The following is a 57,671-nucleotide window of genomic DNA, read 5'->3' as shown; positions in this document are numbered from 1 at the left end:
AATGGTGGTGGAATCGGCGTTTATTTAGGTAAGATTCGTAGTAGAGGTAGTATGATTAAAGGATTCAAAGGCGCTTCATCTGGTGTGCTTCCATGGATGAAACAGCTAAATAATACAGCTGTAAGTGTCGATCAACTTGGACAAAGGCAAGGAGCAATTAGCGTTTATCTAGACGTTTGGCACAAGGATATCTTTTCTTTCCTTGATGCAAAGTTAAATAATGGTGATGAAAGATTACGTACACATGATTTATTTACCGGTGTTTGTCTACCTGATTTATTCATGGAAAAAGTAGAAGAGCGTAGTAACTGGTATTTATTTGACCCACATGAAGTTCGACAAAAAATGGGCTTCTCATTAGAAGATTATTATGATGAAGAAGTTGGTGCAGGTACTTTTAGAATGAAATATCTAGAATGCGTCAATAATGAAGAGCTATCGAAGAAGGAAATTCCTGCTATCGATATTATGAAGTCTATCATGCGCAGTCAATTAGAAACGGGAACACCATTTATGTTCTATCGGGATGAAGTGAACCGTATGAATGCAAACGCACATGCTGGCATGATCTATTGCACAAATCTTTGTACTGAAATCGTTCAAAATCAAAGTGTAACAACAAGAGTAGAAGAGTATACAAAAGATGGTAAAATTGTCATCGAGAAAACACCTGGTGATTTCGTCGTATGTAACCTGTCTTCTATTAACCTTGCCAAAGCAGTGAATGAAGCAGTCATAGAACGATTGATTCCTATTCAAGTAAGAATGCTAGACAATGTAATTGATATTAATAAAATCCCTGTTATCCAAGGGCAGTTAACGAATAAAAAATATCGCGCGATCGGCTTAGGTACTTTCGGCTGGCATCATTTATTAGCTACTAATAAGGTCGTTTGGGAAAGCCCTGAATCATTAGAATTTGCAGACCGACTTTACGAGAAAATTGCTTACTTAACGATTGAAAGTTCTATGAATCTAGCTGAGGAAAAGGGAGCCTACCCAGCATTCAATGGTTCAGATTGGCATACAGGTGCCTATTTCGAAAAAAGAGATTACCTGAATGGTGATAGCGAACTTGATTGGCAAGGACTAATGGAAAAAGTGAAAGCAAAAGGAATTAGAAACGGCTATTTACAAGCGGTAGCACCTAATGCGTCAACTGCATTAATTGCAGGTAGCACACCGAGTATTGATCCAATCTTCAACAAGCAATACTCAGAAGAGAAAAAAGACTATCGTATTCCTGTAACTGCACCAGACCTAAACGCTCAAACGACGTGGTACTATAAATCTGCTTACCATATCGATCAAAAATGGAGCATTGCTCAAAATGCGAAACGTCAAAAGCATATTGACCAAGCTGTGTCATTTAATCTATATATTAAAAATACGATTAAAGCAAAAGAATTATTAGATCTTCACGTATCCGCATGGAAAAACAGGCTGAAAACAACGTATTATTTACGTTCTACTTCCACAGATATTGAAGATTGTGAATCATGCTCTAGCTGATTTCACCGAGAGGAGAATGAAATAAATGAACACTTTAAATAAACGTCCCATTATGAATCATGAAGCACCAAACCGTTCAACAGGTATTATTAATGGAGAATGTTCGAACGTTTTAAACTGGGATGATGTAAGATTTTCCTGGGCTTACCCTAAATATAAAAAGATGTTATCTAATTTCTGGACACCATTTGAAATTAATATGTCTCAAGATATTAAGCAATTCCCTGAGTTATCTGAGGACGCACAAGAAGCCTTTTTAAAGATTATCGGTTTACTAGCGTTACTAGATAGCATTCAAACTGACTATGCTGGGAAGACAGCAGATTATTTAACAGATTCTAGTCTTTCAGCGTTAATGATTATTCTTGCACAACAAGAAGTTATTCATAATCACTCGTATTCTTATATTCTTTCTTCGATTGTTTCAAAAAGTAAGCAAGATGAAGTCTTCGATTATTGGCGTACAGAACCAACATTAAGAGAACGAAATGATTTTATTACAAATGGTTATAAAGATTTTGTAAAAGAACCGACGGCGGAAAATATGTTAAAATCAATCGTTTATGATGTAGTATTAGAAGGCTTATTCTTCTATTCAGGTTTCGCTTTCTTCTATTATTTAGCGAGAAATCAAAAAATGGTATCTACATCAACGATGATTAACTATATTAATCGTGATGAACAAATTCACGTTGATTTATTTGTAAAAATCTTTAAAGAAATCTTAAACGAGCATCCTGAATTAGACACACCAGAATTGCAACAATTTGTAAAAGATACTTTCAGAAAAGCTGCAGATCTCGAAATTGAATGGGCACGTGAGGTAATCGGTGATAAAATGGATGGTATTCTTATTACTGACCTTGAAGCATACATCAAATTTTATGCCAATGTCCGCAGTAATCAATTAGGATTTGAACGACCGTTTGAAGGATTCCGTAAAAATCCACTCCGTTGGATTGTTGCTTATGAAGAGGTAGATCAAGGCAAATCTGATTTCTTCGAACAAAAATCAAGACAATATACAAAAGTGAATCAAGTCGATAATGGATTTGATGAATTATAAGTTTTATAATAAACCTTGCATATCATATGCAAGGTTTATTATTTCTTCTTAATAATTGAACAAATGATAAGCTTTAAGAAGAAGAGGTGTTTCTTGTGAAAAAAATTTTAATTGTTGATGATGATCAACATGTTCGTTATTTAATGAAGGATAGTTTACAAAAAGAAGGCTATCAAACCACTGAGGCAAAAGATGGTCAGGATGCGATGGCAATATTAGAAACGGAAGTAGTCGATCTTGTTATTGCAGATATAATGATGCCGAACATGGATGGCTATCAACTAACAAAAACAATTCGTAGAGATTTTGACCTCCCGATTATCCTGCTTACGGCAAAGGGACAATTAGATGATAAAGCAAAGGGATTTTCAGTCGGTACGGATGATTATGTGGTAAAGCCATTTGAGTCGAAAGAGTTATTATTCCGTGTCAATGCATTATTACGAAGATATGGAAAGGTAGGAACAACGAGTATCATGCTCGACCGATTATATATCAATAAAAAAAGCTATGAAATTGAAGTGAGCAATAAAGCCTATCTATTACCACTGAAGGAATTTGAGTTATTATATTTTCTGGCTGCTAACCAAAATAGAGTATACAGTAGACAGCAATTAATTGAACAAATCTGGGGCATTGATTTTTCTGGGGATGAAAGGACTGTTGATGTACATATTAAACGTTTACGTAGCCGCTTATCTAAGTTAGAGGTAGATGTAATCATTAAAACGATTCGCGGTATCGGTTATTCATTGGAGATAGGCAAATGAAAACACTTTACTCAAAAATTGCTCTCACAACCATTTGTATTATGCTTCTAAGTAGTGTCATTTCATTCATCTTGAGCAATGCATATTATCAACAATCATTAAAGCCTAAAAACGATGCCAAAGTGACAGAGATGGCGAAAGCTACGATTACCTTCATGGAGGAGAATCCACAAATCAATAAGGAACTATATCTTACGCATATCAGCTCTTTTGGTTATCAAATATTTGTAACTGATGGTCTTGGAGAGGAATCTTTTTATGGAGCGGAGTATCGCGAACATAATTTAAGTAGTGCTGCTGTTCAACAAGTTTTGAATGGTCGGATTTATCACGGTATTAACCTTTTTCCACATGCTACATTTGTGACCGGTTTTTTTGCTAACGAACTTAAAAATACTGTCGGTGTACCATTTACTTATCAAGAGAGGGAGTATGCTCTTTTTCTCAGACCTGATATTTCCCTTTTATTTAGCGAAATGCACATGATGTTTGCTTGGTTATTGATTGGTATCCTCTTATTAAGTATTTTATTCGTGTTCATCAGTACAAAGTATATTGTAAAGCCGATTAGAAAGTTAAATGAAGCAACAACAGTGATTGCTAATGGAGCGTACAGTATTGAGTTACCTACTAATAGAAAAGATGAAATTGGTTCTCTCACTCAAAGTTTTATGAAAATGACGAAAAAATTAGAAGCAGCAAATGAAATGCGCAAAGAATTTATTACAAATATCTCACATGATATTCAATCCCCTTTATCTAATATAAAAGGTTACTTACATCTTTTTAAGGAAAAGAAAAGAACAGATGAAGAAATGAATCAAATGACAATGATGGAAGAAGAAGTAACCCGTTTGTCTGATTTAACAAATCAATTATTATTATTATCTTCTATCGACTATAGGAAAGATATGGTTAATATCGTTTCATTTAATATGAGTGAACAACTAAAGTTAGTGATTAAACAATATCAGTGGCATTTAGAAGACAAAGGCATGATGCTAAGTTATTCATTGCCTGATTGTATGATCGAAGGGGACCCCTCCTTGCTCTATTCTGTTTGGGAAAATTTACTCACAAATAGCATTAAATATGGAAAGGAAAATGGAGATATTTCCATCCTTCTTAAAGAAGAGGGGGGCTGGATAAAAGTACAAATTCAGGATAATGGTATTGGTATGAATCAGGAGGAAATGAAAAAGGTTTTCAATCGTTTTTATCGTTCCGACCTTTCTAGAAATCGTTCCATTGCTGGTTCTGGGTTAGGACTTTCCATTGTTTATTCAATCGTAGATCTTCACCAAGGAGAAGTACGAGTCGAAAGTGAAGAAGGAGAAGGAACGATTTTTACAATTATGCTACCAAACCAATCGAATTAGCAAAACATTTCTATTGTAAACCATTGTTCATACTCCGTTCATATTCATTCTATAACCTTATTTTTGTCAGTCATAAAAGGTGAGATAGGACATATGATGACAAAATAAAATCAAATGAATGAAGATGAAAAGGGTGAGTGTCAATTGAATAAATTTAGCAAAATATTACTTAGGTTTTCTGCTATCTTTGCAGTGATAGGTGCTTTTCTAGGATCACATATGGCCGGAGCAGGGAGTTATGCCTTCAAACCCATCCATGCTCATAGTTTAGTTGTTGGCTGGCTATCACTTTTCGCATGGGCGGTATATTATCAATTATTTACTCCGAAGCTAAGATTCCTTGCAAAATTACATGTCACTACTGCCATTATCGGCACAATTGGTTTAACTGCCGGAATGGCAATGTTTATTTTTAAACCAGGTTTTATGCCAGAGATGATTAATACGGTTTTTTATATTGTTGGAGGAAGTATCCTATTGATTAGCTTTGTTCTTTTCTTATTACTTACTTTTACAAAACATGGAAGTGAGATAAAAAAATAGCTTTCAGCTGTAGGTTTTAGAAAAAATAAATGACGCTTAGAAATTGATATATGAAGGGTGAGTTCTTCTTGTTGACTTCATACCAATAGGGGTATAGAATATGAGGGTGAATATAACATCCTAGGAGGAAAAATGCTTACGTTTATTAGTATACTCTTAATCATTTTACTTTTGACTTTTATATATAGTAGATATTTGCCGGTATTTGGTGTGAAGGCACAAGTGTTACAAGACAATCAAGAAAGCGATGTTCGGATTGTTGATGTGAGGGACTATAATGAAAAAGTAGATCAGGCTCATCATCGTCTGCATATTCCAATTGCTTATCTCCATCGCTTTTATCATGAAATCGATGGAAAGAGCGTACACGTTATTGCTTCATCAAAAATAGAAAAAAACATGAGCATTCGATTTCTTAGAAGAAAAGGATATAAGGTGTCAGGGTACACACTATGCAATGAATGTTGAACAATATAAATATAGAAAAGAGTGCCACAGATTAAGTGATCTGTGGTTTTTTGTTGAATTGTAAAAGAGGATAATAGGGAAATTCATTTTTTCCTAAAGCTGTAAGAAGAGTGGTACAAGGGGCGGATTCTTGCTTTTAGAAAAAGCCCCAAGAATAAAAGTAACGTAAATGAGAGAAACACTGCTCTCAGAGGAAACCCCAAGAGTGAGTACGCCTTAAAAGTAATAGTTCCTTCTCATAACGGAAAATAACAGTTACTAACTACATTTAAATTTTAAATAAGGCTGCAAAATAAAATCCTCTTCTGTACCATACGCTCTCATAAATACATCTTAAGTACTCGTATTTTCTACATTCATTATTCTCTCATCTAGTTTTCTTAACTTTTCTTCATTCATTTGATACTGCATGATGAGCTGTTGTATGGCGAGCATATTTTCCTCGATTTTAAGGTGGTTGTCATTCAATGTATATTGTGTCCTTAAATGGAAATAGTCCTCTTCATTAGGTTGCTTGGATGGCTGTTTCAGATGCAGTATAGTATCTTGCAATAATCGCATTAAGTAGGGTGAAGGTGTAAGCTCTTTCAAAGAAAGGTTTACAAGCTGGAATAAGTGGATAAACGCTTGTTTTATGATAGTTAAATGCCTTTCTTTCTGCCTTAGGTAAAATACATCCTTCCTAGAAAATTTATGAAAGCGCCATTCATCTTTTTGATATTGTATCAGCTGTTGGTAATGAGCTATTTCTTCCTCAATCTTTGCAATGACTTGTTTGACCTCGTTTCTGCTGCTATTTCCTTGTTTGATGTTGTTTGTTACATATACAAGAATATTTTCCATACGATTCAATAACTGTGTAGACGTTTTGCTTATTTTTACTAAATAATTCGGGGGTAAAATAAATATATTTACACAAGTTGATATTAATAAACCTAGCGTCGTACCTCCAAGTCTCATTAACAATGTTGCCATATAAGCTTCTTGTACAATTGAAATCATGGCCATACCGGTTAAAGCGGCTACAAGTAGACCATCTTCTAGCTTTAACTTCGTACATATCATCAAAGTGAAAACGGCTGTTAGTGCGTAAGCCAACGAACTATCTGAAAAGATAAAGGTAAATAAAACGGCGAAAGAAGCTGCTATAGAAGAAGCTTGAAATCTTGCTGGTGCTTTGCGAATGGATTCTTTCGCCGTAGGCTCAATCGTAACGAGAGCGGTAATGACTGCAAAGGTTGGTGGCCATGTGAATAGCTGACATAGAAATGCAGTAATAAAGACAGAAATGCCTGTTTTGAAAATTCGCCCTCCAAATAGTCTAATCATAGTTAGTATCCTCTTTCTATATGCCTTACATTAATAATGAAGGAAGTTTAAAATAAACACGCTGCATTAACAGAATGACCAATTGAACCTTTTTCAATCAAAAGAAAGAAAAAATATATAAAAAAGAAGGTTCATTTGTACATCCTCCTATCGGTATTTTGAGCATTTACGGCGAAATTATTGCAAACAAGTAGATTTGAAATAAAAATGTCATACTATGTTCGCTTTTGTTTGGTTTTAATTGGTAAAATAGAGTGTGGTATACTGAATAATAAGAATAATCTATTAATAGGGAGGGCAACTCTATGATTCAATTTCCAAAACCCGAGATGGATCAGTTTCTAAAAACGTTAAGCATTAATGATTTTGTCGTTAATTCCGATGAGTCCCAAGTAGTGTTTAGTACAAATTTAAATGGCTACTATAATTTATGGGCAATGAATTTGCCACAACAATTTCCAGTTCAGTTAACATTCAAAAATCAAGTGTGCATGGGGCTCCTCTATGATAAGAGTGGCAAGTTTATACTTGCGGGTTTTGATCAAGATGGGGATGAGTGTGCGCAATATTATGCAGTCCATCCAAGTGGTGGTAAATTGAAACAACTAATCAATAATGAAAAAACGAGGAATTTTAATCCCTTATTATCAAAAGATGGCCAGTATTTATATTATAGTTCGGCTAAAAATAACCCAACTTATTTAAATGTTTATAGATATCATATAGAAACAGAGCAAGAAGAACTTTTCCTAGAGGGTAAAGAAGGTATGACGTTTCTAGATGGTTGGAGTCCAAATGAAGAGAGTTATATTTCATCTACTGTATTTGCCAATACGCATTCTCTCGCTTATGTACATACGGAACGTGAAAAGCTTTGTTTAACTGAAAAAGAGGAAGAGGCGCATACAGTAACTGGATCTTTGTTTACCGCGGAAGACACAATTTATTTGATCACCAACTTTAAAGAAAATTTCACTTATTTGGCTGAATTTAATATCGTGACAAAGCAATTTCGTAAAGTCGTCGGGCTTGACCATGAAAGTTTCTCATCCATTCATTATGATAAGAGTAATCACATCATCTATTTAACTTCTGAAAAAGGAGTGGAGGATTATCTTTATGCTTATTCATTAGATCATAATACCTTACAAAAGGTAGAAATTCCTTGTGATATCATTGAAAAATTAGTTGTTCATGACTCAGGAAATTTATATCTTTTAGGAAGAAGCGCTATTAAACCGCACAATATTTATCAAATGAAAAAGGGTGAAAAGTGGAAGCAGTTAACTGAATATCGCGTACCAGGTGTGGAAGAATCTGAGCTTGTCGAGCCGGCAACGATTTACTATCCTTCATTTGATGATTTAGAAATTGAAGCATTATGGTTTGAAGCAAATAAAGAGGTAAATAATGGCCAAGTTATATTTTGGCCACATGGTGGACCGCAAGCCGCAGAGAGAAAATCTTTTCGTTCCTATTTTCAGTTTCTTATCAATCATGGATATAGCATCTTTGCCCCTAATTTTAGAGGATCAACAGGTTATGGCCTGTCCTTTATGAAAATGGTAGAGGGTGATTGGGGAGATGGTCCTAGGTTAGATAATATAGCTGGTATAGAGTGGCTAATTGAAAAAGGTTATACAAAGAAAGGTGACATTCTATTAATGGGCGGAAGCTACGGCGGATATATGGCGCTACTTTTACATGGTAGACATCCAGAGTATTTTAAAGCGGTGGTCGATATCTTCGGACCTTCTAATTTATTTTCGTTTATAGAATCAGTTCCCGAAGATTGGAAACCGATTATGGATCAATGGGTTGGAAATCCCTTAAAAGATAAGGAAAAACTCACTGAATACTCCCCTATTACTTATTTGGAAGCTATGACTAAACCGATGCTCGTTATTCAGGGAGCAAATGATCCCCGTGTAGTGAAGGAGGAATCTGATCAAATTGTGCAAGCATTGAGGAAAAAAGGACGTGAAGTAAAGTATATTTTATTACAAGATGAGGGACATGGATTTTCTAAAAAAGAAAATGAGCAGCTTGTGTTTGAAGAAGTTCTCTCTTTTTTTGATCAGCACACAAAGAAAACCGCCGATACGAATAGTTAATTACGTTCCAAGCAAGGAGGAAATATAGTGAAATTATTTCCTCTATTTGTTTACCATATGAAGAGGTGAAGATAGTAGATGATTGTACAGAATCGTAGTCTTTTATTGACAGTAGAGACAACGCTCACTGGTGAAATTATTTCTATGAGCGAATCATTACGTATCTTAATAAAAGGGAAGCCTTCCACGTATATCGACGACCTATTTCCTAGATGGAATGCGTATGGTAATGAAAAGATAAAGGTTGCCTTTTTAACGGATGAAGATTTTCTTCTGTTTATCAGAAGTCAATCAGGACAACATCACTACTTATATATAGGGGTTCTATCTTCCGAATTGTCTCAATTAATGAATAAAGTAAGTGACTTGATGAAGGCAAATACGCTACTAGAAGCAATCATAGAAAACTCTTACGATGGTATTTATTTAACCGATCGAAACGGTAATACCATTTTAACCAATTCCGCAATGGAGAGAATTACAGGGATCCCAAAAGACTATTATATGAACAAAAAGGTCGATGCTTTAATTGAAAGAGGCATTCTCGAGAGTTCGTTAACGAAAAGGGTGATAGAAAAGAAAGAAACGATTTCACATGTCCAGTTTAATCGAGCTGGCAATGAATCGTTGCTCCTTACAGGTAGTCCAGTTTTCAACGATACTGGTGAAGTAGAAAGTGTTGTCACAAATATTAGAGATTTATCACAGTTGATTGAACTACAAAATGCTCTAAAAGAAGCAAATAAATTAAACCTCTCTTACCGTCAAGAAATTGAAAGGTTAAAACAAAACATTAACATACATCAGCAATCAATTGTCATAGAAAGTGAAAAAATGAAGCATGTATACGAAACCGCCGAAAGGATTGTTAATGTGGATGCCACAGTTCTTCTTCTTGGTGATACAGGCGTAGGAAAAGATGTTCTTGCTAAATATATTTACGAAACAAGCAATAGAAGAATGAAGGGCAAATATATTAAACTAAACTGTGGTGCGATTCCAGAAGAATTAATTGAATCTGAGTTATTTGGTTATGAAAAAGGTGCTTTCACAGGTGCAGATAAACAAGGGAAACCAGGGATGTTTGAACTAGCCGATGAAGGGGTTTTATTTTTAGATGAGATTGGGGAATTACCGTTGGCTTCACAAGTCAAATTGTTAAGAGTTATTCAGGAAAAGGAAATCCAACGGGTAGGCGGAACGAAGACGAAGAATGTAAATGTAAGGCTTATTGCTGCGACTAATAGAGATTTAAAAGAGATGGTGAATAAAGGTCGTTTTCGCGAAGATCTTTATTATCGCTTAAATGTAATTACCATTGAAATCCCCTCTTTAAAGGACCGGCGGGAGGATATTTATCCCTTAATCAATTATTTCTTAAAACAGACGAACGAAAAGTATCATTTCAACAAAGATCTACATAATGATGTAAAAAAATTTTTATACCATTATCAATGGCCAGGCAATATTCGTGAATTAGCCAACTTAATTGAGAGATTGGTTATTGTCTCACAAGAGTCTATCATTACAATGAATGATCTTCCACCAGAATATCAGCGAGAAATAGATTTTCCATATGAAAATGACAAAATAGAGACATTAAAGGATGTAGTAGAAGCAGCAGAAAAAAAAGCTATTATGAAAGCTTTAAAAAAATGTACAACAACCTATGAGCTCGCATCCGCTTTGCATACAAGCCAACCGACAATTTCAAGAAAGCTTAAAAAGTATGGAATAGAGTTGATTCATTAGTGAATCAACTCTATTCTTTTTTGAATCAAAAAAGTAAGCGTTTACTTTTTTGCTGATTTAAATGATGCGGAAAAAATAACTATATAACTTGTGTTAAAGCTATTCATTAACGATTTATCATGAGTTAAAAATGATGGCATGGTTTTTGCATCTATATTAATAAAGCAAACAAAGGAGTGATCTTATGTTCACAGTTCAAAACCAAGAAATCGATCAAATCGTGCAGATGGTTCACCAATTTGTCGAGAAAGAAGTAGAGCCTTTAGCACAACAAATTGAAGATGAAGACCGTATACCAGATTCTTTGGTTCAGCAAGTGAAGGAACTTGGATTATTTGGGATGAGTATACCAGAAGAGTATGGGGGTATTGGTCTTGGCATGGTTGGGAAAACCGCTGTATTAGAACAATTAGGTCGCACGCATAATGGTTTTGTTAGTTTAATTAGTGCACACACAGGTATTGGTAGTACAGGTTTAGTAAGGCTTGGCTCTCCCTACTTGAAAGAAAAATACTTACCTGCTTTAGCATCAGGAGAAAAAATTGCTTGTTTTGCCCTTTCAGAGCCTGGGGCAGGTTCTGATGCTACTAATCTTGCGACAAAAGCAGAGAAAAAGGGAGATAAGTGGATTCTTAATGGGTCAAAACATTTCATCACGAACGCGCCTGTAGCTGATGTATTTACGGTCTTTGCTGTTACAGATAAAGACAAAGGCGCAAAGGGGATTACTGCCTTCTTAATAGAAAAAGATTTTCCTGGATTTACAGTAGGAAAAAAGGATAAAAAAATGGGTTTAAAAGGTTCATATACTGCACAATTATTGTTTGATCAATGTGAAGTGCCAGAAGAAAATGTTATAGGAGAAGTGGGTCTTGGATATGTAGCTGCACTAACTATTTTAAGTGAAGGACGGATTGGGTTAGCGGCAAGGGCAGTTGGATCTTGTGATAAACTCATTGAATTATCAGCGAAATATGCGAATGAGCGTATTCAGTTCGGTAAACCAATTGCAAAGAACCAAGCGATTCAATGGATGTTAGCTGATATGGCAACAGAAACAGAAGCAGCAAGAACATTAACATTAAAAGCCGCTCATTTAGTCGATCAAGGCAGAAAGGTCGTGAAAGAATCCTCAATGGCTAAACTTTACGCGTCTGAAGTGTTTAATCGAGTGGCTGACAAAGCAGTGCAAATTCATGGTGGCATGGGCTACGTCGCTGATTATCCTGTTGAAAGGTATTATCGTGATGCAAGAATAACGAAAATCTATGAAGGCACAAATGAAATCCAACGGCTAATTATTGCAAGAGATATATTAAAAGACTATATGTGACACATAAAGGAGGAATGTGTCTTGAATAATCTCTCATTAAAAAGAGTATGGGAAAAATATTATGAAGATCGGTTGCCAAATTTCCACATACCTTATATTGGCCTATATGAAGTACTAAAGGAAACTGCGCATTCTTATCGAGATCATGTGGCTATCATTTTTAATCACGAAACACTCACCTATGAGGAACTGAAGAAACGAACGGACACACTCGCTTCGTATTGGCAGAGATGTGGGTTGAAAAAAGGGGATAGAATCGGGTTATGGCTTGGCAATCATCCAGATTATGTCACTGCCTATTATGCTAGTCATGCACTTGGTCTTATCATCGTGCCAATTAACCCAGCCTATACACCAAGAGAGGTATTGCAAGTGTTTCATGATACAGAATTACGCGCACTAGTTGTTGGTGAAAAATCAGTTACTGCACTGCAGAAAATTAGAGAAGTGTATGATTTAGAGCATATTATGTATGCCACAAATGTCAGTATTAATAGGGAAGTATCTTCAATCGTTCATCATATGAAAGATATTTTTAAAAATGGAAGTACTAAATTTACTGAAGCGTCTATAGATCCTAAAAAAGACTTAGCCATTATACAATACACAGGCGGAACAACGGGAACGATAAAAGGAGCCATGCTTACACATCATAATTTAATTGCGAATGTTTACCAAAGTTATGTGATGTATCGACAAAAAGTGGCTTTCGGAAACGAAACGATATTAGCGGCAACTCCGCTTTATCATGTGTATGCGATGACAAGTGCTATGAATGTAGGCATCTTTTTAGGAGCGCGAATCTTGCTCTTTGAACGTTTTGACGTTGATGAGGTTTTAAATCAAGTGAAGAAATATGCACCAACCATGTTTCCAGGTGTCCCTAAAATGTATCTTTCTTTTATCCATCATCCCAATGTACGATCCGCAGGATTAAACTCTCTTAAAATATGTTCATCCGGATCAGCGCCATTGCCAGTAGAGGTTATTAAACAATTCAAGGAATTAACTGGTTGTACCATCTTAGAAGGGTTTGGTATGTCGGAAACTTCCCCAACGACTCATCGTACGCCAATAAATGGTACACATAAACATGGTAGCATCGGTATTCCTGTTCCTGATGTAGATTGTCGTATCGTTGATCAAAAACAGGAGGATTTGGGGATTAATCAGGTCGGTGAATTGGTCATTAAAGGTCCACAAGTGATGAAGGGTTACTGGAACAATGAGAAAGAGACAGCCGCTACGTTACAAGAAGGGTGGTTATTTACAGGTGATTTAGCCACAGTAGACGAAGATGGGTATTTCTATATTGTCGGTCGTAAAAAAGAAATGATTCTTTTCTCGGGGTTTAATATTTATCCTCAAGAAGTGGAAAATGTCCTTTATGAACATCAAGGTATTGCTGAAGTTGCAGTAGTCGGTATCCCTGATTCTGAAAATGGAGAGATTCCGAAAGCATTTCTTGTGGCTAAAGAAGGTTATACGCTCCATCTTGAAGAAATTAAAGCATTTTGTTATACGAAACTAACACCTTATAAAGTACCGAGAGTTTTTGAAGAAAGAAGTCACCTACCAAGAAATGGTGTTGGTAAATTATTGAAAAGATTACTTGTGAAAGAAGAATTAGAAAGGAGAAATAAACGAGAATGACAAATATAAAAAAAGTTGGTGTGATTGGAGCGGGAGCAATGGGTGCACAAATTGCCGTTGTAGCAGCGCTTCATCAATATGATGTCGTGTTACAAGATATATCTAACGATCGTTTAATAAAAGCGAAAGAAGTGTTAGAAACACAGTTAGAAAAGAGGGTAAGAAAAGGGAGATTTTCGCGTGATGAGGTGGATAAAGCTTTCGAACATTTAACATTTACTACTGAAATCAACCAGTTACATGATGTAGATATTATCATAGAAGCTATTATTGAAGATTTAGAGGCAAAACAAACATTATTTCAATCTTTAGAAAAGATTGTCTCGGAAAATTGTATCATTGCGACGAATAGCTCCACTATAGTGAGCTCTAAATTGATAGATAAGTTAACCTATCAAAATCGTGTATGTAATATCCATTTCTTTAACCCAGTACTTGTGATGGAGCTTGTGGAGGTTGTTCAAGGTCCGCATACTTCAAAGGACGTTGCCCAGCAAGCGATGACATTCATTCATAGTATTGGAAAAAAACCAGTACTTCTACAAAAAGAAATTTCAGGTTTCATCGCCAATCGTATCTTAGCGAGACTCATGGATGAAGCGATTTATTTATATGAACATGGATATGCCAGTTATGAAGAAATCGATGTCGTTGTCGAAAAGGCTTTAGGTCATCCTATTGGTCCATTTGCATTAATGGATTTAACTGGTCTTGATGTAAATTATGCTGTAAGGAAGCAAAGATATGCAGAAACAGGGCTCGAGGTGGATCGCCCTAAACAGTCGGTAGTAGAAAAAGTGGAAAAAGGTGAATTAGGTAGAAAAACAGGTAAAGGATGGTACGCATACGATCAACACGGAAAGAAAATAGAGAATATTCAAAAATAAAGGGAGGCAGATGATATGAGTTATACAGTAAGTGAAGATATCGAAGTGTTGCAAAAAGGTGTTAGAGAGTTTGTGCAAAATGAAGTGGAAGCGGTTGCGATGCAGATCGAAAAAGAGGATCACATCCCAGATAAAATTGTAGAAATGGCAAAAGAGCTAGGCTTATTTGGTTTAAGTATTCCAGAAGAATATGGTGGGTTAGGCATTGGGATGGTAGGCAAATGTGCCTTGTATGAAGAAATTGGTGCCACGCATAATGGATTCACCACTTTGATTGGCGGTCATACGGGTATCGGATCAGTGGGCATTGTGGAAATGGGAAATGAATATCAAAAACAGAAGTACTTACCTGATATGGCTACAGGAAAGAAAATAGGTGCCTTCGCATTAACAGAGCCACAGGCTGGTTCGAATGCCACTAATTTAAAAACGACGGCAGTACGTAAAGGCGATAAATATATTTTAAATGGGTTAAAGCACTATATTACAAATGCACCTCAAGCGGATGTCTTTACGGTTATGGCTGTCACAGATCCATCTAAAGGTGCAAAAGGGATTACTTCTTTTATTGTAGAAAAAAGTTTTCCTGGTTTTCAAGTAGGAGCGATTGAACATAAAATGGGCCTTCGTGGTTCACATTCAGCAGAAATAATTATGGAAGACTGTGAAGTCCCAGTAGAAAATGTCCTAGGTGAAGAAGGGAGAGGGTATGTGAATGCATTAACGATTCTTGCCAACGGACGTGCAGGCTTGGCTGCCAGAAACTTAGGTTCCGCCCAAAAATTATTAGATCTTTCAATGACGTATGCAAAAGAACGGGTGCAGTTCAATGTACCAATTATTGAGCATCAGGCCGTTGCTCATATGCTAGCGGAAATGGCTGTCGATATAGAAGCATTACGATCTTTTACGTACCGAGTAGCTACGATGGTTGATGAAGGGAAGAAAGTAATTAAGGAAGCTGCGATGATTAAATTATTCGGCTCAGAGGTATATAACCGTGTGGCTGATAAAGCCGTACAAGTCCATGGCGGGATTGGATACATTTCAGATTTTCCTATTGAACGGTTTTATCGTGATGCGAGAATTACGAGGATTTATGAAGGAACATCAGAAATCCAAAAAAATATCATCGCTGCTCAATTAAATAAAGAATATAACTAAGGGGGGAAGAAAATGGACCTAAACAAAATCGTCATTGTAGATGGCGTAAGAACAGCGATTGGAAGGTATGGAGGAACATTACGAAATATATCTTCTAGCTACTTAGCCTCCGATGTTATATCTGGCTTACTTAAACGTGTCAATGTGAGCCCATCGACTGTAGAAGAAGTCATATTAGGAGAAGTGCGACAATCTTCGCAATCATCCAACGTGGCAAGAGTAGCTGCTTTAAGAGCGGGCATTCCTGAAACTTCCCCCGCTTTTACTGTGAATCGATTATGTGCATCAGGCATGCAAGCCATCGCTTCAGGTATGCAACAAATTTACTCCAAACAGGCCAATGTTGTTATCGCAGGTGGTACGGAAAGTATGAGTAATTCCCCCATTTTTATTAGAGGCTCACGTTTTGGAGGTGACCAAACAATACTAGTGGATGCCAATAAAGAGAATGGTCAACAACCACAAGAAATTTATGGCGCTCATTTAGGGATGGGGGTGACAGCAGAAAATGTTGCCGAGCGATACAATATTGCTAGGGAAGATCAAGACCAGTTTGCATATGAAAGTCAGCAAAAGTATAAAAAGGCGCAAGAAATGAACGCATTTCAACAAGAAATCATCCCAGTAACAATACAAAACAAAAGAGAACAAATCACTTTCGCTCAAGACGAACATCCAAGACCGGAGACAAAACGAGAAAAGCTTGCCAGCTTAAAGCCGGTATTTAAAGAAGGTGGTAGCGTAACTGCGGGAAATGCGTGTGGAAGAAATGATGGCGCCTCAGCACTCTTGCTTATGACAGCACAAGAAGCTGATAAAAGGGGATTATCAGCAAAAGCAATGATTCATGATTGGACATCTGTCGGTGTTTCACCTGAAGTCATGGGGATTGGACCTGTACCGGCAATACGGAAGCTATTGGCAAGAACAAAGCTTAGTATCGCAGACATAGATTTATTTGAAATAAATGAAGCGTTCGCTTCTCAAGCCATTGCAGTACAAAGAGAGTTGATGCTACCACCTGAACGAATAAATATTAATGGCGGAGCAATTGCTCTCGGACATCCACTTGGATCAACCGGATCTAGAATTGTCGTTACTTTAATGCATGCACTAGCAAGAAAGAAGGGAAGATTTGGCATTGCCTCTCTCTGTGTCGGTGGCGGCCAAGGAATGGCTATGTTGATTGAAAACCTTCAAAAATAAGAAGGAGGAAATCTGATGTATGAAAACATTATTGTAAAAAAAGAAGGTCAACTTGCCTATATATATATTAATCTACCAGAAGTAAGAAATAGATTAAGTAAAGAAACGCTTAGTGAGATAAGGGATGCTCTTGTAGAAATTAAACATGATGGAGTGTCCCAGCTTGTTGTATTTACAGGAGAAGGAGACAAGGCATTTGCAGCAGGTGCAGACATTACCCAACTAAATGAGAAGGAAATGTTAGATGTTTTTGCAACAGGTAGTATGCAAGAGATTTATGATGAAATTGAAGCTTATGACATGCCGACAATTGCCATGATTAATGGTCTTGCCCTTGGCGGAGGATGTGAACTGGCATTAGCATGTGATATACGAGTGATGGCTGATCATGCCAAGATTGGTTTGCCAGAATTAAATTTGTCAATTATCCCAGGTGCAGGTGGTACGCAAAGGCTATCGCGAATTGTTGGAAAAGGAAAGGCGTTAGAAATGATTCTATTAGGAAAATTTCTTTCCGCTGAGGAAGCAATGACACATGGCTTAGTAACAGAAGTTGTCCCATTGCAATTTTTGAAGGATAAAGTAGATGAGATAGCAGAGCAAATTTTAGCTAAAGGTCCATTAGCGGTTAAGCTCGCTAAAATGGCTGTACAATATGGTGCAGAAACCGATCAAAAAACAGGACAAATAATTGAGAAATTAGCACAAGCAGTTTTATTTGCAACAGCGGATAAAAAGGAAGGAACAAAAGCTTTTATGGAGAAAAGAAAACCTGTTTTTACTTCAAAATAAACTCATCCTGCCCGGGGGTCAAATCCCTGGCAGGATGAAATAAATGATTATCTTGGCTTAATCGTGCTGTTTAATAAACTTTATCACCATTAAAGATTGAGTTTTTTACTACTACATAATCTACATTGCGGATACTCTCCAGCCTATTTCCACCAGCATAAGAAATAGAAGATTGTAAATCTTGTTCCATTTCTTTTAATGTATCCACAAGAGAACCTTTATGCTCGACGTACATTTTTTTGCCTTCAACATTTTTACGTTCGCCTTTTTGGAATTCAGAGGCTGAACCGAAATATTCTTTGAAGAGCTTACCATCTTTTTCAATTGTTTCACCAGGTGATTCTTCATGACCAGCAAACAATGAACCGATCATGACCATTGATGCGCCAAAACGGATAGACTTTGCAATATCGCCATGTGTTCTAATCCCACCATCAGCAATAATAGGTTTGCTTGCTGCTTTTGCGCACCAACGAAGTGCAGCTAATTGCCAGCCACCAGTACCAAAACCAGTTTTTATCTTTGTGATACAAACTTTTCCTGGCCCAATACCTACTTTTGTTGCGTCTGCACCGGCATTCTCTAATTCACGGACAGCTTCAGGTGTACCTACATTACCAGCAATAACAAAAGCATCAGGCAAATGTAATTTAATATGTTGAATCATTTGAATGACTGCATTGGAATGCCCGTGAGCAATATCGATTGTAATATAATCAGGTACAATTTTTTCATAAGCTAATTCTTCAATAAAACCATATTCTTCTTCTTTTACACCAACACTAATAGAAGCAATGAGTTCACGTGCATGCATATCCTTAATAAAGTTTTTACGCGTCTCAGGTTGGAAGCGGTGCATGACATAAAAATAACCGTTTTCAGCAAGATAAGTAGCAATTTTTTCATCGATAATTGTTTGCATATTTGCAGGAACAACTGGGAGTCTGAATTTATGTTTTCCGAGCGTTACAGCCGTATCACACTCAGAACGACTAGTCACAATACATTTAGCAGGAATTAATTGAATGTCTTCATAATCAAATACGTTTTCCATAGCTAGCACCTCAAAATACGAATATTATATTGGGTTAACATATTAATTGTTCGCCCATTACGTAATTTACATCATTTTATCCAACTTGTCAAAGGTTATCTCTAGAAAAAAGCTAAATGTTAGAATTAATTAAAATTTTCGAAGTCAAGGAAAAAGATAGGAACCTAAACACTTAGAATGATTTTTAATAATAATAATCGTTGTAGTCACTTATACTAGGAGAATATATGCTGAATAGTATGATAATGGCGATTTTTTTGATAATATATATAAAATGGAAATTTATTTCATCTCAGATTCCCGTCCATTTTACAAAAGAGTATGAAGGGGGCGAAGGAAATGGAAGCGGTTTCAAAAGGTCAGCTTTTATGGCAACCGAGCGAAAAGGAGATAGAGAAAGCAGGGGTAACAAAATTTCTTCATTGGATCAGAAACGAAAAGAAGCTCGAAATAAATGATGTCCATCATTTGTGGAAATGGTCAGTTGATGAATTAGAATTATTCTGGGGGTATGTTTGGGAATATTGTCAAATCATTTCATATACGCCATACTCACATGTCTTACAATCTCGAAAAATGCCAGGAACTAGATGGTTTGAAGGCTCCTCATTGAATTATGCTGAGCATGTGTTCAGAAATGATAGAGGTGATGAAACAGCCCTTATTTTCCGATCAGAAATGGAAGATATAAAGGAAATTTCCTGGAAAGAATTAAGGGGAAAAACGGCTTCACTAGCAGGTTATTTAAAAGAGATAGGTGTAAAAAAGGGAGATCGTATCGTTGGTTATATGCCTAATATCCCTGAGACGATTATTGCTTTTTTAGCATGTGCGAGTATTGGAGCAGTGTGGTCTTGTTGTTCACCTGATTTCGGTATGGAAAGTGTTGTGGAACGGTTCAAACAGATTGAGCCGAATGTACTCATTGCAGTGGACGGTTATGTATATAATGGCAAAACATCAGACCGAGTTGAACAAGTGGCTCACTTACAGAATGCACTACCAACTTTGAAGCGAACCGTGTTGTTTAAGAGCATAAAGAGTGATAATAAACGGTTAAATCCACAGAAAACAATCGACTGGCAAGAAGTAATGAAAAAAAAGAGTGAACTTGTTTTTGAACCAGTGCCTTTTAATCATCCTTTATGGATTTTATTTTCATCTGGAACGACAGGACTGCCTAAACCGATTGTACACAGTCAAGGAGGCATTGTACTTGAACATTTAAAAGTATTAGTCATTGAAGAAGGGGTTACAAACGAAGATGTATTTTTTTGGTTTACGACAACGGGTTGGATGATGTGGAATTTACTTGTCGGTGGCCTTTTAACAGGTGGAAAGATTGTTTTATATGATGGTAGCCCAATGTACCCGAAACCCGATGTTTTATGGGAATTAGCCGAAAAAACAAAAGTAAGTTTCTTTGGCACGAGTGCTGCTTTTATACAGGCAAGTTTAAAATTAGGAATTAAACCAAGAGAAAAGTATATATTCCCCCATTTAAAAGCCATTTGTTCCACAGGTTCTCCCCTAAGTATAGACGGTTTTAATTGGGTATATAACGAGGTTAAACAGGATGTGTGGTTAGCCTCTGTAAGTGGAGGTACAGATGTATGCACAGCTTTTATTGGAGGTTCCCCCGTTTTGCCTGTTCGTGCTGGAGAAATTCAAACTAAGGCTTTAGGAGTAAACGCCCAAGCTTTTAATGACGATGGAAAGCTCATACTTAATGAGGTAGGGGAATTAGTGATTCTTAATCCAATGCCATCGATGCCAATTTATTTTTGGAATGATGAAGGTGATAAGCGTTACAAAGAAAGTTATTTTAGTACTTTTCCGGGAATTTGGCGTCATGGAGATTGGATTCAGTTTGATGATAAAGGGAGATCCGTTATCTTTGGCAGATCAGACTCAACCATTAATAAACAAGGCGTTCGCATAGGTACTAGTGAAATTTATCGAGCAGTCGAAAGTATAGAGATTGTGAGCGATAGCTTAGTAGTGGATTTAGAAACCCTGGAAGAAGATTCATATATGGCTTTATTTGTAGTGTTAAAGCGAGATCAACTACTCGAAGATGGACTCATTTCACATATTAAAGATGTCATACGGCAACAAGTTTCACCACGCTTTGTTCCAAATGAAATTATTGCTGTGGAGCAAGTGCCGAGAACATTGACCGGTAAGAAGATGGAAGTACCGATTAAAAGGATATTATTAGGTCATCAGCCAGAGAAAGTGATTAATGTTGGTTCAATGGCTAATCCAGAAATACTTAAAACGTATATTGAATTTGCTCATAAAAGAAGGGCAATCAATCATTAGGTTTTCAATTGGTGAAAGGAATGGATAGTACTTTTCTTTCACCATTTTTATCAATATTGTTCCGAGGAAGTAGCATACAAAAAGGAGGACTGGCTTAAATTGAAAAAAATTAAAACAAGTATTGTTGTTCGTGAGAGTGATATAGATGAACTTGGTCATATGAACTATTTGAAATATTTCAACTACTTCGAATGCGGTATTGATGACTGGTTTTTAGCGCTTGGTCTAACGAATCAATATTTACAATCAAGACATATCGGTTGCGTTGTAAAGAAAGTGGAAAGTGAATATATAAAAGAGGCATTAGTGGGAGAACTGTTAGAGATTACGACAACATTAAAGAGAGTGGGTCATACGAGTTTTGTCATTTCTCAACAAATGGCAACAAGAGATCAAAAAATCATCGCAACAAGTGAAAAGGTTTTTGTTATGTTCCATTTGCAAACAAGAAAAGCAATTCCAGTAATCAAAACGATTACCTCTGCCTGTTAGTGACTTATTTATGTGTCACTTTGTTTTTCAAGTTCTAATTCAAAATCACATAAAGCGGTGACTGCAAAACTAACGAGCATAATAATCCATAGCTCTGCACCATTGAGGGTTTGTGATTGATAACATTCTGTTAATAAAAAAGTAATTCCACCAATTGATAATACAGTGAAAATACTCCCTGCAATATAAAAGATGACTGTTTCACTAGATGGCTTTGCCATGATCCATACTCCTCTTTATTTTAATCACTTCGTTATAATTGAATCAAAACAATAGTAATATATTGCATTTTTCATATTGTAACATGTAACCGGATTAGATGGAGTTATTTTATTGACCTATTTTAAAAATAATGATTTCTTTATTTGATGATACAATGGTCACAGAATAGTCATAAAAACAGTAAGAAATGCATATGTAAACATCTATAGTTATACAGGAACTTTAGATATACTGGAAGTATCATTTTATTTCCAATCGTTGGGTGATGATATAGTCAAAAGGAAAAAGATAAACAGAAAAAAGCCGTTTCTTATAAAGAAACGGAAAATGAGACTATGGATGAGGATAATCTTGCAAAATACAATATATAGTGATTATTGAAGTTAAATTTAACTATATATTGTTATTTTGATTCTAGCATACATGAACAATTTCAGCAATTATCATTTGCTAGAAAAAATGATTGATTTTCTTATTATTTTTTGTATGATTGAAAGATAAAAAGACTTTTTGTTAGTGGAAAGGAGAGAGGTATTGAATATTACTGATTTATTAAGTGAAGAATCAATTCTTCTCTCACTTGAGGAAGTGACAAAAGTAGAAGCGATAACTGCGTTAGTCGATACGCTATACAGTGATGGTGGTATAAAGGAAAAAGGACTTTTCCTTGCTGATGTGCTTAAACGAGAAGCGCAAAGTACTACAGGTATAGGCAACGGCGTTGCAATTCCCCATGCAAAATCTAGGGCAGTCACACAAGTTGGTATTGCTTTAGCAAGGAGTCATGGAGGGATAGAGTTTAACTCTTTAGATGGTGAAAAAGCCCATCTTATCTTCCTTATTGCTGTTCCGGAAAACGCCGATGAACTCCATTTGGATATATTAGCTAAGTTATCCACCATTTTAATGAACAAAGAAACTCATTTCAAACTAATGACGGCAGAGTCAAAGAGTGATTTACTCTCGATTATTAGTGAATTGGATAAAGATGATACTAGAAATGAAACTTATGAAACGAATGAAGAGACTCCATTTATTTTAGCAGTTACAGGTTGTCCAACAGGGATAGCTCATACTTATATGGCGGCTCATTCCTTAGAGTCAGCTGCCGCCACTTTGCATATTCCTCTAAAAGTCGAAACAAATGGAGCTGCTGGGGTTAAGCAACATATTACAAAGGCTGAAATAGAAAAAGCAACTGCCATTATTATTGCAGCCGATACAAAAGTAGAGTTGGAGCGATTTAGTGGCAAACATATGGTGCAAGCCTCTGTTGCAGATGGTATGAGTAAACCTTTTCAGTTATTAGAAAAAGCTGTTTCACAAGATTGTGATATATATGACCATAATCATGTAAATAAAAATAGTAAAACTTGGTCAAGAGAGCTTTATCAACATGTGATGAATGGGTTATCTAATATGCTCCCCCTTGCCATTGCAGCTGGATTTTTATTGTCATTAACGATTTTTAGTTCAGATTTTCGTCATCAATTTTGGGAGATTCTCTCTTTTTTCGGTGATCAAACAATTATTGTTTTATTAATGCCTATATTTGCTGGCTATATTGGTAAAAGCATTAGTGATCGCCCAGGATTTGCTCCAGGAGCAATTGGTGGTTTATTCGCTGCAATGAATGGTTCAGGCTTGATTGGTGGGATATGTGCAGGTTTAATCGGTGGGTTCATTATTAATCGTTTAAAGAAATGGACGAATTATTTACCATCTTCTATCACAGCGATGTCGAACATTATCATTTATCCTGTCATCGGCATTTTGATGACTTTATTGGCGATGTTTGTATTATTACAACCATTAACCTGGTTAACACAATCCATTACAACATTATTCCAAACGATGACGACACCTTTGTCTATCTTGATTGGTGCGATGTTCGGACTATTAATGGCCATTGACCTAGGTGGTCCTATTAATAAAATGACTTATTTGGTTGGTATTGGATTTATGTTAAATGGTGTATACGAACCATTAGCTGCTATTATGGTTGGTGGAATGGTTCCCCCACTTGCCATTGCTTTTGCGACGAGTATTTTTTATTGGAAGTTCTCTAAAAATGAACGTTTATATTATCGTACAAATTATGTAAAAGGTTTTTTGTTTATGACTGAAGGAGCGATCCCTTTTGTCGAGCGAAATAAAAAGGCGTATATACCACCAATTCTCCTTGGTTCTGCTATTGCAGGTGCGTTGTCGATGGCAACACATACAGGGATTGCGATTCCTCATGGAGGAGTATTAGTTACACCTTTTGTGTTCGGTTCTTCTCTTTCCTTTTTGTTGGCCATTGCGGTAGGTAGTCTTTTTGCTGCTTTGTTGCTAGGAACCATCAAAAGAAAACCTAAAGTAGAATAGGTGGATAGGCTCAATTTTCAAAAAGAGAACATGTGTTCTTATATTTTTGTGAAAATATGTTATAATGGAAGAGCGATAGTGTTCACAAGGGTGGTCGGCTAACCCCGTAGAAAGGGGGTGAGGCCTTTTGACAGTATTTGAATCTCTAATGTTGATGATTTCATTTACAACACTGATTATGGCGGTCTTAGCTTTTAATCATAAAAAATAGACCCCCCTTGAGCCTTTAAACTTTTAGGGTGAGGTCTACGTCAAACTTATTTGGCCGTCCCCTTTTAGGACGAACCTATTGCAGATGGCCACAGGTGCTGCAACACCTGTGGTCATTTTTATACGTAATATATAATAAAATCATATCATATGAGTGTTCAGTTGTCACGGGTTTATCTTCTGTGTTCCTTATGATTTCGGCTTAATTGCTAAGAAGGTTGCTAATGCAGCTATCAGTAAAATAAGACTAAAGATATAGAACATCCAATTTTCTGCATGCTTTAACAATAATGCCGTAATAGGTGGTCCTGCTGCAACACCAATAAAACGCATAGAGCTATAAATAGAAGATATCGTCCCTCTTTGCTCTTTTTCAATGCCTTCAGTAATCATTGCATCCAAACAGGGCAACGCCGCTCCGATACCAATCCCGCATAACAGAAACAGCATAATCATAAACCAAAGTTGGTCATTTAAGCTTAGTAATGCTACAGAGATCATTGCTCCTAAACAACTTACAAATATCATCCACTTCATCAATATTTTGTTTTGCTTAATTAACTTTCCTGTAATATAGGAAGATGCACAGAGTGAACATAAAGGTAATGCCAGTAGCAGACCTTTTTTTATATTTTTTATATGATAGCTTTTCTCTAATAAATCGGATAAATAAAATAATATCCCGAATAGAACAAGCATGAGGATTGCACCAATAAGAAAAATGGCATATAACCATTTTCCTTTTTGTGTAAAGATGTCTTTTATATGCTGAAAAAATTCCTTAAAAGGAATAGGTTCTTCTCGCTTATTGGGTGTTTTTACGAGAAACAGCATTAAGATAATCGAACATAAACAAAAAACAGGAATTGAAAAGAAAGGTAAAAACCAAATTACCCCAGCAAGCAAAGCTCCTAAAATGGGACTTAATACTTTTCCGAAAGTATTGGAGGTCTCGATTAAACCTAACGAACTACTTACATCATCATCATTTTTAAACATATCTCCAACTAATGGCATGACTATTGGTTGAGCTCCGGCAGCTCCTACCCCTTGAAGGGCTCTTCCAATCAAGATGACCGTATAGGGATTTTCCAACTTCCATGCAGCCCAACCAGAAACAATTCCACCAATTCCTGCAATCAACAGACTAGGGATAATGACTTTTTTTCTTCCAATATGGTCAGAAAGATAACCGGCAATCGGGATGAGAAAGATTGCGACAATGGAATATATTGTGATGATCATACTTACTTGGAAAGAATTAATTGATAGTTTTTTTTCCATAACTGGTAAGACAGGTATGAGCATAGAATTTCCAAGGGTCATGACAAGTGGGATGGAAGAAATAGATAAAATAGCCCATTTTTGGTTATTCTTTTTATTTTGTTTTTTATTTTTACTCGTCTTTTTTTGTATGGCTTGTTCAATATGGTCCATGGTTAACTCACTTTCAATTGTTTTTACCCTCACAAACACTATTTATTAATATGAACGAAATGAACAGAAAGTATGGCTACAATTTTGTTTTTTCTTAACTAGTAAAAATTAGTAATAAAAGCTAAAATGAAAGGTAGATAAAGGGGGCTGGAAATTGAGAATTGTATCTTTAAGTAAAGGTAAACCTAAAGATTATCTATGGAAAGAAAAGCATGAAACATCTGCTATCGGTAAAACACCTGTAAAAGAACTCTTTTTAAAAAAAGATGCGATTGAAGGTGACGGAGTAGCTAATTCAGATTTTCATGGTGGGATTGACAGAGCATTATGTCTTTATCCGTACGAACATTATGAAAAATGGCAAAAGGCATTTAACCGTACTTTTATGCTTCCTTCTTTTGGTGAAAATATTAGTACAACAAATATGACTGAGAAGGAAATATATATTGGAGATGAGTTTGCAATTGGTGAAACGATTGTTGAAGTGACACAAGGGAGAGTTCCTTGTTCAACCATCTCAAAATTTAATGGTGAAGATCAATTACTAAAAAAGGTTTTTCAGACGAATCATACAGGTTATTTTTTCCGTGTGTTAAAAGAGGGAACGATTAACCTTCAGTCAGAAATTCAATTAGTCGAAAGAAAGCAATCGCAACTGTCTGTATGGGATGCGACTGATATTATACTACATAAACTTAAAGATATTGAAGCAATGGAAAAACTGTTGAATGTATCGGGGTTATCGCAAGAGTGGACAGAAATTTTAGAAAAAAGATTAAAAAATAAACGAAAACCTATTGACAATTAAAAGAATCAGGCATATCATATGTAACAAATAAAGACGTAAGCAATGACGAAGAGTAGTATCTTATATATGCTCATTTTTAGAGAGCTGATGGTTGGTGGGAATCAGTGGGTGATATAAGTGAATGGACTTCCGAGCTTCCAGACCGAACCTTTATAACTAGTAGGCTCTGGCGAATGTCTCATCGTTAAAAGAGATAAATACGAATTTGTTATTCGTATTTGTTAAGTGAGTTGTAATTTACAGCTAATAAAGGTGGCACCACGGGTCTCTCGTCCTTTTTAATAAGGAGAGAGGCCCTTTTTCGTTTAATTTCATAAGAAAATCGTTGATCAAGAGTAGTATATTTATCGTTAATCACATAAGAGAGCCGGTGTTGGTGGGAATCCGGTGTGATCGATAAATGGAATGGACTTGTGAGAGGTACCCTGAAAAATGTAAGTAAGGGACACGGGATTCCGCCGTTAAAAGGATAGAGTATCGATTTTGACATCTGTACTTGAAAAAGAGAATGTCCACATGGACATTCTGAACCTGAGGTGGCACCACGCATCTATATAGATACGTCCTCTATACCTAAAGCTATTGAGCGTTTATGGTATAGGGGATTTTTTGCGTTAAAATTCGATTTATTATTGATAAGGAGAAGTGAAGAAATGAATCAGACTTTAGAAACCCTGGTTATTTTAGAAGTCAATGACGGTGATTTATTAACACCAATTGCCATTTATCAAAAGCTTTCAGGTAAAAAGAAATTTTTGTTTGAAAGTTCTTTAAAACATGAAGACGCTGGTAGATTTTCTTTTATCGGCTGCAATCCCGTTTTAGAAGTGCAAGGAAGTGCAAGAACTACGGTTATACTCTCAGAAAATGAGAGAGAAGAAGTAAAAAATAAACCGTTAGAAGTAGTCAAAGAGCAAATGAAAAAAATTGGCATTCATAAATCTCAACAATTCCCTTTTATTGGTGGTGCCGTGGGGTTTGCTGGTTATGATGTCATAAGACAATATGAAGAAATAGGCGTTGAAATACAGGATGATTTGCATATTCCCGAAGTACATTTCATGTTCTTTGAAGAAGTGATTGTTTTTGACCATTTAAAGCAAAAATTATATTTAGTAGGCGTACCTATCGTATCAAATAAGAGGCAACTAGAAGAAAAATTAAGTAAGCGCAAGGTAGAGCTATTTTCTATGGAGCAAAAAATGGGTGAAAAAGCGCGAATCAGTCAATATAGACCATTAATGAGCGAAGATGCCTTTATCTCAAAAGTAGAAAAAGCAAAGGAATATATAAAAGCGGGAGATATTTTTCAAGTAGTATTATCCCAGCGGTTACAAGCAGAAATAAGTGGAGATCCTTTTGATTTTTACCGAAAACTCAGAATTGATAATCCTTCTCCATATATGTATTACTTGGACTTTGGTGATTACAAAGTAGCGGGGGCTTCGCCAGAGAGTTTAGTAAAGGTGAATCAGCACAAAGTAATGACCAATCCAATTGCCGGCACAAGGCCTAGAGGGAGAAGTAATTTAGAAGATGATCTGTTAGCAAAAGAGCTCAAGCAAGATGAGAAAGAGGTGGCAGAGCATCGAATGCTTCTTGATCTTGGGAGAAATGATTTAGGTAGAGTATGTGAATTTGGGACGATTAGCATTCGGAAATATATGAATATTGAAAAATATAAACATGTGATGCATCTCGTTTCTGAAGTAGAGGGGCAGTTAAAGAATGAATGTACAAATATTGATGCCCTTATTTCTTGCCTGCCAGCTGGTACAGTATCAGGTGCACCAAAAATAAGAGCGATGGAAATTATCAATGAATTAGAGGAAACAAAAAGAGGGATCTATTCCGGAGCCATTGGTTATTTATCGACAAACGGTAATATGGATTTTGCTCTTGCTATTCGAACGATGGTAGCAAAGGATGGGAACGCATATATTCAGGCTGGTGCAGGAATTGTTTATGATTCGATTCCTAAAAAAGAATATGAAGAAACGATTCATAAATTAAAGGCATTTCTGGAGGCAAACAAATGATTTTATTAATTGATAATTATGATTCATTTACTTATAACTTGTATCAATATTTAGGAGAACTAGGGCAAACGGTCGTAGTGAAACGAAATAACCAAATAACTGTCGAAGAAATTCGTTTATTAGATCCGACTCATATCATTTTGTCACCTGGCCCTGGGCGCCCAGAAAATGCAGGGATATGTGTGGAATTGATTCAACAATTACATCAAGAATACCCCATTTTAGGTGTTTGTTTAGGTCATCAAGCAATTGGATATGCATTCGGAGGTGAAATCACTGAAGCGAAGAAAATTATGCATGGAAAAACCTCAAACATGATGCATACGGGTGGGGGGGTATTTCAATATATGAGTCAACCGCTCGTAGTGATGAGGTATCACTCATTAGTCATCAAATCAGGTAGCCTTCCAGGGTACTTCAACATTTCAGCACGTTCACTAGAGGACGGCGAAATAATGGCTATTAAGCATGAAGCATTTGATTTATATGGATTTCAATTTCACCCTGAATCCATTGGTACATTACAAGGACAAAAGATGTTGAGACATTTTATTGAAAACACTAAAAGGAGAGAGAATGATGAAAGAAATTCTGCTGCAATTAACCAATAGCATTTCATTAACGGAAGAAGAAATGATAGAAGCTGTACAATATCTGTTTTCACCAGATATTACAGATAGTGAAATTGCTGCCTTTCTTGTTAGCTTAAAAGCAAAAGGAGAGACGGTTAATGAAATCGCAACATTTGTAAAAACATTAAGAGCTCATGCGCTAACCTTTGATACATCTATTCCTCATTTAATGGATAATTGTGGTACTGGAGGAGATGGTTCAAAAAGCTTTAATATTAGTACCACTTCTGCTTTTGTTATAGCTGCAAGCGGTATTCCTGTCGCGAAACATGGAAATAGGAGCGTATCAAGTAAAACGGGCAGTGCGGATGTCTTGGAACATTTAGGGATTCGTCTTGATTTATCACCACGACAAATTGAAGGAATATTAGAAAAGATTGGCATATCATTTTTATTTGCACCTAATGTTCATCCGCAAATCAAGAGAATTATGAAAGTGAGACAAGATTTAAGAATTCCGACAACATTCAATTTATTAGGTCCGCTAATTAATCCAATGAATTTAGAAAATCAATTATTAGGCATTTATAAAAGAGATGCTGTTGAAATGTTTGCGGAAGTCCTTCAAAAGCTAGGGCGAAAAAGAGCGGTCGTTATCAATGGAGCAGGCTATATGGATGAAGCTTCTTTACAAGGTGAAAACTATTTAGCTATTTTAAAAGACGGAAACATTCAAACCACTATGCTTCATCCTGAAGAAGTGGGTTTACAAGTATATGCGAATGAAAAAATTCGTGGTGGTTATGCAAAAGAAAATGCAGACATTTTACTTCGGGTCTTAGACGGAGAAAAAGGGGCGTATCGAGAAACCGTTGCGCTTAATGCTGGGATAGGTATTTTTGTTGGTGGAAGAACTGAATCAATTAAGGAAGGCGTGCGACTTGCTTTAGAAATCATTGATTCAGGCGCAGCCATGGAAAAGTTAGAGCAACTAAAAACATTAAGTGTTCAATCTACAGAAAAGGTGATATAGACTCATGACAATCTTAGATCGTATCATTTCAGAAAAAAGACGAACTTTATCAAATTTAGCCTATTCCGGAAATAGTCGAAGGAACGGAACTACACGCTCTTTATTAAAACAATTAGAAAAAAATAAACCTGTGATTATCGCTGAATTTAAACGAGCATCTCCTTCTAAAGGAATCATAAATAATCTATTACAACCTGACGAGCAAGCCTGTTTATATGAGCGCTTTGGTGCTGATGCGATGTCTGTTCTGACCGATACCCCATTTTTTAAAGGAAATTTTACAGATTTAACAACTGTTTTTGATGCGGTATCGCTACCTTTATTATGTAAAGACTTTATTATCGATGAAAGGCAAATCGTTTATGCCAAAAATCATGGGGCAACAGTTATTTTATTGATTGTTGCAGCATTAACGAAAGATCAGTTAAAACAACTCTTTCATTTTGCAATCAATGAGGGTCTTGAGGTTTTGGTCGAAGTACACAATAAAGCTGAAGCAGAAAGGGCAATAGCATTAGGTGCTGAAATCATTGGTGTGAATAATCGTGATCTTCATACATTTGGTGTGGATTTGCAGGTAACGGAATCACTCGCTCCACTTATAAAAGAATCAGGAGCGTTCTTAATTAGTGAGAGTGGATTAAAAACAGGGGAAGATGTAGCAAGAGTAATTAATGCTGGAGCAGACGGTATTTTAGTCGGGGAAGCATTGATGACATCTGAAAACTTAGAATTATTAATGAGGCAAATGAAAAAGACGCAAAATTTGGCTGGTGGATCGAAATGAAAGTGAAAATTTGTGGAATTGTTAGTGAGGAAATTGCACAGCAAGCAATAGTCTATGGGGCTGATGCCCTCGGATTTGTTTTTGCTGTAAGTAAACGTAGAATTTCTACCGAGAAGGCGAAAAAGATTATTAAAGGTTTGCCTATAAATGTATGGAAGGTCGGAGTCTTTGTTGATGAGCCAATAGAATCGCTTCTTCTCATAGCAAAAGAAGTAGGGTTAACACATGTGCAATTACACGGTGATGAATCGAAAAACTATTGCGCAGAAATTACATCTCATGGTTTTGAGGTAATTAAAGCGATACAAATGAAAGGCGAAAAAGATATCAACCTTATCTATGAATACGATGATGATTACATTCTTGTTGATAGTCCAAGAGGTAAATATCATGGCGGTAATGGAACGAGCTTTGATTGGACATTGCTGCAAGAAATGCAAAGAAAACACCCTAAATTAATTCTCGCTGGTGGTTTAACAGCAGAAAATGTTAAAGTCGCCATTTCACAATGTGCTCCCTTTATGGTTGATGTAAGTTCAGGTGTTGAAATAGATGGAAAAAAAAGTCCGAGTAAAATTAGAAGATTTATAGAAGCAACAAATTAAGAGGAGGAATAAAAATGACAACAACTACCCTACCAGATGAAAAAGGACATTTTGACACGTATGGAGGAAGATATGTACCAGAAACGCTTATGCAGGCCATCCTAGAATTAGAAAAAGAATATGAAAAAGCAAAAGTCGATCCTGCATTTCAAAATGAGCTATATGATTTATTAAGAGATTATGTTGGAAGAGAAACACCACTCTATTACGCGAAAAATTTGACAAAATACGCTGGGGGTGGAAAAATCTATCTCAAGCGCGAAGATTTAAATCATACTGGTGCCCATAAAATAAATAACTCTCTTGGGCAAGCATTATTGACTAAAAGAATGGGAAAATCAAAGGTTGTTGCAGAAACAGGGGCTGGTCAGCATGGTGTAGCAACTGCGACGGCTTGTGCGCTGCTTAATTTAGAATGTGTGATTTTTATGGGAGAAGAAGATATATTGCGTCAGCAATTGAATGTATTTCGGATGGAAATACTCGGTGCAAAGGTCATCAGTGTAAAGTCTGGAAGTGCAACTTTAAAAGATGCAGTTAATGAAGCATTAAGATATTGGGTGTCAAATGTAGAAGATACGCATTATATACTGGGCTCTGCTATGGGACCACATCCCTTCCCTAAAATTGTGAGAGATTTTCAAAGTGTGATTGGCCAGGAAACGAAAAAACAATTTATCGAAAAAGAAGCTAAACTTCCAGAAGCGATAGTGGCATGTATCGGCGGAGGGAGTAATGCAATTGGGATGTTTTATCCGTTTTTAGAAGATCGTGAAGTAAAACTTTATGGCGTAGAGGCTGCTGGCTTAGGACTTCATAGTGAAAAGCATGCAGCATCATTAGCGAAAGGCAAACCTGGTATTCTTCACGGAGCCTATATGTATCTCCTCCAAAATCAAGATGGTCAAATTCAAGAAGCCCATTCAATATCAGCAGGTCTAGATTATCCAGGGATCGGGCCTGAACATTGCTATTTACATGATATTGAACGAGTGAAATATGATGCCATTACCGATGATGAAGCACTGGAAGCGTTACAGGTGCTCTCGAAAACTGAAGGAATTATTCCGGCATTAGAAAGTGCCCATGCAATTAGTTATGCGATTAAACTTGCAAAAGAAATGGAGCCAACAGAACATATCGTTGTTTGTCTTTCGGGTAGAGGAGATAAGGATATGGAGGCTGTTAGATCGAAAATAGGGGGAGTAAAAGCATGAACCGCATCGAAAAAGTGTTCCAAACAATGAAAAAAGAAGGAAAAAAAGCATTTGTACCTTATGTAATGGCTGGGGACGGTGGCTTACCATCTTTGAAAGAAAAGTTAGTGTTTTTACAAGAAGCAGGAGCAACTGCCATTGAGATAGGTATCCCATTTTCTGATCCAGTAGCTGATGGTCCCGTTATTCAAGAGGCTGGTATTAGAGCTTTAAATACGGATGTTACCTTAAAAGAAATTGTAGAGTGTATGAGAGAAATACGACCAATAATCCATATTCCATTGATCTTTATGACGTATATGAACCCATTATTAGCTTATGGGCTGGAGCGGTTCTCGAGAGATATTCAAACATCCGGTATCGATGGATTAATCATTCCTGATTTACCTATTGAAGAAGAAGAGATTATCACTTCTTACTTAGATGAAGTTAAGATCGAATTGATTCGTTTAGTGACATTACAAAGTCCAATCGAAAGAATTGCGGAAATCACCAAGCGAGGTAAAGGTTTCGTCTACGCTGTTACCGTAAATGGCATTACTGGTACGAGAGCACAATTTGCTTCTCAGCTCTCAAGTCATTTAGAGAAAATAAAAAGTATAAGTCCACTACCTGTCTTAGCTGGATTTGGAATCTCCACACCAGAACATGTAGAAGAAATTCTTCAGTATTGTGATGGCGTCATTGTCGGATCAAAAATTATAGAGCTAATGGAAGCTGATAATTATGAACAGATCCGCACTTTGATTAACGCAACCAAGCTACCTATTGCTTGAAAAATGAAGTATGTTAAAGAGCCGATTGGCTCTTTTTTTTACCTAAAACTAACAACAGAAAAAGAACATAATTAACGACTGATAAATCAAAATATGATAAGGAGAAAAAATATTCCTGCGAAAGGAGAAAAAAATGCAATATGGTTTAGAAGACTACCAGAGCACACTTGAACAATATATAAAGGATATCGAGGCTCAGCTTTCTCACTTATCAAATATTAATATTGGCGTTGATTGTTGCATTTTAACCGAATTTGAACAGCTCCAACAAATTGTGTCTGATGCCCATAATTTAACGGCGATTTATTACTTGCAACATTATTTATCACCGTTTACAAACCATTTTTCTAGCATATCATTAGCGGGGCAAACACTATCGAACAAAGGTCACGGTGGTTTAATCATTATCGAGCGCGAAGTGGATGTTACGCCGTTTATCCATAATGGCATTCAAATCGATGCAAGGGTAAGTCAAGCTTTAATAGAAACGATTTTTTATCCAGGTGGTCCTGTACATGATGGAGGAACATTAATTCGTGGTGATATAATCATTTCAGCTGGAAATATTCTCCCTTTAACCAATAGGGAAGTGAATGGGCGCGTTTTAGGTACACGACACCGGGCGGCACTTGGTTTATCGGAACTTACGGATGCGGTTATCTTAGTTGTATCAGAAGAGTCTGGTCGTATTTCTTTTGCTTATAAAGGAGAGTTATTTGTTGTTCGTCCTTAAAATTATACATAGAAAAGCTCTAACTTGTACATATTACTCAAGGAAAGATATGTAAAAGGAGGCTTTTTTCTAATGAATAATGATCATAATGGTAAAAATGAAAAATTCGAACAAGAAGAAACCTTGACCAATCGCCAAGGACATCCGGTTACTAATAATCAAAACATACGAACAGTAAGCAACAGAGGACCAGCGACACTAGAAAATTATGATTTTATTGAAAAAATTAGTCACTTCGACCGTGAGCGTATTCCAGAAAGGGTCGTGCATGCACGAGGTGCTGGCGCTCATGGTTATTTTGAAGCGACCGGCATGGCAGGTGACGAACCAGTATCTAAATATACAAGGGCAAAACTTTTCCAGGAAAAAGGGAAAAAAACACCCGTGTTTGTTCGTTTTTCATCTGTTATCCATGGTGGTCACTCTCCGGAAACACTGCGAGATCCGAGAGGGTTTGCAACAAAATTTTATACAGAAGAAGGGAATTGGGACTTAGTAGGAAATAATTTAAAAATATTTTTTATTCGGGATGCGATGAAGTTTCCTGACATGGTGCATGCATTTAAACCAGACCCATTAACCAACATTCAGGATGCAGAGAGGTTTTTTGATTTTTGTGCTAATTCACCTGAAAGTTTTCATATGGTCACATTTCTCTATTCACCTTGGGGAATACCGGCAAACTATCGCCAAATGCAAGGCTCGGGTGTGAATACATATAAATGGGTTAACGAAAATGGGGAAGCGGTACTTGTAAAGTATCATTGGGAACCGAAGCAAGGGATTAAAAATTTAACACAAGAGGAAGCCGAACAGATTCAAGCAAAGAATTTCAATCATGCTACACAAGACTTATATGACGAAATTGAAAAAGGTAATTATCCTGAATGGGATTTTTTCGTTCAAATCATGAGTGATGATGCGCATCCAGAATTAGATTTTGACCCCTTGGATGATACAAAATTATGGCCGGAGGATCAATTTCCATGGCTTCATATTGGTAAGATGGTGTTAAATAAGAATCCGGAAGATTATTTTAATGAAGTCGAACAAGTTGCCTTCGGAACAGGGGTACTCGTTGATGGTCTTGATTTTTCTGATGATAAAATGTTGCAAGGTCGAACATTTTCTTATTCAGATACGCAAAGATATCGTGTTGGACCTAACTACTTGCAATTACCTATTAATAAGCCGAAAACAAATCAAGCGACAAATCAACGTGGAGGACAGATGTCTTACTATGTCGATAAAGCACCTGGCCAAAATCCGCATATTAACTACGAACCATCTAGTTTAGGTGGTTTAAAAGAATCAGAGCAATTCGGTAAAGAGCATACACCAAAAATTAGTGGTGAGCTCGTTCGAGAATCGATTGATCGTGATGATAATACAAAACAGGCAGGACATACCTTCCGTGAATTTGAAGACTGGGAAAAAGATGAACTGATATCAAACTTAGTGAATGACCTTTCCACATGTGCTAAGGTGTTACAAGATAAAATGATTACATTAGCTGAATCAGCGGATGATGAATATGGCAAGAGGCTAAGAGAAGGTTTAGCGAATGCTCGGAAAGAGGAAGGGATGCATAAAGGTCGTCCACTTGGTGATAAAGATGGCGATGACGCACCCGGACATGCTGAACAGATGGGGCATGATGCAGATCGTTATTAATGAAAGGAGGGCTTGTTGCCCTTCTTTTTATTTTATTGGAATTATAAAGTACCTATGAGCGTTACTCACGTAATTAAGGCTATGAAAAAGGGTTGTTAGGGTAGAAAATAGATTCCTTTAGATTATCAGGCAGCTATATTTTTACGTTTTGAATATGGTTGGTATATGCTTTTATTAGGAAAGGGGTTGTCATAATGTGTGGTCGATTTACTTTATCTGAAGAAGTGTTCATTCTACAAAAAACATTTGAGTTTTATTATCATGATGCAGCGGATTTACCCAGGTATAATATTGCACCGGGGCAAAAAATTTTAGCTATAGTAGAGGAGCAAGGAGAGAAAATTGGGAGGAAAATGACATGGGGTTTCAAACCACCATGGGCAAAAGCAAAACGTAATAGCACTTCATTCATTAATGCACGTGCAGAAACAGTGGATGAGAAACCTAGCTTTAAGCACTCTTTCCATACAAGGCGCTGTTTAGTCTTAGCTGATGGCTTTTATGAATGGAAGAAAATAGAAGGTGGTAAAAGCCAGCCTTTTCATTTTACATTGCTTGAAAAAAAGCCGTTTGCGATGGCGGGAATCTGGAGCGAATATAGAAAAGGGGACGAACTTTTTACATCATGTTGTATTTTAACTACAGCAGCAAATGAGATCATGTCGTCTGTTCATCATCGTATGCCGGTCATGTTAACAGGTAATGAAGGGGATAAGTGGATGTATAGCAAAGATAAAAAACAGCTGAAATCATTATGCAAACCTTTTCAAAGTGGTGAAATGCAAATGGTTAAAGTCTCAGAATTGGTGAATTCTGTGCATAATGATTATCCTGAGCTACTGAATAGTTTATAATCTAAAAAATTGTTCAAGAGCTCCTTCTTGAACAATTTTAGAATGGTTGTACGAGAGGATGTGGATGGCGTATAAAGAATCCACCATCGCTATAATCAATCATTGTATCCTGTAGATAAGGTAAATCTGTAGGGTGGTATATGACTTGCACTGTATCATTTGTATAGATAGCGTCTTGTGTTGTGATTGTATCGGTTAGTGTAAGGTCATATTTCCGCTGGTTACAACAAGGGGTCGTAATTCGAAAGCGAATCATCACTTTGTCTTGACCGCTCCAATCTAAGAGTGCCTGTGTGGCCTCTTTTGTAATTGCAAACAAGTTACTCAACTCCTGTTTTTTTGCGCTCTGAATTTTATTAACTTCTCTTTAAATTGAGACCATCGCTTGATTCGAATTGTCTTTTCATCATTTTCATGGGTTTGATAAAAAAGTGAACGACGAACTACATAATGTATAACTTCTTCAATGATAATTAGTCCTACTAAAATACTTAAGGCAATAGTTAACCAAATTGGCAATTATAACCCTCCTAATAGTGGGAATATATTAATCAGTATGAGGAAAATCTGAGATGGCTTTAATATTCATTTTATCATATTTTTCGTACAACATGGTTGTATTATGGCTGGATCAATAAAAAAAGAAACGAGCTCATTCCACTATTACTTGGAATGGAGTTCGTTTCTTTATATATAAATATTTTATATCTTTACATATAAATGGTTACGTAAATAGAAATAAAAAGATCAACGTTCCGTAAATCTCTACATAATTAGTCAGAATTTAACAAAATAGTCCGATTTAACTGTTTTGTACAAGGCGAAGAAGTTTATGTGCATCATCTCCTGTAAGAGCCGCATAATACTCCCATATCTCGTCTCTTAATAAGTCGAGTTCAATAATTTTTTTCGCTAATTGAACTGCTTCTTCATTTTCCATTTGTTAAATCCCCCAATTAATTTTGATTATTTAATTGATAAGTGTTTTTTTGATAATCCTTCAAGTTCAGAGAGTGTTAAGCTTTGAAGTTTCTGATCGTGCAAACCGTATTCTTGTAATAACTTAATCAAATAATTTCGTTTCTTTTCCACCGCTTTACGTAAATATTGCATTTTTATCTGCTCCTTTAAATGGATGATGATGTCATTCTAAAACGTTTGTTATAAAAAATCATCTGAATTGTAAGATAATCTAACATGGTTTATTTTATGTTATTTTTTTTAACATAACTAGTGAAATTTTTTAACAATTCTGTATAATAGAAATAAAACCTTGAAATAGGGTGGTCTGCAGATGGAAAATGAATGGTCATATAAGGAAAGAAAAGTCATTTCAATTGGCGCTGTTAGTGAACTTACTGGATTAAGCGAAAGACAAATTAGATACTATGAAGAACGAAAATTGATATTTCCTTCAAGGTCTGATCGTGGTAATCGCAAATATTCTTTTTCGGATGTAGAAAGGTTAATAGATATTGCAAATAAACGAGAAGAAGGTGTGAGAACAGATGAAATTCGTATGGAGTATAAAAAAGAAAAGGTGAAAGAAGATCGCGAAACAAGAAAGAAAATGATACAAGGACAACTCAATGCGAGATTTATGGGGCAGAATAATGGAAAGAGATTTAGTTGATATTTGAAAAGAATAGAAGGTGGCAGGGTTCTTTAAAACGGGATGACGAAAGTAGTCTCCGTTTTAAAGCCCTTTTTTTATCTCGTATGTTACAGAATATGCCGTTAATGGTATTCTGTTATATATGATGACATAAATACATATTCTATGAGAAATGAAGGCTGTCCCTCAATATTGGTTTTAGAAGGGATTAGTAAAATAATTCTGTATTTCTTCTCAATACTTCCTTATTTTAACGAATTCGTATACGATGGATAAGCGTAATTGTGGACCTTCAGAATAAGGTTTTGACGACATGGAGGGATATTTCTTTGAGTAAAAATAATGAACATGTGTTTGAAGTAATTGAGCTTTGTTTATTAGCGGGTAAAATAATGCTGCAATCCGGAGCAGAGACATATCGTGTGGAAGACACAATGACGAGAATAGCGGGGGCATTAGGCATTCCTAATTCACATAGTTATGTTACTCCTACAGGAATTGTTTTTTCGACTGATGACACCAACCCAGCGAAATTAATAAGAATCTCAGAACGTTCTACAGATCTATATAAGGTGACATTAGTAAATGGTGTATCGAGAAAAGTAAGTAATGGCGAACTGACAAGACATGAAGCATTTGAAAAGTTAATGGAAATTGAAAAGGCAAATTATACATTTCCAATTTATCAACAGGTACTTGCAGCAGCTATTGCTAGTGCTTGTTTTATGATTATGTTTTTAGGCCAGTGGCATGATTTTTTTCCTGCCTTTATTACTGGTGGTGTTGGTTTCCTTTCTTTTATTTTTTTGCAGAGAGTAGTGCAAATTCGCTTCTTTTCTGAATTTCTGGCCTCTCTAATTATTGGTGTGATCTCGATGCTTTTTGTCAAAATCGGAATAGGTGAGCAACTGGATAAAATCATTATTGGTTCCGTTATGCCACTCGTACCTGGATTGCTGATCACTAATGCTGTGAGAGATTTAATGGCAGGGCATCTTGTTTCAGGTTTATCCAAGGGCGCAGAAGCGTTTTTAACAGCATTTGCTATAGGTGCTGGGGTTGCTGTTGTCTTTGCAACTATGAGTTAAATGAAAGTGAGGTGCGAAATACATGACAATGGTTATTACACATTTGTTTACAAGTTTTATTGCGGCAACATCGTTCGGTGTCATTTTTAATGCGCCAAGAAAATCATTATTGCGTTGTGGGTTTGTTGGTATGGTTGGCTGGATCATCTATATAATTCTTGTGAACAATCATTATGATGCGATCCCCGCTTCGTTAATTTCTGCAGTGTTCATTTCAGCAATTAGTCATATTTTCGCAAAAATCTATCGTACGCCAATAATTATCTTCAGTGTTGCTGGTATAATTCCATTGGTTCCAGGTGGTATTTCCTATGATGCAATGAGACATTTTGTGTTAAATGATTATAATATGGCCATCCAGTTGGCAGCAAAGGCATTTATGATATCAGGTGCGATTGCGGTGGGACTTGTCATTGCAGAAGTGTTTTTTCAATTGTTTATGAAAGCAAAACATAAAATAACATCCAGAAACACATAATAGAGAAGAGGTGCGCATAGCACCTCTTTTCTATTAATTAATGAAAAGATGTGAAAGCAGGATGAGACGTTTCATATTTTGTATTTGTTTTATGTTTCTTTTGCAAAATGAATCGGGGGTTCAAGCTTTAACTATAGAAAAAACGAACGTAACACAGCAACTCCATGAAATGAGTGTGGAGGAAAAAATAGGGCAAATGTTAATGATAGATTTTAATCAAACAGTCGGGAGCGGACAAATAGGTGTGAATGCTTCAATCATTCGGGTAATAGATCAAATCCAACCTGGTGGGATTATTTTTTTTAAGGAAAATATTCAATCGATGGAACAAACAAAGCGATTTACAACGGAATTACAACATCTCAATCGTGGAATTCCTTTCTTTATAGGCGTAGATCAAGAAGGTGGAGAAATAGTGAATCGTCTCCCTTTCTTAACAGAAATGCCAGGAAATATGGCATTGGGAGCTAGTAGTGATCTTGGACTTACAAAGCGTGTCGCCTCAGTATTAGGAAAGGAGTTGGATTCATTAGGTTTTAATATGAACTTCGCACCAGTGGTTGATATGAATAGTAATCCTTTAAATCCCATCGTAGGTGTCCGCTCTTTTGGGGAAAATCCATACTTAGTTGCAAAAATGAGTGCAGCTTTTATGGAGGGGCTCCATGAAGCAGGAATAGTTGCTGTAGCAAAGCATTTCCCAGGTCATGGTGATGTAACGGTTGATTCTCATAAAGGGTTACCCACTGTGTCTAAGTCTATCGAGCAATTAAAGAAAAATGAGCTCATACCTTATCGATATTTAATAGACAATGGTCTTCAATCCATTATGACTGCTCATATTGCGTTTCCGGCTATTGAGAAGTCAGTATATCCAGCATCGCTATCTCACGCTATAACAACGAATCTTCTGCGGCAAAGTCTTGGGTTTAATGGAGTAGTTATAACAGATGCCCTAAATATGCAAGCGGTAGCGAGCAATTTTACAGCAGCTGATGCCGCTATTTCTGCTGTTAATGCTGGTGCAGATATATTATTAATGCCAAGTGAAGCATTAACTGTTAAGCGGGCGCTGATAAATGCCGTCAAAACAGAGGTTATTAGTGAGGAAAGAATTGATTTATCTGTGCTAAGGATTCTAAACTTGAAAGCACAGTTATTTAAAGAGCATAACACGATTGATGTCATACGTGCTAAAGAACATCTTAAGGTAGAAAAAGAAGCGGCTGAAAAAGGGATTACAATTATAAAGCGAGATGAGACGCTCCCGATTCAAAAAAATGAGAGGGTGGCATTCATAGATGATGGCAGTAATCATCAATCGAACAAACGGTTAACTGAAATATTAGTTAAAGCGGGAATCACCGTTACAACCGAAGAAGAGGCAGAACGACTCATTTATATTTTACATCATAAAAAAGACGCGTTATTGAATAACAACCTACAAAAGGAAAAGAAGCCAATCATAGTGATTTCGACAACAACTCCTTATCACTATGAACAATGGGATTTTGTACAAGGATTTATTGCTACATTTAGTCAATCGAAAGCTAGTATACAGGCAGTAAGTGATTATCTTAGAGGGGAATTGTTAGCAACAGGATGTCTACCAGTTTCCATATACGATTCAACAGGAAAAGTGATTGTAATGAATGAAGAGCAGTGTAAATAAAGTAAAAAGGTATTGTAACTTTTATCTTCGAGGCATATAATCCAAGATATATTTTGAAAGTTAGGAGAATAGCATGTTTAGAAGATTTTTCACTTATTATTTACCTCATAAAAGACTATTTATTATTGATTTTAGTTGTGCTATTATCGTTGCTCTACTAGAATTAGCTTTTCCATTAGCTGTTAGTTGGTTTGTAGATGAATTACTACCAACCAACAATTGGTCAATGATTGTTGCGGTTAGTGCGGGTTTGTTTGCTCTTTATTTTACGAGTACTGGGCTACATTTTGTTGTTAACTACTGGGGACATAAACTTGGTATTAATATTGAAACAGATATGAGACAGCAATTATTTACACATGTGCAGAAGCAATCCTTTCGTTTCTTTGATAATACGAAAACCGGTCATATTATGAGCCGGACAACCAATGACTTAATGGATATTGGTGAGTTAGCCCATCATGGACCAGAAGACCTTTTTATTGCAGCGATGACTTTTGTCGGCGCTTTTTGGATCATGTTAACTATTAATGTGAAACTTGCATTGGTAGCAATATTTATTGTACCGTTCCTCGTATGGCTCATCGCATATTGTAATATTTCTATGAATAAAGCTTGGAAAAGAATGTATACAGAAATTGCCGAAGTGAATGGTAGGGTAGAAGATAGTGTTTCTGGTGCCCGTGTTGTTCAGTCTTTTACAAATGAAGCTTTTGAAATTGAAAGATTTACAAAGGATAATAGAAGGTTTCGTTCGGCTAAACTTCGTGGCTATAAAGTCATGGGGATCACATTATCTGGCGTCTATTTCCTCACGAGAGTGTTAATTCTGTCTGTTTTAGTTTTTGGTGCTTGGTTAGCTTTCAATAATCAGTTAGCACCAGGAGAGTTGGTCGCTTTTGTATTGTATGCTAATCTTTTATTAAAGCCGATTGATAAAATTAGTGCGTTAATGGAGCTCTATCCAAAAGGAATGGCAGGGTTCAAGCGTTTCACAGAAATGATTGATCAAGAACCAGATATAAATGATAAGCCTGATGCAATAGAAGTTGATTCATTACACGGGAATATTACCTTTAACGATGTCACATTCGGGTACAATGATACTCAAAAAGTTTTACAAGAGTTGAATTTTCATATTCAATCTGGACAAACGGTGGCCTTTGTTGGTCCTTCAGGCGCTGGAAAGTCTACGATTTGTTCCTTAATACCTAGATTTTATGATGTTGATAAAGGAACCATTACGATTGATGGTATCAACATTCAAGATATGACGAAAAACTCTTTAAGAAATCAAATTGGTATCGTTCAACAAGATGTCTTTTTGTTTACAGGCACCATTAAAGAGAATATTGCTTATGGCAAGTTGGATGCAACGGAAGAGGAAATCATATTAGCAGCAAGTAAAGCCCACCTAACGCAATGGATTGATACGTTACCTGATGGTTTCGAGACACAAGTTGGCGAGAGAGGGTTAAAACTTTCTGGGGGACAAAAGCAACGTTTAGCCATTGCGAGAATGTTTTTGAAAAATCCACCGATTTTAATCTTAGATGAAGCCACTTCAGCACTTGATACCGAAACTGAAAAACTCATTCAGTCGGCCTTAACTGAGTTATCTAAAGACCGAACGACACTTGTTATAGCCCATAGATTTGCCACGATTAAAAATGCCGATAAAATCATGGTTGTTACTGAGGATGGTATAACCGAAGAAGGAACTGAAGAAGAGTTACTCGCTCTTGAAGGGATTTTTGCGAACCTACATCATGTGCAGTACCAATAAATAAAGGTTGTCAAAGTGAAGATTATTTATCATAATAAAAGATATGTGAAATTTAAAGAAAGACTTGTTTACCCGGTAGAAAGAATGTGGCTTTTCTTTCTCTGGGTTTTATTATGCCCAAAAGATAAGGAGGATGACAATGAAGATGAGAGTTTCTAGTGTGCAGTATCATTTGCATACGATTCGTTCGTTTGAGGATTTTGCTCGTCAATGCAAACACTATATTCTTACTGCAAAAGAGTTTGATTCTGAGTTTGTATTGTTTCCAGAATTTTTTACAACTCAATTACTATCAATTGGTAGTGAAACGGGTGAGAGTTTATCCATTGCAGAATTACCAGGTTTTACGAAACAATATCAATCGCTGTTTACTCAATTAGCTGCCGAAACAAATATGCATATGATTGCAGGGACTCACGTAATCAGGCGAAATAATCGTCTCTATAATATGGCCCATCTTTTTTACCCGGATGGACGGATAGAAGAACAAGCAAAGCTTCATTTGACACCGACTGAAATATATGAATGGGGCATAACAAAGGGTGAAGACTTAAAAGTTTTCGATACAGAAAAAGGTAGGATTGCGATTCTTACATGTTATGACATAGAATTTCCTGAGATTGTCCGCATGGCAGTAGCGAAAGGGGCAGATGTTATTTTTTGTCCTTCGTGTACCGATGACCGCCATGGTTTTCATCGCGTCAGATACACTTCTCACGCAAGAGCAATCGAAAATCAAATCTATGTAGTAGGTGCAGGGACGGTGGGATCACTTCCCACAGTTGATTTTATGCGTGCAAATTTTGGACAAGCAGCTATCATGACACCAAACGATATACCCTTTCCTCCGCAAGGTGTTTTAGCTGAGGGGGAATTAAATAATGATATGATTATTACAGCTGACATCGATCTTCATTTATTGGATGAAGTAAGAAAAAAAGGATCTGTTACAACTTGGCGTGACCGAAGAACAGATTTATATTATGATTGGGAAAAGGCAAGATAGGATTATTGAACATGTCATTGATTTTCCACTAAAAACAGTGAGTATATGTCCATACTTAGGGAGAACCCTGAGGTAAACAAACGAGTCAAAAACACAGTAACAGATAAAAATAGGATTGGATTAAATTATGGTTTCGATAGGCGGTGTTGTGGTGAAAAAATATCCTGGCTTTCTTCTTATATTTATAGGTATTGTTTTACTGTATTTTTCCTTTAAACTAGATGTTTCGCCAATCGTAGCGATTCTATTATTGCTTTCAAGTTTAATCGCTAATATCGCAGGTACGGTTATATTAGTAAAGCTAATTATTACTATTCAAAGGAAAGCAGCCGAATTGAATAAAGAAGAATGATTGGTAGGGTTCGCTCTATGTTCGAACTACCTTACGAGTATGATGCTGAGAATTCAATTAAAGGCAATCACTTAATAAATATATATGAGTACCAAGGGATAGAAAAAGTCAGTTCCGTAAATGAGTGTTAACGGGACTGACTTTTTCTTTTTATCTATTTTCTTTATCAGTTTATCTCTATTATTCAATCTCCATCTTTTTTTCTGTACCATCAGCAAATATACGGTATTCTTCAATTTTCTGCTCATCGTTTACATAATAGAGTGCTGCACTTCTAATATTTTCCTCATCATCAAAATCAAAGTATATAATGGCCTCTAATTGTTTATTTTTTAACGCATCCATATCGACGAGCTGATAATCAGCATCTAATGAATAATGTTCATCATGTTTAAAATCATAGCGAAAAGAGGGTAAGCCGTACATATCATCCTTCATTTTTTGATCGGGTTGACCAAACTGATCGATTACGTCTTGTTCTGTCAGGTCGCTATGTAGTTTATCTTTTAATGTCGAAACGATATTTGCTTGTTCTTGAGTAGTCTCATTTTCAACTGTAGTATCCTTTGCTGCCACCGGTTCCCCATTTGGTACCCCAGTTAAGTTCAGAAATAGGACGAATGTTAGGACGGATAAGGAAAGTATAAACTTAAACATTTAATCTCCTCCGTTTATATTTTCTGTTTCTACTATTCATATTTCCTTTTATACACTTTCAAAACATCAATTCAACAATTAATAGAAAGTTTTTGCTATACAATCTTTATGTATAGGTTTGTTATAATAGAAGAACATTTGAAAAAAGGAGCATGATTTGTGGAATTGAACCTCACTGACAAGATGATTATTGAAAGATGTGGAGCTGTTTCTTATAAGCGCGGTAAAGCTTTTTTCTCTGCAGGGAAAGTCAACTTTATAACAGAAGAAGAAAACAAAATCTATGCAGTTGTTAAAAGCGGAGAACACTTCAATGTGGAAGTAGAACGGACAGATGGTGAGATACAATCAAAGTGTAGTTGCCCTCAACTCTCTTCTTATCGTAAAGAATGTCAGCATCTAGCAGCCGTTTATATTGCCTGTCAAAAAAAGAACAGAGTGAGAGCGGACTCAGATGCGAATCAACTATTCTCCTTATTTGCAAAAGAGATTCCGGAAGTAAATGAACAAGCCCATTTTGAGTATAGAAAAAAATTAGAAATCCATATACAATGCCGTACGGTGACATGGAAAAATGAAGCAAGGCTAGCGCTATCATTTATCTATCAAGGTCTACCTATTTCCTCCCCTCATGATTGGTTCCGTTCTTTTATGCAAGGAAGGGTTTACAAAGAAAGTAATGGACTTCGTTTGGATGCTAGTAAACATTATATAGCCGAACCAATCGTCAATATTATGCAACTATTAGAGAATGCAGAAAGAAAGCACGAATGGTTATTCATTCCTTCATTAACTTGGGAAAAAGTAATGGAGAACATCATTCGGTTAGGTAATAGTCACTTTATAGAAGAGAACAAACAGTTACAAACGATGAGATTATCAGATCAACCTTTACCCATCATTTTTGAACTCTCTTATAACGAAGAAGAAAATATGGCTATTTTATCTTACAATCACAATGATTCTTTTCAGCTTTTACCATATTATCAAGCTGTATATAAAGAGGGATGCTTTTATCATTGGCCTAACCATGACTTTAGACGTTTAACTGAATTGTTAAAGATGATGCAGAAGGATGAGAAATTGATGATTGCTGATGAACAAATCTCATTTTTCTTAAATAAAGTAGTGCCTGGGTTAAAGAAGCTTGCGACCATAACCATAGCTGATACGCTTAAAAAACAATATATGCAAGCCCCCCTAGTGGCAAAGCTTTATTTAGATCGCTTAAATCATAAATTATTAGCTAGTCTGGAGTTTCATTACGGCAAATTAAGTTTTAATCCATTAGATGAAGAAAAAGCTAAAAAGGTTCTTTTTAGAAATAAAGAAGACGAGGAGCAAATCCTCTCTTTAATGGAGCAGGCCTCTTTTACAAAAACGGATGAAGGTTATTATATTCAAAATGAAGAATTGGAATATCATTTTTTAATGCATATTTTACCTGATTTACAAGAGCTTGTACGTATATACACGACGACAGCCATAAAGATGAGGATTGATAAAGGTAAAACGCGTCCAGTTATTAGAGTGAAAATGAAAAAAGATCGAATGAATTGGCTGCAATTTAAATTTGATATTGAAGGAATTCCTGAGCAAGAAATTAAAGAAATCCTAAGTGCAATTGAACATAAACGAAAATACTATCGCCTCAAGAACGGGGCATTATTATCATTAGAAACAGAAGATTATCAACAAATTAAGGCTTTTTTGAACGAAGTACCTCTGCAAGCTGAAAATTGGAGTGAAACGACACTTGCTCGTGGCTTACAGCTTATTGCAAAAACGAAGGAAGATACGATTGCCTTTGAAGCATCTATAAGAAATTTTCTTCAAGATTTTAAAAATCTTAAAGAAGAAGACTACCCTCTACCAGGGAATTTTTCGTCCATATTAAGGCCCTATCAAATGGAAGGTTATCAGTGGATGAGAAAGCTGGCAGAAAACCAATTTGGTGGAATTTTAGCAGACGATATGGGGCTTGGGAAAACAATACAAGCGATTACTTTCATCTATTCTTATATAGATGAAATAAGACATAATCAGTCACCTGCTCTTATTGTATGCCCCTCAGCCGTACTTTACAATTGGTTACAAGAATGGATGAAGTTTGTACCGGATATGAAAGTTGTGATTTTAGATGGCAAACAGAGCGAAAGACAATTATTACGTAAAGATATTCATGTAGCAGATGTAGTTATTACATCATATACGTTAATAAGGAAAGACATTCATTGGTTGAGAAATGAACGTTTCCACACGATTATCTTTGATGAAGCACAAAGTTTTAAAAACCCATTAACTGAAACACATAAATCTGTAAAACAATTATCATCACAATATAAGTTTGCGCTAACAGGTACACCAATTGAAAATGCAATCGAGGACTTATGGTCTGTCTTTCATATTATCTTCCCAGATTTATTTCTCGGCTTACAACAATTTAGTGAACTAAATAACGCTGCGATTGCCCGAATAATTCAACCTTTTGTTTTACGAAGAATGAAAACAGAGGTATTGGAAGAGCTTCCAGTTAAGGAAGAAAAAATCGAAAGAATAGATTTATATAAAGAACAACAAAAAATTTATTTAGCGTATCTAGCCAAATTGAAAGAAGATACATTAAAGCATTTAGATAAACGGACGTTAAGGAAAAATCGTATTAGAATTTTAGCAGGACTAACGAGGTTAAGACAGTTATGTTGTCACCCGGCATTATTTGTAGAAGACTATCAGGGACGATCAGCTAAACTAGATCAATTATTGACTTTATTACAAGAAGCCAAACAGGCGAATCGCCGTGTGCTCATTTTCTCTCAATTTACGAGCATGCTTGAAATAATCAGTAGTGAACTCTCCTTTCAAGGGAAAGAATTCTTTTATTTAGATGGTCATACAACCGCAAAGGAAAGAGTAGAAATGTGTGAACGGTTCAATAGCGGGGAAAAGAATCTCTTTCTGTTATCATTAAAAGCTGGTGGCACTGGTTTGAATTTAACAGGTGCAGACACTGTTATTTTATATGACACATGGTGGAATCCAGCGGTTGAAAGCCAGGCAGCGGACCGTGCCTACCGCATCGGTCAAAAAAAAGATGTTGTAGTCGTGAAATTAATCGCTAAAGGTACGATTGAGGAAAGAATGGAAGAAATGCAGTATCGCAAAAAAGATTTAATTCATACAATCCTTGACCGGGAAACAGAAGACTTTCTTACGGAAGAGGATCTATTACATCTTTTAGATATAAGAGACTAATGGGTCTCTTTTTTTTGTTTCTGGTCTCTTGATTAGGTGTTATAAAGGCAAGTAATATTCCTAGTTCATTCATTTAATGTGGTTCACTCTTTTGAATAAAAGAAGAAAGTCTACCAATTTTAAATGGGAATTCTATAGTTTTCGCTAGCTAGCTCACTCAAAATAATATAACTCACTACCTTTACGCATTTATTTAACCTGTGTTTGTTCTAAAAGAGTTAATCATTGAAATGTTGAAGTGAATATGTTTTCATGGAGACTGGATTAAATAATTGAAATAACTAGATTTTTACAGATGATGGAGTATCATCCCTCTTTATTAGGCCAAAGAGATTAGGAGAAAGGTGCAAAAAAATACAAGTTTTTAGGAAAAAGTTTCAGTTTGTAATAAAAAAATGATGAAATATGTCGGATTAGTAATATATTTGTAACATTGCTATTACCTGAATGTCAAAAAGGGATGATATAATGCATTTTGTACTAGATAATATACCGACATATAAAAGTGAACTATAGTAAAAAAAACATAGAAAAATAGACAATATAGATTAAACATACATAAAAAGGAAAAATGTTAAAAAGGCAGGGGAAAATGAGTGAAGAAAAAGATTATCGCATTAAACACAACAATTATGTTAGGCCTTGGAGCCTTCGCACTTCCAGCAGTGAACGCAGAATCTCTGGATGACATTAAAAAAGAACGCTCTGATGTCAAATCTGATCTTTCTAAAGCAGAAAAAGAACTTGCAGCTGTATTAACAGAATTAAATGGTTTAGAAGAGAAAATCGCAAAAGTAGACCAAGCAGTAGCCGATAACGAGAAAATTGTTAAAGAAACAGAAAAAGAAATTGAAGAAGCTAAAGCAAAAGTAAAAAAACTTGAAGAAGAAATTAAAGTCATTCAAGAAAGAATTGACAAGAGAAGTGAAATCTTAAAAGAGCGCGCAGTGGCTATCCAAAATAGTGGTGGTTCTAACGTTAACTATATTGAAGTCCTTCTAGGTTCTACTAGCTTCAGTGATTTTGTTGATCGTGTTGGTGCGATTTCTAAAATTGTCGATGCAGACGAAGAATTATTAATTCAACATGATAAAGATAAAAAAGAAGTAGAAGAAAAGAAAGCAACAGTAGATAAAGAGTTAACTACACTAAATGAAAAAATGACTGATCTTGAAGGTATGCGCGAGCAACTAAAAGAACAGGAAGCACAAAATGATAAGCTAAAAGCTGAATTAAAAGAAAAAGAAGAAGTTGCAGCTGAAAAAAAATCTAAGTTACAAGCTAAAGATGTTGATCTAGCAGCAATGCAAGCTGATATTGAGAGCAGCATGGCGAGACAAGCTCCTGTAGAAGCAAGTGTTACAAATAATGAATCAACTTCAACTGCAAATACTACAAACTCTAATAGTAGTTCTAAATCTAAGTCTTCAGCAAAGGCATCTTCTGCACCAGCATCTACAACTGTTGGTAGCGGTATGCAAGCAGTTATTTCAGCAGGTAATAAATACATCGGAAATTCAGTTTATGTATTTGGCGGTGGACGCTCAGCATCAGATATCGCTGCAGGCCGTTTTGATTGTTCTGGATTCGTACATTGGGCATTTGCTCAAGGTGGCTATAGTGTAGGTGCTAGTACGGATGCATTGAAGAATCAAGGTACACCAGTTCCAGCAAGCCAAATGCAACCTGGGGATATGGTATTCTTTAATACTTATAAAACAGATGGTCATGTTGGTATTTATATCGGTGGCGGTAAATTCATCGGTTCACAAAGCAGCACAGGTGTAGCCATTGCTGATATGTCAAGTGGTTATTGGGCAAAAGCATTTAACGGCCGCGTTAACCGCATCAACTAATCTATCATTTGAATTTTTGAAAGAGCGTCTTGTTACGAATGTAATAGGGCGCTTATTTATTTTATACCCAATTCTGTTCTCATCTTAAACATGGATCTTGAAACCTAATCATAATCGGTAAAAGAGAACAAATTAGTACTAAGTTGTATTATCCCATCAAATAATAGACCAGCACTTAAATGATTGTGGCGTTTGAAAACGTCCTGTTTATTCTCCTCAGCTATCGAATTCTCTATGTAAATAGGTGTCGAGTAAAATTGTCAACCTAACTTATCTTCTATAAGTAGTTATAAAATTATCAGTTAATTCAAAAAAAAGTTGCAATTATTCTTATTAGGTGTTTTAATAAAATTAACTTATCTGATATGTGATATATAACAGGATGTGATGATTTTGGCAATTGAAAAGATTGAGACAAAGAGAGTCTCACATATTATTGAAGAGAAGTTAGAGGAAATGATTCTCGATGGTCAATATCAAATAGGTGAAAAACTTCCATCAGTCCGCATGCTTTGTGAGTCTTTTGGTGTCGGGCGATCAGCGATTCGAGATGCAATCACTGCATTGAAAGGGAAGGGATTAGTTGAGGTAAAACAAGGAGAAGGTACTTATGTGAAGGCGTTTGATGTTCATACATTACTGGGGAGTAAGTATTGGAATTTGTATGAAAAGGATATACGAGAACTCTTTCAAGCACGTAAGATTGTCGAGGTAGGTTTAGCGGAATTAGCTGCCAATCACAGATCAGAAAAGGATGTAGAGGATTTACATTATATACTTACAGAAAAAAAGGGGTGGGAATCAGATTTTTTATTTCACCAAAAGCTTGCTGGTATTGGAGGTAATACAGTTTTAATGCAATTTATAGACTTCATATCCGCACCATTGAAGCAATCGCTAGTAAAATTCCATCAATATATACAGAACAGTAAAGAAAAAGGTTCAATCATTGAAACCCAACATATGAACATTTTCCAAGCAATTAAGGAACGAAATAGCAAAAAAGCTTCAGAAGAAATGCTGGCGCATTTGACCACAGTCGAAGACATGTTACAAGAGACATCTACTATGGAGTAAAAATTTTTCATTAATTGAGGAACGGTGTTTGGTAATAGCGAACAATAAGGAGGTAAGGAAATTGATGAATGAGGTGCTTTCTATAGTGGAGTATTTAACAGCTTATAAACTAGACTATGAAATGTCTCAAGCTGATTTGTATGGTAATAGTGGACAATACACCGTATATCCAACCTCAGAAGAAGAGTTAAGTGAAATTTTCGCATTTGTTCATAAACATCAATTCACAGTCAATATCCAAGGTGCTGGATCTAAAAGGGGGTACGGGGGATTAATTGATCAAGCTGATTTACTTATTTCAATGGAAAAGTTTACGGGGATCGTTGAACATCAAAGTGGAGATATGACTTTAACCGTTAAAGCAGGAACGAAACTTGAGGATATTCAACGTTATTTAGAGGATTTTAATCAAAAGTTAGCACTAGATCCCTTTATGCCTCACGTAAGTACAATTGGTGGTGTGATAGCAAGTAATGATAGTGGACCGAAGAGACTAAATTATGGATCGGCAAGAGACGCAGTCATCGGTTTAAGAGTAGTATACCCAGATGGTAAGGTGATTCGCACAGGTGGTAAAGTAGTAAAAAATGTTGCCGGCTATGACATGAATAAGTTGTTTATTTCTTCAATGGGGACACTTGGAGTGATAACAGAAGTCACAGTTAAATTACGTCCATTAGCAAAGAGTACAGCCACTTGCATCATATCTTTTCAAGGTGAAGATAGAAATACGATTTATTCTTTTACTAGAAATTTATTAAATAATAGTATTGAACCAATTAGTTGTGAGTTACTTGATCCAATTGTTTCTTATAAAATTAGCGGCATAAATAAACTATCTTTACTCATAAGCTTCGAAGATGTTGAAAAATCGGTGGAATATCAAATAAAGTATATTCAAAGTTTAATAGAAGAAGAAATGAATCTGATTGTTCTAAGAAATAGCGAGGAAAAACAGTTATGGGACCGACTTTATCAACTGCCTATTGATAAGGAGGCTGAACATAACAACGGTGAAAAGCTCTTTGCTGTTGCTAAAATAGGTACAATCAATCTAAACGTTATAGACATTCTCCTAAAAGTAATGGAGATTAGAAGAAATACCAACATTGATATTTATACGCATGGAGGAGTCGGTCATGGCTTGATGCAGCTATATATCAAGGGGGAAGAAAGAGAAATGATTGAAACGCTTACAAAAATGAGAGAAGTAACAAATGAAAATGGTGGTTATTTTATCATTAAACATTTACCGCTAGCTCAAAGGTTGGTGTTTGATACATGGGGAGAAACGAAAGGTGCTCATTATTTACTTGAAGGAATTAAAACGAAGGTCGATCCAAAAAAAATCTTAAACCGTAAACGTTATGTAGGGGGGATATAGGTGACAGTCTCACAACAAAAATCAAAGCAACCAGCTTGCAAAGACGGGGTGAGCAATTATTTGTGGAATGATGCGCCTGATGAAACGAAATGGGCAGATTGTGTGCATTGCGGGATGTGTTTAGAATCTTGTCCAACCTATGAGCAAACAGGTCAGGAACAGCATTCGCCAAGGGGGAGAGTTTATTTAATTAAGTCTGTGGCAGAAGGGAAATTAACGGTAAATGAAGAGTTTATGGATCCTGTATTTGCATGTTTAGATTGTCGAGCCTGTACAACAGCATGTCCGGCTGATGTTGATGTGGGTGGATTAATTGAAGAAGCACGAGGGCAAGTAAGGCAAGCTATTCCTCTAAAAGGATGGAAAAAGTCTGTAAACAAGTTATTTTTACATGGGATATTTCCACATGAAAATCGTCTGCAAACCTTAGGTGGACTGCTGAAGTTCTATCAAAAAAGTGGAATGCAAACATTGGTTAGAAAAACGAAGCTCATTCAAATAATGCCTAAACATTTAGTCGATATGGAAGGGGTTATGCCAAAGATTCATTCATCAGTAAAGAAAAAACATCGTAATGGGTCAGTAATTAAAGCAAAACAAGAAACTAAACGTGAAGTGGCGATGTTAACTGGTTGTGTAATGGATGTTATGTTTAGTGATGTCAATGAATCTACTATAAACGTGTTAACACGTAATGGTAATGATGTTCATATTCCTCAAAATCAAACCTGTTGCGGGGCCTTACATGTTCATGCAGGTGATCGAGATATGGGTAGAAAACTAGCAAAACAAAATATTCTTGCCTTTGAGAACGATGATACAGTAATTGTCAATGCAGCGGGATGTGGCTGTATGATGAAAGAATATGGTGAATTATTTAAAGAGGAGCCAGAGTGGCGAGAAAAAGCAGAAGCGTTAGCAGATAAAGTGGAGGACATCTCGAAGTTCCTTTATGATACTGGTTATGAAAAGCCAAAAGCTTCCTTGAATAAAAGAATTACTTATCACGATGCCTGCCATCTTGCTCATGGTCAAGGTGTGAGAGAGGAACCACGAGATTTGTTATTAAATATTCCTGGAGTAGAAATGGTCCATATGCCGAATGCAGATCGTTGTTGTGGGAGTGCAGGTATTTATAATATTACCAACCCTGAAATGGCGGGAGCTGTATTAGCAAGTAAAATGGAAAACGTGCCAGATGATGTCGAGATGATTTCCATGGGGAACCCCGGCTGTATGTTGCAAATGGCCATTGGTGTGAAAAATCATGGGCGCAGTCAAAAGGTTGTTCATACCGTTCAATTATTAGATTGGGCTTACCAAAAGGAGAGTAGAGGATGAAGAAATGGAAATTAAAAACAAAAGATCGACATATTCATGGACTCTCTCAATTGTTAAATGATAAACAAGCTATTCTTTATCATAAAGAAGATTTAATCAGTTATGATTGTGATGGGTTTACGATTCACAAATCATTACCAAGAGCGGTTGTTTTTCCTCATTCAACCGAAGAAGTGGCACGAATCGTCAAGTATTGTCATGATCATGCCCTACCTTTTTTAGCGAGAGGTGCAGGTACAGGATTGAGTGGTGGAGCGATTCCCCTTAATAATGAGGTCATTATTAGCATGGTTAAAATGAAAAGACTAATTGACATTGACCTTGATAATAGGAGAGCAGTTGTCGAGCCTGGTTATGTGAATTTGAAACTCACAAATCAAATTATTGAACGTGGGTATTACTATGCACCAGATCCATCGAGTCAATATTGCTGTACCATTGGTGGGAATGTGGCAGAGAATGCTGGAGGTGCCCATTGTTTAAAATACGGTGTGACAACAAACCACATTTTAGGGTTAGAATTAGTCCTACCAAATGGAGAAATAGTTGAAATCGGTAGAAACGGTGTTTTAGATGAACCTGGTTATGACCTATTAGGCCTTATTACAGGTTCAGAGGGTACATTAGGTATTGTAACAAAAATCATCGTCAGAATATTAAAAAATCCAGAAGGAAAACAAACCGTGTTAGCCTATTTTGATGATATTGAAGACGGTAGTCAAGCAGTATCGGATATCATTTCAGCAGGTATTGTTCCGGCAGCACTTGAAATGATGGATAAGACAGCTATTGAAGGAGTAGAAGCAGCGGCTTTTCCGGTTGGTCATCCGAAAGATATAGCAGCTGTTTTATTAATCGAAGTAGATGGTATTGCAGCAGGAATCGATGAACAAATTGAGCAAATTTTATCGGTTTGTCGCCATCGTAATGTTAGAGAGGTAAGAGCAGCAAAGGATGAAAAAGAACGGGCAGCATGGTGGGCTAATAGAAAAACAGGATTTGGCGCAATGGGGGCAATATCACCTGATTATCTTGTTCAAGATGGCGTTATCCCACGTAGTAAATTACCTGAAGTTCTTCGAAGAATTAATAAGATCAGTGAAGAATATGGTTTACGAATTGCCAACATATTTCATGCTGGGGATGGGAACTTACACCCGCTCGTTTTATTTGACGCGAGAGTTCCTGGTGAAACAGAGAAAGCGCTCGCAGCTGGTAGTGCTTGTCTAAAAGTGTGTGCAGATGTTGGTGGAACAATTACAGGTGAACATGGAGTAGGTATTGAAAAGAGAGAAGAAATGCGGTTCGTTTTCACTGATGAGGAAATTGCAGCGCAAACGGATATTCGATCTGTGTTTAATACGGATAATCTTTTGAATGCTGGCAAGTTATTTCCGTCTCCAAGTAGATGTGCAGAAGTGAAAAAAGAAATAAAAGAGAAAATTATTGGTTAAATAATAGTAAGAATAATCTAAAAATCGTTGAAGCGATCAGTCAATCATGGTATATTTTTTTTAGAATAATAGAAACAGTGTTTTGTAATAACAAACAAGGAGGATTATCATGACGCAATATGTAGAAAAAGGCAGTCTTAAAATCGCGGAGGAATTATTTCATTTTATTGAAAAAGAGGCATTACCAGGAGCAGAGGTAGATTCAGAACAATTTTGGCAAGGATTTGAAAAGTTAATTGCCGATTTAACTCCGAAGAATAAACAGTTACTACAAAAAAGAGAAGACATACAAACACAGATTAATGAATGGCATACAACACAAAAAACGTTTGATGCGAAACAGTATAAACAGTTTTTAGAAGATATAGGCTACTTGCTCCCAGAAGCTGATGATTTTGAAATTACTACTCAAAATATTGACGATGAGATTGCCATTCAAGCAGGACCACAATTAGTTGTTCCAATTAATAATGGGCGCTATGCAATTAATGCTGCCAATGCGAGATGGGGCAGTCTATATGATGCCTTGTACGGCACAGATGCGGTTAGTACTGAAGATGGGGCAACGAACGAAGGTGCATACAACCCTATTCGTGGAGAGAAAGTAATTGCTTTTAGTAGAAACTTTTTAGATGAAGTGATCCCGTTACAAGAAGGCAGTCATAAAGACGCGATCGCTTATACTGTTGAAGCCAGTGAACTAGTCATTACATTAAATAGTGGGACAAAAGAATCACTCCGTAATAAAGCATTATTTATCGGTTATCGCGGGACAGAAACAGAACCAACGGCCATTCTTTTGAAAAACAATCAACTACATTTTGAGATTCAAATTGATCGTCAACATCCAATTGGAAAAACCGATGATGCAGGAATTAAAGATATTTTATTAGAAGCTGCAGTTACAACGATTATGGATTGTGAAGATTCAGTTGCAGCAGTTGATGCTGAAGATAAAGTACTAGTATATCGTAATTGGTTAGGATTAATGAAAGGAGATCTAACTTCTACATTTAAAAAAGGTGACCGAGCGATCACAAGGGCTATGAATGATGATCGTGAATATTTGGCACCTAATGGAGGTACCTTTTCGCTTAATGGACGCTCACTCATGTTTGTCAGAAATGTGGGTCACTTAATGACAAATGAGGCGATATTAACAGAAAATGGTGAGGAAATCCAAGAAGGAATTTTAGATAGTGTGATTACTTCACTAGCAGCAAAACATACATTACTTGGAAATGGAAAATATCAAAATAGTAAAAAGAATTCTATCTATATCGTAAAGCCTAAAATGCATGGTCCAGAAGAAGTGGCTTTTGCCAATGAGCTTTTTAACCGAACAGAAGATTTATTGGGACTCGATCGTTATACATTGAAGATAGGTGTAATGGATGAAGAAAGAAGAACTTCTTTAAACTTAAAATCTTGTATTAAAGAAGTAAAAGAGAGAGTTGTATTTATTAATACAGGA

52 protein-coding genes and 2 other annotated features (2 of these 54 running past the window's edge) are annotated in these 57,671 nt (G+C 36.3%); of the genes, 43 read left to right on the top strand and 9 right to left on the bottom strand.

Going from position 1 to position 57,671, the window contains the following annotated elements:
• The 6 genes from LG276_RS13850 to LG276_RS13825 form a co-directional block, all read left to right on the top strand.
• On the top strand, positions 1-1,512 hold the 3' portion of the coding sequence (locus tag LG276_RS13850) for a ribonucleoside-diphosphate reductase subunit alpha (RefSeq protein WP_251162020.1). It extends 696 nt beyond the left edge of the window; only the last 1,512 of its 2,208 coding nucleotides appear in the window; the start codon falls outside the window, past its left edge; its stop codon occupies positions 1,510-1,512.
• A gap of 25 nt (positions 1,513-1,537) precedes the next feature.
• Positions 1,538-2,578: a ribonucleotide-diphosphate reductase subunit beta gene (locus tag LG276_RS13845; RefSeq protein WP_251161808.1), complete on the top strand. Its 1,041-nt coding sequence runs from the start codon at positions 1,538-1,540 to the stop codon at positions 2,576-2,578.
• Positions 2,579-2,673: 95 nt separating this feature from the next.
• Entirely contained in the window at positions 2,674-3,348 is a 675-nt protein-coding gene (locus tag LG276_RS13840; RefSeq protein ID WP_308937065.1) for a response regulator transcription factor, read from the top strand.
• Positions 3,345-4,727, top strand: coding sequence for a HAMP domain-containing sensor histidine kinase (locus tag LG276_RS13835; protein ID WP_251161807.1), 1,383 nt, complete (start codon positions 3,345-3,347; stop codon positions 4,725-4,727). The genes LG276_RS13840 and LG276_RS13835 overlap by 4 nt, the downstream gene beginning before the upstream one ends.
• A 144-nt stretch (positions 4,728-4,871) precedes the next feature.
• Positions 4,872-5,270 carry a hypothetical protein gene (locus LG276_RS13830; RefSeq protein ID WP_251161806.1) on the top strand — a complete coding sequence of 133 codons (399 nt, stop codon included), beginning with the start codon at positions 4,872-4,874 and terminating at the stop codon, positions 5,268-5,270.
• Between the two features lie 132 nt (positions 5,271-5,402).
• Positions 5,403-5,738, top strand: a complete 336-nt coding sequence (locus LG276_RS13825; protein ID WP_224938473.1) for a hypothetical protein — start codon at positions 5,403-5,405, stop codon at positions 5,736-5,738.
• A gap of 333 nt (positions 5,739-6,071) precedes the next feature.
• Here the strand turns inward: LG276_RS13825 and LG276_RS13820 are convergent, their stop codons facing one another.
• Positions 6,072-7,067 (bottom strand): aromatic acid exporter family protein, encoded by a 996-nt coding sequence (locus tag LG276_RS13820; RefSeq protein ID WP_251161805.1) that lies wholly within the window; start codon positions 7,065-7,067, stop codon positions 6,072-6,074.
• A 305-nt stretch (positions 7,068-7,372) separates the two neighbouring features.
• On the opposite strand from LG276_RS13820, the gene LG276_RS13815 reads away from it, so the two are divergent.
• The 8 genes from LG276_RS13815 (at position 7,373) to LG276_RS13780 (ending at position 17,968) form a co-directional block, all read left to right on the top strand.
• On the top strand, positions 7,373-9,181 hold the full coding sequence (locus LG276_RS13815; protein WP_251161804.1) for a prolyl oligopeptidase family serine peptidase: 1,809 nt from the start codon (positions 7,373-7,375) through the stop codon (positions 9,179-9,181).
• 78 nt (positions 9,182-9,259) lie between these two features.
• Entirely contained in the window at positions 9,260-10,933 is a 1,674-nt protein-coding gene (locus LG276_RS13810; RefSeq protein ID WP_251161803.1) for a sigma-54-dependent Fis family transcriptional regulator, read from the top strand.
• Positions 10,934-11,117: 184 nt separating this feature from the next.
• Positions 11,118-12,266 carry an acyl-CoA dehydrogenase family protein gene (locus LG276_RS13805; RefSeq protein ID WP_251161802.1) on the top strand — a complete coding sequence of 383 codons (1,149 nt, stop codon included), beginning with the start codon at positions 11,118-11,120 and terminating at the stop codon, positions 12,264-12,266.
• 21 nt (positions 12,267-12,287) lie between these two features.
• A complete protein-coding gene (locus LG276_RS13800; RefSeq protein ID WP_251161801.1) occupies positions 12,288-13,919 on the top strand; it encodes a long-chain fatty acid--CoA ligase in 1,632 nt (543 codons plus the stop codon).
• Positions 13,916-14,806: a 3-hydroxyacyl-CoA dehydrogenase family protein gene (locus LG276_RS13795; RefSeq protein ID WP_224938467.1), complete on the top strand. Its 891-nt coding sequence runs from the start codon at positions 13,916-13,918 to the stop codon at positions 14,804-14,806. The genes LG276_RS13800 and LG276_RS13795 overlap by 4 nt, the downstream gene beginning before the upstream one ends.
• A 15-nt stretch (positions 14,807-14,821) precedes the next feature.
• Positions 14,822-15,970 (top strand): acyl-CoA dehydrogenase family protein, encoded by a 1,149-nt coding sequence (locus LG276_RS13790; protein ID WP_224938466.1) that lies wholly within the window; start codon positions 14,822-14,824, stop codon positions 15,968-15,970.
• A gap of 12 nt (positions 15,971-15,982) precedes the next feature.
• Complete coding sequence (locus LG276_RS13785) at positions 15,983-17,176, top strand: thiolase family protein (protein WP_251161800.1); 1,194 nt, start codon at positions 15,983-15,985, stop codon at positions 17,174-17,176.
• Positions 17,177-17,191: 15 nt separating this feature from the next.
• Positions 17,192-17,968 carry an enoyl-CoA hydratase/isomerase family protein gene (locus tag LG276_RS13780; RefSeq protein WP_095372977.1) on the top strand — a complete coding sequence of 259 codons (777 nt, stop codon included), beginning with the start codon at positions 17,192-17,194 and terminating at the stop codon, positions 17,966-17,968.
• 70 nt (positions 17,969-18,038) lie between these two features.
• On the opposite strand, the gene guaC is transcribed toward LG276_RS13780, so the two are convergent.
• Entirely contained in the window at positions 18,039-19,022 is a 984-nt protein-coding gene (guaC, locus tag LG276_RS13775; protein WP_251161799.1) for a GMP reductase, read from the bottom strand.
• 339 nt (positions 19,023-19,361) lie between these two features.
• Here guaC and LG276_RS13770 point away from each other — a divergent pair, with 339 nt between their 5' ends.
• Together LG276_RS13770 and LG276_RS13765 are read left to right on the top strand one after the other, a co-directional pair.
• The gene (locus tag LG276_RS13770) at positions 19,362-21,347 is read left to right on the top strand and encodes an acetoacetate--CoA ligase (protein ID WP_251161798.1); all 1,986 of its coding nucleotides are present in this window, start codon (positions 19,362-19,364) and stop codon (positions 21,345-21,347) included.
• A gap of 99 nt (positions 21,348-21,446) precedes the next feature.
• Complete coding sequence (locus tag LG276_RS13765; RefSeq protein WP_224938462.1) at positions 21,447-21,839, top strand: thioesterase family protein; 393 nt, start codon at positions 21,447-21,449, stop codon at positions 21,837-21,839.
• 8 nt (positions 21,840-21,847) lie between these two features.
• On the opposite strand, the gene LG276_RS13760 is transcribed toward LG276_RS13765, so the two are convergent.
• On the bottom strand, positions 21,848-22,060 hold the full coding sequence (locus tag LG276_RS13760) for a hypothetical protein (RefSeq protein WP_095372981.1): 213 nt from the start codon (positions 22,058-22,060) through the stop codon (positions 21,848-21,850).
• Positions 22,061-22,595: 535 nt separating this feature from the next.
• On the opposite strand from LG276_RS13760, the gene LG276_RS13755 reads away from it, so the two are divergent.
• Together LG276_RS13755 and LG276_RS13750 are read left to right on the top strand one after the other, a co-directional pair.
• Entirely contained in the window at positions 22,596-24,431 is a 1,836-nt protein-coding gene (locus LG276_RS13755) for a fructose-specific PTS transporter subunit EIIC (RefSeq protein ID WP_251161797.1), read from the top strand.
• A 148-nt stretch (positions 24,432-24,579) separates the two neighbouring features.
• Positions 24,580-24,642 carry a hypothetical protein gene (locus tag LG276_RS13750; RefSeq protein ID WP_404294427.1) on the top strand — a complete coding sequence of 21 codons (63 nt, stop codon included), beginning with the start codon at positions 24,580-24,582 and terminating at the stop codon, positions 24,640-24,642.
• Positions 24,643-24,830: 188 nt separating this feature from the next.
• Here the strand turns inward: LG276_RS13750 and LG276_RS13745 are convergent, their stop codons facing one another.
• A complete protein-coding gene (locus LG276_RS13745) occupies positions 24,831-26,078 on the bottom strand; it encodes an MFS transporter (protein WP_095372983.1) in 1,248 nt (415 codons plus the stop codon).
• A 154-nt stretch (positions 26,079-26,232) separates the two neighbouring features.
• On the opposite strand from LG276_RS13745, the gene LG276_RS13740 reads away from it, so the two are divergent.
• The 11 genes from LG276_RS13740 to LG276_RS13690 all read left to right on the top strand — a co-directional run bounded on the left by LG276_RS13740 (position 26,233) and on the right by LG276_RS13690 (position 37,176).
• A complete protein-coding gene (locus tag LG276_RS13740; protein ID WP_251161796.1) occupies positions 26,233-26,886 on the top strand; it encodes an MOSC domain-containing protein in 654 nt (217 codons plus the stop codon).
• 33 nt (positions 26,887-26,919) lie between these two features.
• Positions 26,920-27,166 (top strand) — a binding site (T-box leader).
• 36 nt (positions 27,167-27,202) lie between these two features.
• Positions 27,203-27,457 (top strand) — a binding site (T-box leader).
• 82 nt (positions 27,458-27,539) lie between these two features.
• On the top strand, positions 27,540-28,925 hold the full coding sequence (gene trpE / locus LG276_RS13735) for an anthranilate synthase component I (protein WP_251161795.1): 1,386 nt from the start codon (positions 27,540-27,542) through the stop codon (positions 28,923-28,925).
• Positions 28,922-29,536, top strand: a complete 615-nt coding sequence (locus LG276_RS13730) for an aminodeoxychorismate/anthranilate synthase component II (protein ID WP_095372985.1) — start codon at positions 28,922-28,924, stop codon at positions 29,534-29,536. Before trpE ends, LG276_RS13730 begins: the two co-directional genes overlap by 4 nt.
• Entirely contained in the window at positions 29,505-30,530 is a 1,026-nt protein-coding gene (gene trpD, locus LG276_RS13725; RefSeq protein WP_251161794.1) for an anthranilate phosphoribosyltransferase, read from the top strand. The genes LG276_RS13730 and trpD overlap by 32 nt, the downstream gene beginning before the upstream one ends.
• Before the next feature lie 4 nt (positions 30,531-30,534).
• Positions 30,535-31,317: an indole-3-glycerol phosphate synthase TrpC gene (trpC, locus tag LG276_RS13720; protein WP_251161793.1), complete on the top strand. Its 783-nt coding sequence runs from the start codon at positions 30,535-30,537 to the stop codon at positions 31,315-31,317.
• The gene (locus LG276_RS13715; protein WP_251161792.1) at positions 31,314-31,922 is read left to right on the top strand and encodes a phosphoribosylanthranilate isomerase; all 609 of its coding nucleotides are present in this window, start codon (positions 31,314-31,316) and stop codon (positions 31,920-31,922) included. Before trpC ends, LG276_RS13715 begins: the two co-directional genes overlap by 4 nt.
• A gap of 14 nt (positions 31,923-31,936) precedes the next feature.
• On the top strand, positions 31,937-33,139 hold the full coding sequence (gene trpB / locus LG276_RS13710; protein ID WP_251161791.1) for a tryptophan synthase subunit beta: 1,203 nt from the start codon (positions 31,937-31,939) through the stop codon (positions 33,137-33,139).
• Complete coding sequence (trpA, locus tag LG276_RS13705) at positions 33,136-33,915, top strand: tryptophan synthase subunit alpha (protein ID WP_251161790.1); 780 nt, start codon at positions 33,136-33,138, stop codon at positions 33,913-33,915. The genes trpB and trpA overlap by 4 nt, the downstream gene beginning before the upstream one ends.
• A 133-nt stretch (positions 33,916-34,048) precedes the next feature.
• Positions 34,049-34,648: a sporulation-specific diadenylate cyclase CdaS gene (gene cdaS, locus LG276_RS13700; RefSeq protein ID WP_251161789.1), complete on the top strand. Its 600-nt coding sequence runs from the start codon at positions 34,049-34,051 to the stop codon at positions 34,646-34,648.
• Between the two features lie 72 nt (positions 34,649-34,720).
• The gene (locus tag LG276_RS13695) at positions 34,721-36,322 is read left to right on the top strand and encodes a catalase (RefSeq protein WP_251161788.1); all 1,602 of its coding nucleotides are present in this window, start codon (positions 34,721-34,723) and stop codon (positions 36,320-36,322) included.
• Between the two features lie 194 nt (positions 36,323-36,516).
• Entirely contained in the window at positions 36,517-37,176 is a 660-nt protein-coding gene (locus LG276_RS13690) for an SOS response-associated peptidase (RefSeq protein ID WP_404292163.1), read from the top strand.
• Between the two features lie 37 nt (positions 37,177-37,213).
• Here the strand turns inward: LG276_RS13690 and LG276_RS13685 are convergent, their stop codons facing one another.
• From LG276_RS13685 to LG276_RS13670, 4 genes are all read right to left on the bottom strand, one after another.
• Positions 37,214-37,495 (bottom strand): iron-sulfur cluster biosynthesis family protein, encoded by a 282-nt coding sequence (locus LG276_RS13685; protein ID WP_224938448.1) that lies wholly within the window; start codon positions 37,493-37,495, stop codon positions 37,214-37,216.
• A gap of 5 nt (positions 37,496-37,500) precedes the next feature.
• Positions 37,501-37,695, bottom strand: coding sequence for a hypothetical protein (locus LG276_RS13680; protein WP_224938447.1), 195 nt, complete (start codon positions 37,693-37,695; stop codon positions 37,501-37,503).
• Between the two features lie 283 nt (positions 37,696-37,978).
• A complete protein-coding gene (locus tag LG276_RS13675) occupies positions 37,979-38,116 on the bottom strand; it encodes a hypothetical protein (protein ID WP_180316959.1) in 138 nt (45 codons plus the stop codon).
• A gap of 26 nt (positions 38,117-38,142) precedes the next feature.
• Entirely contained in the window at positions 38,143-38,289 is a 147-nt protein-coding gene (locus LG276_RS13670; protein WP_224938446.1) for a Fur-regulated basic protein FbpA, read from the bottom strand.
• Between the two features lie 181 nt (positions 38,290-38,470).
• Here LG276_RS13670 and LG276_RS13665 point away from each other — a divergent pair, with 181 nt between their 5' ends.
• The 7 genes from LG276_RS13665 (at position 38,471) to LG276_RS13635 (ending at position 45,173) form a co-directional block, all read left to right on the top strand.
• Positions 38,471-38,809 carry a MerR family transcriptional regulator gene (locus tag LG276_RS13665; RefSeq protein ID WP_191817265.1) on the top strand — a complete coding sequence of 113 codons (339 nt, stop codon included), beginning with the start codon at positions 38,471-38,473 and terminating at the stop codon, positions 38,807-38,809.
• A gap of 311 nt (positions 38,810-39,120) precedes the next feature.
• Positions 39,121-39,879: a threonine/serine exporter family protein gene (locus LG276_RS13660; protein ID WP_285840846.1), complete on the top strand. Its 759-nt coding sequence runs from the start codon at positions 39,121-39,123 to the stop codon at positions 39,877-39,879.
• Positions 39,880-39,907: 28 nt separating this feature from the next.
• On the top strand, positions 39,908-40,357 hold the full coding sequence (locus tag LG276_RS13655; RefSeq protein ID WP_224938506.1) for a threonine/serine exporter family protein: 450 nt from the start codon (positions 39,908-39,910) through the stop codon (positions 40,355-40,357).
• A gap of 61 nt (positions 40,358-40,418) precedes the next feature.
• Entirely contained in the window at positions 40,419-42,029 is a 1,611-nt protein-coding gene (locus LG276_RS13650) for a glycoside hydrolase family 3 protein (RefSeq protein ID WP_251161786.1), read from the top strand.
• Positions 42,030-42,102: 73 nt separating this feature from the next.
• Positions 42,103-43,815, top strand: coding sequence for an ABC transporter ATP-binding protein (locus tag LG276_RS13645; RefSeq protein WP_224938443.1), 1,713 nt, complete (start codon positions 42,103-42,105; stop codon positions 43,813-43,815).
• 139 nt (positions 43,816-43,954) lie between these two features.
• Positions 43,955-44,821 (top strand): carbon-nitrogen hydrolase family protein, encoded by an 867-nt coding sequence (locus tag LG276_RS13640; RefSeq protein WP_224938442.1) that lies wholly within the window; start codon positions 43,955-43,957, stop codon positions 44,819-44,821.
• 151 nt (positions 44,822-44,972) lie between these two features.
• On the top strand, positions 44,973-45,173 hold the full coding sequence (locus tag LG276_RS13635; protein WP_224938441.1) for a hypothetical protein: 201 nt from the start codon (positions 44,973-44,975) through the stop codon (positions 45,171-45,173).
• Positions 45,174-45,353: 180 nt separating this feature from the next.
• On the opposite strand, the gene LG276_RS13630 is transcribed toward LG276_RS13635, so the two are convergent.
• A complete protein-coding gene (locus LG276_RS13630; protein ID WP_251161785.1) occupies positions 45,354-45,830 on the bottom strand; it encodes a hypothetical protein in 477 nt (158 codons plus the stop codon).
• Between the two features lie 159 nt (positions 45,831-45,989).
• On the opposite strand from LG276_RS13630, the gene LG276_RS13625 reads away from it, so the two are divergent.
• The 7 genes from LG276_RS13625 to LG276_RS13595 all read left to right on the top strand — a co-directional run.
• The gene (locus LG276_RS13625; protein ID WP_251161784.1) at positions 45,990-49,085 is read left to right on the top strand and encodes a DEAD/DEAH box helicase; all 3,096 of its coding nucleotides are present in this window, start codon (positions 45,990-45,992) and stop codon (positions 49,083-49,085) included.
• Between the two features lie 596 nt (positions 49,086-49,681).
• Positions 49,682-50,941: a C40 family peptidase gene (locus tag LG276_RS13620; RefSeq protein WP_224938438.1), complete on the top strand. Its 1,260-nt coding sequence runs from the start codon at positions 49,682-49,684 to the stop codon at positions 50,939-50,941.
• Positions 50,942-51,334: 393 nt separating this feature from the next.
• Positions 51,335-52,018 (top strand): FadR/GntR family transcriptional regulator, encoded by a 684-nt coding sequence (locus LG276_RS13615; protein ID WP_224938437.1) that lies wholly within the window; start codon positions 51,335-51,337, stop codon positions 52,016-52,018.
• A gap of 64 nt (positions 52,019-52,082) precedes the next feature.
• Complete coding sequence (locus LG276_RS13610; RefSeq protein ID WP_251162017.1) at positions 52,083-53,402, top strand: FAD-binding oxidoreductase; 1,320 nt, start codon at positions 52,083-52,085, stop codon at positions 53,400-53,402.
• The gene (locus LG276_RS13605) at positions 53,403-54,743 is read left to right on the top strand and encodes a (Fe-S)-binding protein (protein WP_095373007.1); all 1,341 of its coding nucleotides are present in this window, start codon (positions 53,403-53,405) and stop codon (positions 54,741-54,743) included. It begins immediately after the preceding gene.
• Complete coding sequence (locus tag LG276_RS13600; RefSeq protein ID WP_251161783.1) at positions 54,740-56,197, top strand: FAD-linked oxidase C-terminal domain-containing protein; 1,458 nt, start codon at positions 54,740-54,742, stop codon at positions 56,195-56,197. Before LG276_RS13605 ends, LG276_RS13600 begins: the two co-directional genes overlap by 4 nt.
• A 109-nt stretch (positions 56,198-56,306) precedes the next feature.
• On the top strand, positions 56,307-57,671 hold the 5' portion of the coding sequence (locus tag LG276_RS13595) for a malate synthase G (RefSeq protein ID WP_251161782.1). The gene runs 813 nt beyond the window's last position; only the first 1,365 of its 2,178 coding nucleotides appear in the window; the start codon lies at positions 56,307-56,309; its stop codon lies beyond the right edge, outside the window.

Origin of the sequence: Cytobacillus kochii (assembly GCF_044790165.1) — a bacterium.
GTDB classification, from domain to species: Bacteria; Bacillota; Bacilli; order Bacillales; family Cytobacillaceae; genus Cytobacillus; species Cytobacillus kochii.
Note: the sequence above shows the minus strand (reverse complement) of the source record. Positions and strands in the feature narration are given on the sequence as shown.

Excerpts from the sequence above, each read along its gene's own strand:
- LG276_RS13780 (WP_095372977.1), top strand. The coding sequence starts at position 17,192 with ATGTATGAAAACATTATTGTAAAAAAAGAAGGTCAACTTGCCTATATA.
- LG276_RS13655 (WP_224938506.1), top strand. The coding sequence starts at position 39,908 with ATGGTTATTACACATTTGTTTACAAGTTTTATTGCGGCAACATCGTTC.
- LG276_RS13695 (WP_251161788.1), top strand. The coding sequence starts at position 34,721 with ATGAATAATGATCATAATGGTAAAAATGAAAAATTCGAACAAGAAGAA.
- trpD (WP_251161794.1), top strand. The coding sequence starts at position 29,505 with ATGAAAGAAATTCTGCTGCAATTAACCAATAGCATTTCATTAACGGAA.
- LG276_RS13730 (WP_095372985.1), top strand. The coding sequence starts at position 28,922 with ATGATTTTATTAATTGATAATTATGATTCATTTACTTATAACTTGTAT.
- guaC (WP_251161799.1), bottom strand. The coding sequence starts at position 19,022 with ATGGAAAACGTATTTGATTATGAAGACATTCAATTAATTCCTGCTAAA.
- LG276_RS13640 (WP_224938442.1), top strand. The coding sequence starts at position 43,955 with ATGAAGATGAGAGTTTCTAGTGTGCAGTATCATTTGCATACGATTCGT.
- LG276_RS13690 (WP_404292163.1), top strand. The coding sequence starts at position 36,517 with ATGTGTGGTCGATTTACTTTATCTGAAGAAGTGTTCATTCTACAAAAA.
- LG276_RS13790 (WP_224938466.1), top strand. The coding sequence starts at position 14,822 with ATGAGTTATACAGTAAGTGAAGATATCGAAGTGTTGCAAAAAGGTGTT.
- LG276_RS13795 (WP_224938467.1), top strand. The coding sequence starts at position 13,916 with ATGACAAATATAAAAAAAGTTGGTGTGATTGGAGCGGGAGCAATGGGT.
- trpE (WP_251161795.1), top strand. The coding sequence starts at position 27,540 with ATGAATCAGACTTTAGAAACCCTGGTTATTTTAGAAGTCAATGACGGT.
- LG276_RS13770 (WP_251161798.1), top strand. The coding sequence starts at position 19,362 with ATGGAAGCGGTTTCAAAAGGTCAGCTTTTATGGCAACCGAGCGAAAAG.
- LG276_RS13630 (WP_251161785.1), bottom strand. The coding sequence starts at position 45,830 with ATGTTTAAGTTTATACTTTCCTTATCCGTCCTAACATTCGTCCTATTT.
- LG276_RS13820 (WP_251161805.1), bottom strand. The coding sequence starts at position 7,067 with ATGATTAGACTATTTGGAGGGCGAATTTTCAAAACAGGCATTTCTGTC.
- LG276_RS13805 (WP_251161802.1), top strand. The coding sequence starts at position 11,118 with ATGTTCACAGTTCAAAACCAAGAAATCGATCAAATCGTGCAGATGGTT.
- LG276_RS13665 (WP_191817265.1), top strand. The coding sequence starts at position 38,471 with ATGGAAAATGAATGGTCATATAAGGAAAGAAAAGTCATTTCAATTGGC.
- LG276_RS13810 (WP_251161803.1), top strand. The coding sequence starts at position 9,260 with ATGATTGTACAGAATCGTAGTCTTTTATTGACAGTAGAGACAACGCTC.
- LG276_RS13760 (WP_095372981.1), bottom strand. The coding sequence starts at position 22,060 with ATGGCAAAGCCATCTAGTGAAACAGTCATCTTTTATATTGCAGGGAGT.
- LG276_RS13715 (WP_251161792.1), top strand. The coding sequence starts at position 31,314 with ATGAAAGTGAAAATTTGTGGAATTGTTAGTGAGGAAATTGCACAGCAA.
- cdaS (WP_251161789.1), top strand. The coding sequence starts at position 34,049 with ATGCAATATGGTTTAGAAGACTACCAGAGCACACTTGAACAATATATA.
- LG276_RS13825 (WP_224938473.1), top strand. The coding sequence starts at position 5,403 with ATGCTTACGTTTATTAGTATACTCTTAATCATTTTACTTTTGACTTTT.
- LG276_RS13670 (WP_224938446.1), bottom strand. The coding sequence starts at position 38,289 with ATGCAATATTTACGTAAAGCGGTGGAAAAGAAACGAAATTATTTGATT.
- LG276_RS13675 (WP_180316959.1), bottom strand. The coding sequence starts at position 38,116 with ATGGAAAATGAAGAAGCAGTTCAATTAGCGAAAAAAATTATTGAACTC.
- LG276_RS13650 (WP_251161786.1), top strand. The coding sequence starts at position 40,419 with ATGAGACGTTTCATATTTTGTATTTGTTTTATGTTTCTTTTGCAAAAT.
- LG276_RS13745 (WP_095372983.1), bottom strand. The coding sequence starts at position 26,078 with ATGGACCATATTGAACAAGCCATACAAAAAAAGACGAGTAAAAATAAA.
- LG276_RS13610 (WP_251162017.1), top strand. The coding sequence starts at position 52,083 with ATGAATGAGGTGCTTTCTATAGTGGAGTATTTAACAGCTTATAAACTA.
- LG276_RS13845 (WP_251161808.1), top strand. The coding sequence starts at position 1,538 with ATGAACACTTTAAATAAACGTCCCATTATGAATCATGAAGCACCAAAC.
- LG276_RS13785 (WP_251161800.1), top strand. The coding sequence starts at position 15,983 with ATGGACCTAAACAAAATCGTCATTGTAGATGGCGTAAGAACAGCGATT.
- LG276_RS13835 (WP_251161807.1), top strand. The coding sequence starts at position 3,345 with ATGAAAACACTTTACTCAAAAATTGCTCTCACAACCATTTGTATTATG.
- LG276_RS13815 (WP_251161804.1), top strand. The coding sequence starts at position 7,373 with ATGATTCAATTTCCAAAACCCGAGATGGATCAGTTTCTAAAAACGTTA.
- LG276_RS13645 (WP_224938443.1), top strand. The coding sequence starts at position 42,103 with ATGTTTAGAAGATTTTTCACTTATTATTTACCTCATAAAAGACTATTT.
- trpB (WP_251161791.1), top strand. The coding sequence starts at position 31,937 with ATGACAACAACTACCCTACCAGATGAAAAAGGACATTTTGACACGTAT.
- trpC (WP_251161793.1), top strand. The coding sequence starts at position 30,535 with ATGACAATCTTAGATCGTATCATTTCAGAAAAAAGACGAACTTTATCA.
- trpA (WP_251161790.1), top strand. The coding sequence starts at position 33,136 with ATGAACCGCATCGAAAAAGTGTTCCAAACAATGAAAAAAGAAGGAAAA.
- LG276_RS13600 (WP_251161783.1), top strand. The coding sequence starts at position 54,740 with ATGAAGAAATGGAAATTAAAAACAAAAGATCGACATATTCATGGACTC.